Source organism: Streptomyces sp. NPDC021080 (genome assembly GCF_044333225.1).
GTDB lineage: Bacteria > Actinomycetota > Actinomycetes > Streptomycetales > Streptomycetaceae > Streptomyces.
The window spans coordinates 857,612-913,737 of the sequence record NZ_JBIRQM010000001.1 but is presented as its reverse complement, the minus strand read 5'-3'; the positions used below and the strand labels follow the sequence as shown (position 1 = coordinate 913,737).

The window sequence follows — 56,126 nt, the reverse complement described above, 5'->3', positions numbered from 1 at the left end:
CATACCGGCATGCCGTTCAGCAGTCCCAGGCTTGCGAGCACCAGGGCGCCGGAGCACTGGGCGCCGATCAGCTGGCGAGCCGGGTCGAGCCGCAACTGGGAGATCAGTTGGTCGTCGGCTGCGACCTCTCGCGCCTTCACGCCACTGCCGATCAGTACGACGTCGGCCTCGGTGACGAACTCCATCGGGCGCTGTCCGGTCACCTCTACGCCATTCATGGAGGTGACCACCGACGTCGGTGTGGTGATGAAGGCTTCCACGCCTTCCCGGCGGCAACGGTTGATCAGCGCAGAGGCGATAAAGCTGTCAAGTTCGTTGAAGCCGTCGAAGGTGACCACTGCTACCTTCATTGCAACTCCTTCAAGTACGGCATTGGCTGTGCAGTCTTCCCGATGTACCCGGTCAGGGGCGAAGGCCGATCAGCGGCCGGTGGCCTGTCGGCCAGGGCTGAGGCCTGGTGCGATGGGGTGCAGCAGCCGCCCAGTCCGCCGGCCGCTCGCATTCATCAGTCGACTGCCTTCAACCGCCCCAACGCGTCGCCCAGTTCGCGTTCGGTGTCGCCGCGGGTCTGGAAACCCTTGTCGAACAGCTCGGCCGTGCGCTGTTGGGCTTTGTCGCCTCGGACGAGTTGCTGGAACAGTGCGGCGTCGGCGCGTACTTCGGCCGGGGTCGGCAGGCTGATGTCGTTGACGGCCGCCTTGGCGGCGATCAGCGCATCGCGGGGGAAGCCGCCGATGCGTGTCGCGACGCCTGCGACGAACTCGTCCAGGTCGGCATCGGCTACGGCACGATTGACCCACCCGTAGCGTTCGGCGAGGTCGGCGTCGAAGTCCGACGAGGTAAGGACCGCTTCGAGTGCGCGGCTGCGGCCCATGAGGCGGGTGAGGTGCTGGATCGCGCCCGCCCCGGGCGGCGCTCCGACCGCCACCTCGAGCTGGCCCAGAACGGCCTTCTCCCGTGAGGCGAAGCGCAGGTCGCAGGCGAGAAGGAACTCGCTGCCCGCTCCCCGGGCCCGGCCGCGCAACTTGGCGACGGTGACGACCGGGAGCAGGGTCAGCCTGCGGAACAGCATGCCCAAGGAGGCGTCACCGGGGCCTCCCGCCTTCGCCGCCTCGGCGGTGTACTCGGCGACCTTCGTCATGTCGACGTGCGGGAGGAAGTAGTCGGCATCCGCGCTGTCGAAGACCACCACGCGTGGCGCGGCCGGATTCGACAGTTCCCCGATCAGCGCGACCAGGTCCCGCACCAGCTCGGGACCGATCAGGTTCATCGGCGGCGCGTTGAAGGTGGCGTACAGGACGTTGCCGTCCGGCCTGGTCTTGATGGTCTCGTACGAGGCGGTCATCTGCGTCTTCCTGCCTTCGCTCGACGGCGTGAGGCCTGCTGGGCAGGGCCTGGACCGCCGGCGCCGTATCCGTGTCGAGGAGGTGACGTGACGGTAGGGATTTCCGCCAGGGAACTGGTTGACGCCGTAGTGCAGCCAAGGCTCGCGGCCTGCATCACGCCCGGACCTGGAGGTCGCCATCGACCACCTTCAGCCCGTATGCCGCGAGCTTCCGGGTAGCCGGACCCTTTCTGACCACGCCTGTGGTGATGTCGGACTCCGAGCCGTGGCACTGGCACATGATCACTGCTTCGGTGAGCAAACCGCCGGAGAGCGGGCACGGATCATCGGCGCACGTGCAGAGATCGTCGAAGGCGTAGAGGTCGCCCCCGACGCGCGCGACCGAGATCCGCCGCTCAGCCGGCGCTTGACGGAGAGCCCGACAGGGACAGCACCACGCCGCAGACTACGTACAGCACGAGGATCCCTGACCGGTTGGGCTTGTCAGGGATCACACGCGTGTGGTCAGTGCGGAAGCCCGAATCCCCAGGTGCGCCGCCTCGGGCCCTCTACCGACGTTCCCGGGGCCAGGGATTTCGCTTTCCCACTGGCTCCCGCTCCGCGCCGACCGCAGCACGACCCGCTTCCGTGCCGGGCGAAGGCTGTCGCACCGAACAACCCTGCTGGTCACTCCCCGCCGACTGACCGTTTACGACTGGCCACGACAAGTCCAGCGCCCGCGATGATCATTGCACCGGCCGCGCCGGCCCCGACACGACCGAGAGCGGTAAGTCCCGTTTCGGCGAGAGCCGGGTTTGTGGACTCCGCGCGGGCAGCGGCGAGAATAAGGTCCGTGATGGCGTCGGGATGAGAGATCATCACGCTGTGTGAGGATTCGATTTCCACTGTGTGCGAGCGGGCGCGCTTGGCCTGGAAGCGCTCCAGGTCGGGCGAGATGGCCTTGTCGTTGGTGGCGACGGCAACCCAGGACGGGATGGTCCTCCACGCGGCAGACGTGACTTTGTCGGTGAAGGCCGTGGCGGAGATGGGACGCTGGGCTGCAGCTGCCACCGTTGTGGCGGCCTCGGGGAGGTCCGCGGCCGCCACCGCGCGGAACTTGTCCGGCGAGACATCGAGATCTGTACCCGTGGAGCCGTCAGCATTCTTGACGGGCAATTGCACCAGGGCCGGGTTGAGCTCGCTGCCAGGGAATTTGGTGCCGAGTTGGCCGAGCGTTTCGCCCTTGTCCGGCATGAAAGCGGAGACATACACGAGCGCCTTGACGTTTGGGTTGTCCGTGGCGGCTTCGCTGATCACTGCGCCACCGTACGACTGGCCGACCAGGACGATGGGCCCCTTGACACTGCGGAGCACGCTGGCGATGTAGGCAGAGTCCACAGGCAGGCCGCGCAGTGGATTGGCAGCAGCGATCACCCTGTAGCCATTGCTCTGCAGGCGTCCCACGACGGCGTTCCAGCTGGATGCATCGACGAACGCGCCGTGCACCAGCACGACAGTCGGTTTGCCCTCGGCGACACTTGCTTTCGTGTCGGTGCTCGGGGCTACGGCCCCTCCGTCGGCGAAGGCCGGCACGGACGTCGACAGGGCCGCAGCGGTCAGCAGCACGGCAGAGACAGCGTGTATTCGGCGCCGCTGGGACCGCGGAGCAGGGGACGACGTCATGGAGCTCTCCTTCGAAGGACGGGCTGGCTGATCGAAGCCTGTCCATCGCGTCATATCCCCGCATTCGAAGCGAAGCACATGAGCGAATCACCACGGCCGTTCAGGTCAAATCCGGGTGTTTGCGGTTCAGGGGCATTCCAGTACCACGCTCCATGCGCCCACTTTTGCTCGGCTACCAGCCGCAGGGGCACCGAGGACGGTACCCCTGCAGTGTCAACGCTCTCTTCCGCCAACTGAGATCGTGCTCCAGCATGCGCTTTGCCATGCTGAAGGCGCATGCTGGAGGGGTCCGCCAACAGCAGTTGCATCGCACGGGACTGCGAGACATTCCCGAAGCCTCGGCGCAACGGGAAATTCCTGGCGACCCTAGGGGTTGGCGCGAGTGACGCCTTCCTGTGTCTGCGCCCAGCACTCCCCGAGACCCCTGGCTCGCTCAGATCACAACCTCCAGGAGTGCACCATGTCGACCCAGCTGGATGCCGCGCTGTTGGGACAGGCCTCAACAGCGCTCGCCGAGGACGTCTCTCTCGCGACTCCGGTGGCCGCAGCCCGCATCGTCGGTCGCGGCGCGGTTTCGGCAGCTCTCAACACTTACCAGCAGGCGCTCACCGATCCGAAAGCCACGCTCTGGCTCAAGGGAGACGGAGTAGAAGGGGTTGTGTACAGCGCGAGCCCCGACGGTCGGCTGACGGAGATCGTGGCACTGGCTCGATACAATGCCGCGGGCTTGATCGCCACGATCGACGTCTACGGTCGGCCGTGGCCGTTCATGGCTGTTCTGCGCGAAACGATTGCGAAAAAAGATCCCACTCTCGCAGACCCGAGCCTTGGAACCGGGCCATATACCCCGGGTGGGCCGACGCCGGAGTGGGTTGAACATCCGGCCGTCCCGCCTCTGGCACCGGACGTCATCCTGTACTCCCCGATTCTGAGCGAAGAACCGACAGGGAAGGCTGTTGTGGGACCTGTCCTCAAGGCGGCGGCGCAAAGCTTCACCGACCTCAAAGTCCGCGCCGTCCTCGACGTCCAGGACCAATCAGCATTCGCGGTGGTCATCGACGAATACGTGGACGGTCACGTACAGCAACTCGTCGAGATATTCACTCTGAGCCCAGAAGACGAAGTCGCGGAGATCCGAATCTTCACCCGCCCCTGGCTCGTCACGGCCCACTTCCGAAAGAGGATGTACGCCCTCCTGAAAGACATCCTCGGCCCCGAATTCTGGGCGGGACCCGACCCACAAGGCCCCTTGCCCACGCAGTGATTCCTAATACGGTCTGTCAAGCCGCGAGAGCGATGGGCGGCACGAGTTCGTATCCAGCGCTTGAGCCGACCGCCCCGGAAAGGTACGCGTGCATGGCGGCCGGCCCCTTGGTACGCCTTGACCTGCCCCATGGTTTGGGTTCCAGCCGCGGTGGCGGCGCGACATTGGTGTGGGTGCCGGGCAATTCCGCAACTGGCAAGTCCACGGTCTGCGGGGTGTTGCGAGCGCGTGGCTACGTCGCGCTCGACACCGACGAGGAAGGCTTCAGCCACTGGACCGACCGGGCTCGGGGCGAGGCCGTGGTGGATCCCCGTATCCGGTTCTCGAGGGCTGGCTCGATCGATACAGGTGGACGATCGTCCGCGAGCGTGTCCAGACCCTCGTCGAAGAGTCCCGTTCCCGCATCGCGTTCTTGTGCGGGCCGGCGGAGAACGAAGCAGACGTCCGCGATCTTTTCGACCTCGTCGTATGCCTGGTGATCGACGAGGACACCTTGCGCCACCGGCTCGCGACCCGCACCACGAACACCTTCGGCCGGTATCCCGAAGAGCTCGCCCGTTCCGTCTCTCCGCGCACGGATATCCGTCGCGGGGCGGGACCGTCAGACGCCACAGCGCGCGCCACCTCGTGGGACGCCTCGGCGCGGACGGCCTCCTCTCGGATCAGGGGCGGTCCAGCCCCCACGTCTGCAGGGCGAAGGGCCGTCCCTTCTCCTCGCCGGTGATCAGCGGGACGTCGAGCAGGGTGAAGCCCGCCTTGGTGGCCACGGCGACACTGGCCGCGTTCTCGGCCTCCAGCTCCAGGATCACCCGCTCCGCGGCCAGCTGCTCGAAGGCGTACGCGGCCATCACCCGTACCGCCCGCACCGCCAGCCCCTGGCCGCGGTGCGCCGGGCCGACCGCGTAGCCGATCTCCGTGCCCTCGGGGGCGCGCCGCAGCATCACCTCGCCGAGCGGTGCTCCGCCGTCGACGGTGATCGCCAGCAGGACGGCCGTGCCCTCCGCGCGCAGCTGTCGGGCCCGGTCCAGGCGGGCGTGGGCGGCGGCGTCGTCGAAGGGGGAGACGATCGGTGTCCAGTACGCGATGTCGGGGTGGTCGAACAGCTCCGGCATCGCCGTCAGGTCCTCCTCCGTCCAGTCGCGAAGGACGAGCCCCTCCCCCGCGAGCTCGATCCGCTCGGGAAAGGACGACGTGGTGCTGCTCATGCTGCGGGACCTCCCTGGCCTGTTCGAACGAGGCAGGATAACCGGGGCGGACGCGCCCGCTCGCCTTCCGCCCCCGGCCGGCTCAAGGCCGAGCCGACCGCACCGCCATGAGGATCCCGCTCGCCCAGGCCATGCGTACGCGGCGGAAGTCCTCTCGTTCCTCCAGTTCGGCCAGGAGGCGCTCGACCGCGGCGCCGTGGTCCTCGGGCCAGTCGGGCCGCGGGTCGAGATCGTCGATCAGATACGTTCCGCCGGGAGCCACGAGCCGCAGGGCCTGGTCCAGGTGGGTGAACTTGCCCGGCCAGGTGTCCGCGAACACCAGGTCGAACGGTTCGCCGTCGTGGTTCTGCAGCCAGGCCCCGGCGTCCCCGGACACGAAGGTCACGCGTGGATCGTGCCCGAACCGCTCGCGGGCGACTCTCTGCACGGACTCGTCCCGTTCGACCGTGACCAGCCGGGAAGTGCCGTCCATCCCGTCGAGCAGCCAGGCGGTGCCCTCGCCCACGCCCGTGCCGAGTTCGAGCACCCGGCCACCGGGACGGCCGGCCGCCAGAGCGGTCAGCAGGCTGCCGGTTCGTTCCTCGCAGGAGCGGGTGAAACCAGCTTCGCGTGCCGCGGTACGCAGGGCCGGGAGAGCGGCCGGAAACCGGTTCGGCATGTCGTCCATCCGGAAATGGTGGGGGCGGCCGCGCCCGCTCCGCAATCCCCGGTGTCGGCCTTCCGCCGCTGCCACGCCCCGGCGAGCGTGGCAGCCATGTCCGCGACGTCGTCCCCCGGCTCTAGACGGTGTGGTGCAGCCAGCGCTGCAGGACCTCGTTGACATCCGCCGGCAGGGCGCTGATCTGGTCGATGGCGGCACGGTCCTCGGGCATCGGGGGGACGCCGGCGGCGGTGAGTGTCGCGTGCAGGTCCAGGCGTCGCTGGTCGCGCGGGTCGATGGTGTAGCTGAGCCGGTGCGCCGGGTCGGGCGGCGACAGCAGGGTGTCGGCCTCGTCGCGGGGCCGGGGCGCGGCCGTCCAGGCGCTGTCCCGGGTGTCTGCGCCATGGCCGTCCCGGGTCTCTACGGCATAGAGGTCACGGCTCTCTACCACGCAGGGATTCCGGGTCTCTACGGCGTAGGGGTCGACGAAGGCGCAGGAACTAAGGCTCTCGCTGCTCCAAGGGGTCATCTCGGGCTCCTCACCGTATGCGTTGTGGACTACTTGCCCAGAGTTCTCCGGGGCCGGCTTCGGTTGCGCCGACGGCCGGAGATCACGCTGACGGCGTCATCGGCGGGTGATCACCTCGTGTGACCAGCAGACGGCAGCCCCGGTGCGGGATCCGGCCGCCCGGAGCCCGCTGCCCGGAGCTCACGCGCCCCGGGCCCACAGGTCACCTCCGTCCGCCGTGCCAGCGGACCGCCGCGGCTCCGGCGAAGTCGCCGGCGTGGGCGAATCCGCCCAGCACCACCAGGTCACCGTCCTTCACCTGCCCCGAGCCGACCGCGTGGTCCAGGGTCACCGGGATCGCCGCTCCGAAGAGGTTCCCGTACTGGTCGAAGGTGTTCAGGTGCCGCTCGGCGGGCAGTTGCAGCGCCTCCCGCCAGTTCCGCAGGAAGGTGCGGTTCGGCTGGTTGGTGACGAGGACGTCGATGTCACCGGTCGCCACGCCGAGCCGCCCGCACAGGTCCGTGATCACTTCCGGGACCAGCCGGTTGCCGCGTGCCAGAACCTTGGCGACGCTCGCGTCGGTGAACCCGATCCGCAGCTGGGACTCCCCCGGCTCCCAGTACTTGCGCCCGTCGTCGAGCGCCAGGGTCATGTCACCGGCGTGATCGCCGATGTGCCGGGTCTCCACGTCGAGGACCGGGGCACCGGCCGACGTCGTCACCCATCCCACACCGCAGCCGTCGCCCGGGATCGCGGCCTGCGCGAGCCGACGCACCTCGGACTGGGTGAAGCACTGGCCCGCCGCACTCTGCGCGTTGCAGATCAGCGCGGTCTTCGCGTCGGTGGTGGCGAGGATCTGCCGGGCCAGCTTCAACATGTACACGAAGGAGGCGCAGCCCGCGTTGGCCACGTCGACGAGCCACTCCGGGTTCAGGCCCAGTCGGCGTGCCACCTCCGTGCCCGCGCCGACGAACGGCAGATCCGGCAGCTGGCTGTGCACGAGCAGTACGTCGACGCCCCGGATCTCGTCCCTGCCGTGCCGTTCGATCAAAGGCTGCACGGCACGTTCGATCATGTCCGTGTTGGTCTCGTCCGCGGCGACATGGTGACGCGCGAGCGGGGCCTTGAACATGAGGTGACCGCGGAGTTTGTCCTCCGCTCCCGGGTATTCGGTGTAAAACTCCGCGGGGACCGGATCGCCCGGAAGGTAACCCGAGACGTCGGTGAGGCTGACCGTGGTCACCGCGCCACCGCCCGCACGGGAGCCACGCTGACGGGCAGGCCGTTGCGGTGGCGATGTTCCAGGATCGCCTTGAGGTTGTTCATCTCCACGGTGTGCCCCGCGTAGAACAGGTCCCAGTAGTCGCCCACCCAGGGCCGGTCGGGGCGGGGCGCCAGAGCGGGCTGCGGGTTTGTGTCGTAGTACGGATGACGGCAGTTGGTCCAGGTGACCACCGATCCCGGCCTGTCGAGCACCAGTCGAGCCGGTACGACACGCATCAGGTAGATCATCCACAGCTTGTCGCCCTGGTCCCAGGAACAGTGGTAATCCACGGTCAGGGCCTCGGGGTTGGCGACCACCTTGCAGTAGATCCTGGTGTCGTCCTCCAGGCGGTCGCGGCCGACCCACAGCCCGGGAGTGCCGGAGGGGGCGAAGTCCCGCAGGCTGCAGGTCCATTCCTCCAGGTGGTGCCCCTGGCTGAGGTACTCGTAGGTCAGTTCCGGCGGGCAGTCCACGTACGCGTGGATGGTGCAGTACTGCCCGTAGACCTGATGGTGGGGGTAGACGGAGTGGGTCAATTCCACGCAGTGGGCGGTCAGTTCGTCCTTGCCCGGGTTCTCGATCCGCATCAGGCCGGGGATGTCAGCCAGTGCGGACGACTCGTCGCTCATCTGATGTCTCCTTGCTGTCGGCCCGTTCGGCACGGCGGGCCCGGTCGGTGTCACCGGTGGCTCGGGTGAAGGGCTGGAAGGGCAGGAACGGAGGGATCTCGTTCGGGTCGCAGTCCAGTGCCACGAACGCCGGGCCGACGCCCGTGTTGCCGCGCAGCAGCGCCTCGCGCAGCTGCGCGGCGTTCTCGGCGCCGGTCACGTCGAGGGACGGGAAGGCGGCGGCCATCCCGGCGGCGATGTCGGTCCGGCCGAACAGGTCGTCGTCGCGGACACCGCCCTGGAGGAACTCCTCGCGCAGCACGCACATGGCGTGGGCGTTGTTGTTGAAGACGACGAAGGTGACGGGCGCGGAGTGCTCGATGGCGGTGTGCACCTCCGACCCGTGCATGAAGAAGGCCCCGTCGCCGGCGAGTACGTAGGTGCGCCGCCCGGTCGCGAGCGCGGCGCCGATGCCGGCACCGAAGGTGTAGCCCATGCCGCCCATGCCGAGCGCCACCACGAAACGGCCGTGGCGCGGTGCCGGGAGGAGGTGGACCGCGCTGGCACCGGTGTTCCCGGCGTCCACGAAGACGTGCGCGTCCTCGGGCAGTGCCGCCTCCACCGCGGCGAGTGCCTGGGGGTAGGGGATGATCCGCCCGTGGGCGGCCGGGGAGTCCGGGCCCGCCACGGGTGCGGGGAGCGGTCCGGAGTGCCGCGGGCAGGCACGCGGACCCGGCGCGAGCCGGCCGGTCACCGCGCGCAGCGCGTCCCGCAGGTTCCCGCCCAGCGCCGTACCCGCCACGAACGGCCTTTCGGAGTCCAGGCACACGACATCCGTGGCGGCCAGCGCCTCCTCCAGTCCGCCGCGTGCCAGGAGCGGCAGCCGCGTGCCTACCAGCAGGCACACGTCGGCGCGCCGCAGGCAGTCCCCGACGTTGGCGTGGCCCATCACCCCGGCCACTCCGGCGAATTGGGGATCCCGGTTGTCGAAGACGTCCTTGGCGTCCGGGGTGACCGCCACCCAGGCCCCGAGGTTCCGGGCCAGTGCGGACAGTTCCGCACGTGCGTCCGCCGCGGCGACGCCCTCACCGGCGATGACGAGGACCGTGCCCGCGCGGCGAAGGATGTCCGACACCTCGGTGAGGGCGGCGGCGTCGAGCGGGGTGGCGGATGATGCCGGCGTCGGTGCTGGCGTCTGCGTCTGCGTCGGCAAGGGGGACGAGGCGGCCGGGCGGGCCGGTGCCGTCGAGGCGGTGGGGGCACCCGTGGACGGCGTGGCGGCGTGGCGGGTGAGCTGCGGCCCGGCGGGGCGGGTGGCCTGTGTCCCGGCGGGGCGGGGCCGATCGCGGTCGGGCCGCCGGATCCGCGCCTGCTGCACGTCCTTGGGCAGCAGCAGCACCGCAGGCCCGCGCGGCTCGGTCATGGCCGCCGCGATCGCCATCGGCAGCAGCTCCGTGAGCGAGTCCGCGTCCTCGACCCGGGCGCAGAAGCGGGAGATGGGGGTGAAGACCTCGCCCGCGTCGAAGGAGTCCCCCTTGCCGCTGGTGTCCTGGAACGCGCCTCGGCCCTCCTGGACGGTCGGCGGCTGGCCCACCAGCGCGAGCAGCGGCACCCGGGAGGCGTACGCCTCGGCGAGACCCGGCACCAGATTCATCGCGCCACCGCCCGAGGTGGCGGCGACCACGCCGAGGCGCCCGGTGGTCCGGGCGTATCCGTCGGCCATGGTGACGGCCGAGAACTCGTGCTTGGCGACCACACCGCGGACGGTTCCGCCGCGGTGCACGGCGTCGTAGAGGTCCTCGATGTTCGCGCCGCCGACACCGAACATGTGGGTGACTCCGGCCCTGGCGAGCTCGTCGGCCAGGTAGTCGGCCATACGTACCGTTCCGGCTCGGATCGCATCCGCCGCGGTGGTCATACGGGGCTCCCCTCCCTCTCCTGGGGCCGGTCGACGAGGCCGGACGGCGTCATGACCTGGAAGCGGTGCCGGTACTCCTTCGGGGTGAGTCCCAGGCTTCGCCCGAAGGAGCGGAAGAAGGTCTCGGGGGCGCCGAATCCGCAGCGGCCCGCTATCTGGCCGATCGGCAGGTCCGTCGTCTCCAGCAGCTCGCGCGCGCGGGCGATCCGGGTGCGCTGGACGTACTGGCCGGGAGTCGTGCCCACCTCACGCCGGAAGACCCGGGCGAAGTTGCGCGGGCTCATGTTGGCCCGCTCGGCCATCTCGGCCACGGGTAACGGGTTGTGGAGGTTCTCCAGGATCCACTCCTGCGCGGTCCGGATCGGCGGATGGTCGGCCAGCTGGGCGTCGAGCAGCGCACTGAACTGGGACTGCCCTCCGTGCCGTTTGAGGAAGAGCACCAGGAACCGTGCCGTCTCCAGGGCGAGTGCCGCTCCGTGATCGGCCTCGACCAAGGCCAGTGCCATGTCGATCCCGGTCGACACGCCCGCGGAGGTGACGAAGGGGCCGTCCCAGACGAAGATCGGCTCGGCGTCCACCGTCACCGCCGGATAGCGGCAGGCCATCGTCTCGCTGTACGCCCAGTGCGTGGTGGCGCGTCTGCCGTCCAACAGGCCCGCCTCGGCCAGCAGAAAGGATCCGCCGCACACGGAGGCGACCCTGCGCGACCGGGCCGCCGCCCCGCGGATCCACGAGATCAGCGCCTGGTCCTGAAGCGCCTCGGCGACGCTCCATCCCCCGGGGACGAGCAGGGTGTCGACGGGCCCTCGCCCCGTCTCCAGCGGCCGGGCCTCCACGCTCACTCCCGAACTCGTGCGCACCAGGGGCGCGTCGGCCGAGACCAGTTCGATCCGGTACGGGACTGCCCCCGGCCCGAGGAGCCGGTTGGCGATGTCGAACACTTCAATCGGTCCGGTGATGTCCAGCGCCATGGCACCCGCGTACACCACCACAACAACACGTCGCTCAGCCACGGTCACAGCCTGTATCGGATCTCGGACTGACTGCAATGACAGATAACTGACGCATCCGGCCAACAGATGCTCACCCAAAGGGAGTTACGGGCTGCTGGCCAGGCGGTTTCCGCAACGGCACCGACCTTGGCGGGTGAGGTAACTCACAGGGGACACAAAGCCGAAGCGTTGCCACCCCCTCGATCGCCCCGGCGCGGAAGCCTCCCGTGCGAGCAGTGGTCATGGCTGGCTCATTGGATGCTCCAGCGGTGCGGGTGGGAGGGGTTGGCGGGGCACGCGAAGATGTTGAGTTCACCCCAGCGGCCCACGATGACCTCGGTCGGGGTGGCGTACCGATGGGTGGCCGACTCCTGCTCCTCCAGCGGCTTCCAGCTGCCGCTGCCGCCGTCCCATTCCCAACTGTCGACGGTCAGCAGCAGACGCATCGGTGTCGCACAGGTCCGGCAGTCCATGGGGTACGGGTCGGTGCTGTGCCAGGAGGCGAAACCGCCGACGCGCCAGCCCGGTGGGATGGACAGGTCGTACTGGTAACCCGCCACCGCGGCCCCGTCGCCGTCCGCCGACCGCTCGGCTTCCTCCTCCCGTGCCTCTTCCCAGGCATCGATCCGGGCGCACAGGTCCTCCGCGAGGAGACCCGCGAACGGATAGGTGGTCACCTGCTCCGGATGCAGCACACACGGCTCGGGCACGTACCCGTGGAAGCCGACGACCTGCGGCTGCGGCGGTGACGTCAGCGCGTCGGTGACCTCCCACGAGCGGCGCCAGCGCAGATCGAGCAGCATGTCGTAGCGGCCCGGACCATGTGCGTCGAAGGGGCACCAGAACACCTGGAGCAGATCGCAGTCGTCCGGACCGGCCGGCAGATCGGGGATGTCCCTGCGGTACAGCTGCGCCAGGCCGATCAGCGGCAGCGGAGCGGTCGCGGCGGCCTTCTCACTGTGATGTTCCCGGTTCAGTTCCTCCAGTTGCCGCCGTTCCTCGTCCGTGGGGCCCGGGTCGGATGCGCGGCGCCGCGCGGAGGCCAGGAGCTGCCGCCGTCGGTGGATGTCCGCCGGGCGTCGGCCATGCGCGTGGCTGTGCGGGTCGGTGCACACCGGCCAGGGTTCGTCCGCCGGCCACAGCAGCGGGCCGCCCACGGAACTGGCCGCCGCGTCGGGGCGGCCCGGACGCGGATGGAGCCGGGTGGTGATGCCGCGATAGGCGGCCAGTTCCGGAAAGAGCGCCTCGACATCGAGCGGGCGCGGCGGCGTGGTTCTCGGCATGTACGCGACCTTAGTCAGCGGCCTTCATGCGACCTCGGTCAGCCGCCGACCGCCGTGACACGGCGCTCCGAAGACCGAGTCGACGGCGCCGGGCAGGATCTCCGCGACGATCCGCCGTGCGCCATTCGCCGCGCGCCGCACGCCATGCGCCGCGCGCCGTTGGGCGTTGGGCGTTGGGCGTTGGGCGTTGGGCGTTGGGCGAGCTTCCTCAATTGCGGTCCGTCAGCTTGCCGTTGAGCCTCCCTAGTCTCACGGACGCGGGGTGGTGGTAGTGGCGGCGGCGAGCAGTTCCCGCAGGAGTCCGACGACGAGATCGGGCTGCCCGACGAACGGGGAATGGCCCGTCCGCCACTCGCGCACGTCGGTGCAGCGCGAGGCCATCGTCCGTTGCAGACCAGGGTCGACGGCCCGGTCGTGTGCGCAGACGACGTAGGTGGAGGGAGTGTCCTTCCAGCTGTGGTGCTCCGGAACTCCCCGCCCGCAGCCGGGGGCCTGGGCACGCAGCAGGCCGACCGCCCGGGCGGCGAGAGGTCCGGAGCAGTCGCCGTAGAGCGCGTCGACGGCCCGTTCGGGGTGCAGGCTGGTCGAGCCGTCGGGCTCGGGGGTGATCGCGTCCCGGAGCTGTGGGGACGCCCCGCCCATACCGGCCGCGCTCTCGCCGACGTCCGGCACGAAGGCGGCCAGATAGACCAGGTGTCCCGCTCCGCGCACCCCGGTGATCACCGACCCGCCATAGGAATGACCGAGCACGATCGGACCCTCGTCCAGCGCGTCGACGACGCTCTGGACCGCGGCGGTGTCGGCGGCCAACGAACCCCGGTGGAGCTCCGGAACGACAACCTCTGCTCCCGTGCTCCGCAAGCGGTCCGCCACCACGGCGAAATGCTCGGGGCGGTGGTACAGGCCGTGAACGAGCACCAGCGCGGTCAATGCGCCCGCCTCCTCAGGTAGGTGTCCGACCCATGATCCTGCCTCGGAACCCCGGCCCGCCATCGGAGTGAAAGCGTCCGAACTCTCGCACCGTGAGCAGGACTTGAAGGCTCGGTGACGCAGTGGTGCCGGCTTTTGCCGCGGTCAGTCCAGGAAGTCCATCAGCCGGTCGTTCAACCGCTGCGGCGCGGTGAGCGGCAGGGAGTGGTGGGTGGCTCCGGGGAGCAGGGCCACCTCGCCCTGCGGGAGCGTCCGGCGTGCCCTGTCGGCGACCTTGACGGCGCGGTGGACCCGGCTGTGCTCCGCGAACAGGGTCAGTACCGGCATACGGAGGCCGGCGGCCCGGGGGCGGCCGCCGGCGACGACCTTGCGGCCGGGCACGGTGGTGGCCAGCGCGTAGAGGCGCTGCCAGGTCTCGTCCGGATGGGTGTCCGCCGTCTCCCAGGCCAGGAAGGCGCGGGCCCGGGCCTCGCTCGGGCGGATCAGGGCGGGCAGCGCGCGCAGCAGGTAGCCGGGACGGAATCCGGCGAAGACCTGCGTGGGATCGACGAGGGCGAGGCGGTCGATCCGCTGCGGTGCGTGCAGCGCGTACCTGACGGCCAGACAGGCCCCGTACGAGTGACCGCACAGGTGGGTGCGGGCGAGCCCGAGTCCGTCCAGCAGCGCGTCGAGCCACGCGGTCAGATCGTCGGCGCTCTTCAGCGGTGCGCCCCGGCGTTCGGTGCGGCCGGCGTCGCCCAGCAGATCGACCGCGTGGACCCGGTACCGCCTGCCGAGAGCCGGGGCGTTGGCGAACCAGACCAGGCCGGTGGACGAGCCGCCGGGCAGCAGCACGAGCGGCCTGCCGTCCTCCGGGCCGTACACGTGCACCCGGGTGCGCCCGTACGGCGTGGCGACATCGCGCTCCTCGGTGGACTCGGGCCAGCGGGCACGCAGTTCGTCGTAGGCAAGCTCGAAAGCGGACGGGGTCACGGAGCATTCCTCTCGCTCGACGATAATCTCGCTCAGCGAGATATTATGCCGAGGTCCGAGGGAGTGGGCATGGACGATCAGAGCCCGGTGATGGGACTGGTTCACCTGCTGCGTGCGGTGACCGTGGAGTTCGACCTGCTCGGCGCCGAGTTCGCCGCGCGTCACGGGCTGCATCCCACCGACGTACGGGCGCTGATCCACCTGCTGGACGCGTCACGGGCCGGCACCCGTGCCACGCCCGGGTGGCTCGGTGGGCAACTGCGCCTGAACTCGGCCGGGACCACCGCCCTGGTGGACCGGCTGGAGCGGCTCGGGCTGGTCCGGCGCGGCAGGGACACGGCCGACCGGCGACGCGTGCTGCTGGAGGTGGAGGAGAAGGCCACGGAACTCGGGTGGGCCTTCTTCGGACCGGTGATCGGCGAGCTGGTGGTGGCCGCCGAAGGTTTCGAGGCCGGTGAGCTGGAGACGGTACGTCGCTTCCTGGCCGCGGCGCTGGAGGCCGCCGGGCGGGCACGTTCGGTCTGAGGGGCATCGGTCGGCGCCGTGACGGTGTGACGGCACGACGGCACGACGGCGCGGTCACGACCAGCCCGGTCTCGGCCTCGGCCTCGGCCTTCAGCAGCCGCCACGGTTCCGGTCGACCGGGACGGAGTCCCGCACCCCACCGACAGGCAGCACCCGAACATCCCGCCCGGCCGTTGTCAGAGGCACCCGGTTGAATGGGCCCATGACGGTCCATGACGTTGCCCGCAGCCTTCCCGCCATCGCCGACCTGCGCGACCTGTGCCGCTCACTGGCGATGCTCGACGCCGTCCTGAGCCCGGACTGGGAGAGCCGGTACTACTCGTTCGACGCCGCATGGGCCGAAGGCGAGGAGATGGCCTCCATGCGCGACGGGTCGGGGGACGAGTACTCCATCGTGTTCTCGGCGGCCGGGGTCTACGTCCGCGGCTTCGGCCACGCGTCACCGATGAGCCCGTACGGCCATGACGGCGAGCCCTGGCCGGGAGTGATCGACGACGTTCCCGACGTCTTCAAGCCCTGCGTCGAGGAGCCGGCCTTCACCGACGAGGACGGCGTGCCCGTCGTCACGGCCTGCTTGTGGCGCGGGACGACCGACGACCAGTGGCACCACGGCACGATCGACTTCCCCCCGGACCATGCCGACCCCGACGGGGCCACAGGCCTGTTCCACCTGCTCGTCGACCGCTCGCCGGAAGCGTTCCAGCACTTCGCCGAGGACTATTACGAGGTCTCCGTGGACCTGGAAGCGGTGAGCGCCCTGTACGCCCTGCGGCCACTCACCCAGGAGCTCGTGTCGTCCTTGAACGCGGAGGTCGCCTTGGCGGACCTGGCCGAGGACATGTCCGAGATCGGCTATCCGCGGGCCTGCTGAGCCGATCTGTCCGCTCGTCGGCCTGAGCGGCGGAAACGCGCCGAGGCTCGGTCTCGGAGAGGCACGTACAGATCCGATAACGGGGTACGGGAGAGGCTCGGTCACCAGGCAGTATGGGCGGGCCTGTCCGCGCACCGACCCGGGAGTTCCCCCCATGCGCCGCCTTCCCGTCGCCTCTGCCCTCGTGACCGTTGCCGTCACGGTGGCGACTGCGTCCGGCTGCTCCTCCGCCGCGCCCGCCGCCGCGCGGAACGCCGCCGCGGACGTGCGGGTAGGCGTGTGCGCCATGGACGAACCCTCGGGTCTACAGGGCCTTGGCATCAATTCGGCGTCCTGCGCCATCACCGTCGACAATCGGGCCACGTCCATGCGGGCCTACACGATCGACCTCACCTGTACCAGCTACGAGAGGACAACTCCGTTCGCGGCGGGCTCGATGCTGTACTACGTGCCGGCCGGGCGGCACACGATCTCCAGCACCGGGATCGTGACGAGCGGCAGCGACCGGAACGTGAGCTGCCGGACGGGGTGGGCCAAGGTCGAGGACCTGACATCCGACGACGGGAGTCCGGAGCCCTGGCCGTCGCCCACGGGCGCGCTGGCCGACGCCGTGGCCGCGGCCGACCCGGACGCCACGCCGACGCCCGGGGACACTGCCTCCGGGACACCGGCCTCGGCGAGTGCCGCCGTCACCGCCCTCCAGTACCAGGCCCTGGCCCGCACCTACCCGGTCGGCGACTACACGGTGAGCTTCACCACCTCCGGGTACGACAGCACCAGCCGGCAGATCGACCTCGGCGGCACGGTGACCTCTCGCTCGTCCGACACGGACACCATGAAGCGGACCGGCCTCGTCGTCACCCTGCTGCGCGCGGACGGGTCGGTCGACGCCCGGGGGACCCTCTGCGTCGATCTGAACGGCAGTACCTCCGACGCCGTCGACACCACTCTGGACGACGGCACTCCCGACTGGACCACGATCCGCATCACGCGCGGCTCCGCGACCGAGTGCTGACGAACGCCGACGGCCGACGGCGTTCGTCCAGCCCCTGGGTACGAGGACGAAGACGACAGGTGGGCGGCCCTGAGCACGGTCGGCACAGCAGAGCCGCACAGCCCGTCAGGCCTGCGGTTCGGCCTTGGGCCAGGTCGCGTCGAACCACTCCATGAACGGCAGGACCCCTCCGACCAGCTTGACCCTGTCGTGAATGGCCCTCTGATCGTGTCCAGGGAGAAAATCGCGTCCGGAAGACGTCGCCGTCCAGGATCCCGTTGCGCCCTCCCCGCCGGCCGCGGGGAGGGCGCCGGGGTCAGGGCGACGACGGTGTCGTGGTCACGAGGAGATCTGTTCGCAGCGGTTGACCGCGGCCATGACGGCGTGGACCGACGCGGTCAGGACGGAGGTGTCCCGGCCCGCGCCCCAGCAGGTCACACCGTTCGCCCGGCACTCGGCGTAGGCCACGGCGGGACCGTTCGACCCGGTGCCGGTGGCGTGCTCGGTGTAGCCGAGGATGTCGACGCCGATGCCCACGGCGCTCAGGGCGTCGGCGAGGGCGGACAGCGGTCCGTTGCCGGTGCCGTGGCAGGAGTGCTCCTGCCCGCGGGCGCGCAGGGTGCAGGTGAACCGGTGCTCGCCCGGGGTGGGTTCCGTGGCGTTCCAGGAGGCCAGGGTGATGGGGCCGTCCAGGGCCGGGGCGATGTAGGTGGTGCGGAAGAGCTCCCACAGCTCCTTGTGGCTCAGCTCCCGGCCGGTGGAGTCGGTGACGTGCTGCACCGTGCGGGAGAAGTCCGGTCGCATCGAACGGGGCAGGTCCAGTCCGTGGTGGGTGTGCAGGAAGTGGGCGATGCCGCCTTTGCCGGACTGGGAGTTGATGCGGATGACCTCCTCGTAGGTACGGCCTATGTCACCCGGGTCGATGGGCAGGTACGGCACCGCCCACGGTGCCTCCTCGGCGGCGACCCCCTGCTCGGCGGCCTGCTTGGCGTGGTGGGCCAGGCCCTTGGCGATGGCGTCCTGGTGGGTGCCGGAGAAGGCGGTGTGCACGAGGTCGCCGCCGTAGGGGTGCCGGGGATGGACCGGCAGCCGGTTGCAGTGCTCCACCACCTCGCGTACCGCGTCGATGTCGGAGAAGTCGACCATCGGGTTCACGCCCTGCGCGTACAGATTGAGAGCCAGCGTCACCAGGTCGACGTTCCCGGTGCGCTCGCCGTTGCCGAACAGGCAGCCCTCGACGCGCTGCGCCCCCGCCAGCACGGCGAGTTCGGCGCAGGCGACGCCGGTGCCGCGGTCGTTGTGCGGGTGGACCGAGAGGATCACCGCGTCGCGGCGCGCCAGGTGGCGGTCCATGTACTCGATCTGGTCCGCGTACACGTTGGGCGTGGCGATCTCCACGGTCGCGGGCAGATTGTGGATCACCGGCCGGTCGGGGCTCGCCTCCCACAGGTCGGTCACGCTGTTGCACACCTCCAGGACGAAGTCCGGCTCCGTGAGGTTGAAGACCTCCGGGGAGAACTCGAACCGGATGTCGGCGCGCGGCCGCGCCTCGGCCTTGCGCAGCAGGTGGCCGGCGGCGTCCAGGATCAGCCGGTGGACCTCGGCGCGGGAGCGGGACAGGACGACGTTCCGCCAGGTGGGAGCGGTCGCGGTGTAGAGGTGTACGAGGGTGCGCGGGAGGCCTTCGACGGAGGCGACGGTCCGGTCGATCAGGTCTTCGCGGGCCGCGGTGAACACGGAGACGGTCACGTCGTCGGGGACGGCACCGCTGTCGGCCAGGTGCCGCACGAAGTCGAAGTCGGTCCGGCTGGCGGACGGGTAGCCGACCTCGATCTCCTTGAAGCCCATGGTGACCAGGAGGTCGAACATCCGGCGCTTGCGTTCGGTGTCCATCGGCTCGGCCAGCGCCTGGTTGCCGTCGCGCAGGTCGACCGGAACCCACAAGGGGGCCCGCTCGATCCGGCGGGAGGGCCAGGTGCGGTCGGTCAGGGGCAGGGCGACCCGCTGGTGCGCGGGCCGGTAGCGGTGGTGCGGCATCGCGCTCGGACGCTGGGGGTTCCAGCCCGGTGCGTCCACCGGGACGTCACCGACAGGGGTGCGCAGGGTGGGAAACGCCGTGCTCTGTAAGGGAGCTGCCATGGTGTGCTGAGCCTCTTTCAGTCGGCCGTCGTGGACCGGCGCAGCCTGGTACCCCGCTGCGGGGTGCCGGTCGCGTCAGACCCCGCAGCGGCAGCCGAGGAGAAGCAGCTCGAGCAGCAGCATGCGAGGTAGACTAGCGACAACTCAGCTCCTCAGACAAGCTGAGGAATGAAAGGGTGAACCCCACATGTCACTAGGCGCCTTGCGGCCGTCCCCCTTGGTGGAACAGGCCACCACGCACCTGCGCGAGCAGATCACCAGCGGTGAGTGGGCCGTGGGGACGAAGCTCCCCGGCGAGACCACCCTGGCCAAAGCCCTCGGCGTGGGTCGCTCCACCGTCCGTGAGGCCCTGCGCGCACTGGCCGGCGCGGGACTGGTGCAGGCACGGCAGGGTTCCGGTGTCTTCGTCATCGCGACCACCCCCAAGGAGGACTGGTCCGCCCGACTGCGCCAGGCGGCCATCACGGACGTCTACGAGGTACGGATGCTCCTCGAGGTGGAGGCCGCGCAGTTGGCCGCGCAGCGCCGGACCGAGGACGACATCACCGCACTCCACGCGGCCCTGGCCGGGCGCCGTGCCGCCGCGAACGCGGGCGACACCGAGTTCGTGGAGGCCGACATCGCCCTGCACCGGGCCGTGGTCGCCGCGGCGCACAACCCGGTACTCACCAACCTGTTCACCGAGTTCGTACCGGTGCTGCAGCACCGGCTGCTCGATCTGGTCGAGTTGCTCGGCCTGCGCTCCGACGATCCGGACCCCGGCGACGCGGGGCACACCGATCTGGTGAACGCCGTCGTACGGGGGGATGCCGAGGCGGCCGGACGGACGCTGAGGGACGAGCTCCGGCAGACCCTGGCCCTGCTCCACTCCCTGTGATCCACGCCGTCCCGCGGCGCCGCCCCTGCCTCCCGGCCGGATCACGGCCTCGCCCGGCCGTTCGGCGGACGCGGGCCCGTGGTCGCCGGGACCCCTTCCGTCGCGGGCCTCCGCCGGCCGCGAGACGGGCCGTTCGGCCCCGCTGGGGCGGGTGCGACGGCCACGATTAGGGTGACGGCATGTACACACGGGGGCGCAGGCTCAAATTCACAGCGGTGTCGGCGATGGTCGTGCTGGCCCTGACCGGGTTCTCGTCGGGCCGTGGTCACGGCAGCCGAAGCCATCACGGCGACGGCGGGGGCGGCTGCAGCAGTTCCGGCCAGGACCACGACGGTTCGTCGGCGTCCAGCGGCGGCTCGTCCGGCGGCGACCCGTACGGCAGTTCGTCCAGCGGCTCGTCCGGCAGTGACGCGGACGACTCCGGGACGGCCACCGGTGGCAGCGGCGGCGCCACCCACCGTCCGCGGTCCACCGGCCGTTCCACCCCCACGGCGTCCCCCTCCGGCGACACCGCCCGGCCCCTGAAGGACGGCACCGCCGTACTCAGGCACTGCGCGAGCACCGACGACCCGTACGCGACGGTCGAGGTCAGGAATCCGAACGGACGCGAGGGCCTGTTCACCGTGGGGATCAGCTTCAAGGACGCGCACGGCTTCACCATGATCAAGACTTCCGACCAGGTGTCGGTGCCCGCGAAGGACAAAGCGACCGTCCGGGTGCCGGTTGCCGGCGCGGGGCACGTGGACGAGATCGATCACTGCGAGGTCGATCCACGGGCCGCCGCCGTCCGGTGACGACCCGCGGGGATCACGGCGTGCGGAGACCGCCCGGGAAGGTTCACTAGCTGGTCCACGGCAGGCGGACGGCTTCGATCTCGGTGTCCGCGAGCAGCGCCTCGACGAGCGGGCGGGGGCCGCTGACCTTGGTGGCCCAGAGGTCGTAGTCGGTGAAGACGGCCCAGGAGCGGTCCGCGGGCCACAGGTTGGACGGGGTGTACAGGATGTCCGGGTGGTCGAAGAGTGCCTGGGCGTCACCCAGCCGGCCGGAGCGGACGTGCTTCGCCTCGAAGTCCCCCGTGATGATCGGGTTGTAGTACGCCAGGCAAGCCGTGTCCGCGCCCTGAGGGCTGTGTGCGGTGAGGAACCGGATCAGCCGCTCCCATGTCGGCCGGTCGAGGCCGCCCTCGGCGGGCCATTCGATGGAGCCCGGCTGGACGCCCGCCCCTTCCCAGGAGGGGAAGCCGTGAAAACAGGGTTGGCAACTGTTGCCTGTTGACTGTGCGTAAGCGTGTTCTGGCGTGCGTGAATGGGTGTTGACGGTTTCCGCTCGTACGAGGTTTGGGGAGGGAACGGAAGTTCCCGTCTCGAATGCGTGACCTTTGTGGGTGGTGCTCGTTGGGTGGGGTGACGGGCTGTTCGGGTCGGCTGGGGGTGACGGTGTGGGTGATCTGCGGGCGGTGGCGGCGTCGTTCGTGGTGCCCGGTCCGTCGGGGGTGGCGGTCCGAGACCGGCTCAAGGGCCTGACTGCCCAGGACGAGACCGTCCTGCGCGTGGTCGGCGACCACCTGGGTTCACTCGCCGCGCGGGATCTGAAGGCGCGGTGCGCGGTCGGCCTGGAGCACGGCAGTGAGTCGTGGGCAGTGCGGAAGCGGGAGCTGACCGGGCTGTCGTCGTCGCGGTGGGCGGGGTCGCTGACGAAGGCCACCCATGACCAGTGGGCGCTGGCCCGGCGCGGCCAGCACGCGCACATCCGGCAGCTCGAAGCCGGAGTGGACACGATCCGGCACCGGCTGTCCCTCCCCCTCGGCGAGAGAGGCAGCAAGCGGGCTGCTGGCGGTTACCGCAGCCGGCGGGAGTGGCATGCCAAGACCCGTCGGCTGCGGGTACTGGAGGACCGGCTGGCTGCCGCCAGGGCCGACTGGGCGGCCGGTCGGGTGCGGGTGGTGCGGGGCGGAAAACGACTGCTCAACACCCGCCACCACCTGGACGAGGCGCAGCTCGGCGAGGAGGCATGGCGGGCCCGGTGGGAGGCGTCGCGCCGGTTCCTGCAGGCGGACGGCGAGTCCGGCAAGCGCTACGGCAACGAGACCATCCGCATCAGCCCCGACGGGCAGGTCGGCATCAAACTCCCGACCCCGCTCACCCACCTCGCCAACGCCCCGCACGGCCGCTACGTCCTCACCGCGCGGGTGTCCTTCGCGCACCGGGGCGAGATGTGGCGCGACCGCGTCGCGGCGAACCGGGCGGTGGCCTACCGCATCCACGAAGACACCGGCCGCAACCGCTGGTACCTGACCGCCTCCTGGACCCTCCCAACCACCCCCATCATGCCCCTGAGCGCCGTGCGGACCGGCGGGCTGATCGGGGTGGACACCAACGCCGATCACCTGGCCGCCTGGCGACTGGACGCACACGGCAACCCGGTCGGCACCCCGCGCCGCTTCGACTACGACCTGTCGGGCACCGCCGACCACCGCGACGCCCAGGTACGCCACGCCCTGACCCGCCTGCTGCACTGGGCCGGACGCCGCCGGCTGGCGATCGCCATCGAGGACCTCGACTTCACCGCCGAGACCAGCCGGGAGAAACACGGCCGCCGCAAACACTTCCGCAAGCTGATCTCCGGCATGCCCGCCGCCCGGCTCCGCGCCCGCCTGGTGTCCATGGCCGCCGAACTCGGCATCCCACTGGTCGCGGTCGACCCCGCCTACACCAGCAAGTGGGGTGCCCAGCACTGGCAGAAACCCCTCACCAGCACCACCAGGAAGACCACCCGCCACGACGCTGCCGCCGTGGCGATCGGAAGACGCGCCCTGGGGCATCCGGTCCGGCGTCGGACGGCACCGCCCCGTACCCACCAGAGCGATGGGTACGGGCATCGGACCGGTCCAGGCCCGACCGGAGACCCCGGGGTGCGAGGGACCCCGCCCCCGTGTTCCCGGACCACGGACACGATCCGTGCCGCCCGGACGCGGAACGAACGCGGGCAACCAGAACGCCCAACACCGTCCGGGGCGTTCGACTGAGCAGGAGACCTGGCAACAGGACTCACTCCCGCTCAGTCCATAGGAACGGTACAGGCCCTGCGGCACGATCGGATCGCCGATGCGGGCGGCCAGTTCCGCCCAGCGCAGCCGCTCCCAACCCGGGCCGGGGTGCTCGCTCCGGCTCTGGCCGTCGTTGACCGATTCCTCCGCGGTTTCCCCGCGCTCGTACATGCCGCCGAGGACCCAGGCGGCATCGGGACGCCCGGGTACCTCGTAGCCGGTGAGGCCGTCGTCCTGTGCGAGCTCGGCGAGCCAGTCGGTCTCGGACACGGGTGCGAGGGGCCACAGGGCGAGGACGTCATCGGGCATCCGGGCAGCTTACGAGCCTGGGCGCGACCGCTGGCGCCGCGGCAGCCGCGGCTGTCAGAGGCAGGGGCCGACCGGAGCGGTCACCGCCCCTCGAACGAGTACCGCCCGTCGAGCCGTTGCCGTCGGCTCGTTAGGCTCCCGGCGAAGGAGGCGCAGTGGAGATCACCGTGCAGTGGGTCAAGACGTCCTGGACGAAGCAGTCCCGGGGCGGAGAGGCTGCTGCCCTCAGGAACGCCCTGCCGGTCGGCTTCGCACTGCCCCGGATTCCCTCGGGGTCCGCCCACTTCGTCCACATGTCCGAGCACGACGGGTTCGAGCCGCGCTCGGGCCGGACCGAGCTCCGCGAGGTCGGTGTCAGCCTCCGGAACGAAGGCGACCGGCTCCGGGTACTCGCTCGTGTGGAGCCGCTGTTCGGACTGCCTCCCCGGCCGCGCCGGCCGCCCGCGGTGCGGCTGCTTCCGGGACAGTGGGTCCGGTGGCAGTTGAACTACAGGTTCAGCAGCGCCCTCGGAATCCGAGGCTGGTCCTACTGGCTCGATACCTTCAACATCGCGTACGGCCCTGTCGACCGAGAGGTCTTCCTGTCCGAGCCGACTGTGATCATCGACGAGTGCGGGCCCGTTCGTTAGAGCGTGCAGGCCTGTTCAAGCAACCTCTGACGGGTCCCGTCCGGGGCCGGATCCGGATCGCTGCGACCGTGACCGTGCCATGGACGACATAGGCGGGGCGTACATCGCCGGGACGGTCCACGACAGTTTTCGTAGGGTGACGTCATGGCGGACGACGCGGGGCAAGGGGTGAACGGCCGTGCTGGCACAGGAGGTTCGGGTCCGGCGCAGGCTGAGACCCACCGGGACTCCTGCTCATGCTTCGACCGGTACGAGCCACAGCCGCGGGCCCGGGCCGGGTTCCACCCCGAACGGCAGGGCGCCTCGGCCCCGGGCTGGCGGCCCCTGCTGGTCAACGCCTGCTCACCGGAGTGCGTCGCCGGGGTCGTTCGGGGCGGGGAGCGGGCTCGTCAGTCGAGGTCCGCCTGCCAGAGGTCCGGGCCGAACACCTCGTACTGGATGTCCTGCGGTGCGACACCGCGTCCGAGCAGCGCGCTCCGCAGCGGTTGCATGAACGCCAGCGGACCGCACATGTAGTACACCGCTTTGTCCGGCAGATCGACGTGGGAGAGGTCCATCAGCCCTTCGAAGACGCCCTTCACCGGCTCGTTGGTCTGCGCGCCCTTCTCGTACCAGAGGTACATCTCGGCGTTGCGCAGTTCGAGTACGTCGCTGACCACCTGGCGACGCAGCGCGAACGACGCCTCGTCGAGGTCGGCGTGCAGGACGGTGATCGGCAGCCGGGACTCTGCCTCGACCAGGTGGGAGAGCATCCCGGCCATGGGGGTGATCCCGATGCCCGCCGTGGCGAACACCACCGGCCGCCCGGAGTCGTCGAGCACGACATCGCCGTACGGCAGCGACAGGGTGAGCACGTCGCCCACGTCGACCGAGTCGTGCAGGAGGGCGGAGACCTCTCCCTCGGGCTCACCGTTGCCGTGCACGCGCTTGACCGAGAACTGGCGGTGTTCGCCGTCGTCGGCCCGGGTCAGGCTGTACTGGCGTGGCTGGCGCACCCCGTCGGGCATGTCCATGAGCACGGTGACGTACTGGCCGGGGAGCGAACTCTTCACGAGGCGGTCGTCGATCCGCTTGACCACGAACGTCACGACGTCCCGGGTCTCCCTGATCTTCTTCTCGACCTCCCACTTGCGCCACACCGTCTCCGGAGTGACCCCTCGGGCGCTGTACAGCCCGCGTTCCTGGTTGATGAGGGCGTTCGCCATCAGCCAGTAGACCTCGTCCCAGGCCGCGGCGACCTCCGGGGTGACCGCGTCGCCCAGCACGTCGACGATCGCCCACATCAGATTGTCGTGGACGGTCTGGTACTGCTCCGGACGGATCCCGAGGGACGCGTGTTTGTGCGCGATGCGCTTCAGCAGGTGTTCCGGGGTCCGCTCCGGTGTGCTCACCAGGCCGCTGGCGAACGCCGCCACGGAACCGGCGAGGGCCTGCTGCTGTTCTCCGTGCGCCTGGTTTCCACGGTTGAAGACCCCGTCCAGGAGCTCGGGATGGTTGGCGAACATGTGCCGGTAGAAGCGCTGGGCGATCTCACCGATGTGTTCGCCGACGACGGGCAGCGTCGCCGTGATGACGGGCCGAGACGTGTTCGAAAGCATGACGCGTATCTCCAGCGCAGGCGAAGTGCGGGCAGGCAACAGACGATTACGTCCTTGCTCATACGGCAGTCGGAACCGAGGAGCGGCCGCTCGACGGGCACGGACGCCGCGGCCGTCCTCGGTGACCGGATCGCCGGACGCGCGGTACGGCATCCTCGCTCCACGCTAGAAGGGGACCACACGCTTCGCACCCTTTGTTCCTGCATCGGTGGGGTTCTCTGCGGACCACCGGTGGCGTGGGGCCCGGGGCACCCCCGCAGGCGATCGGCGACGCCGCCCTCCGCACCCGGCGGCGATCGGTGACGGTGTCCGCACCACCTGGCGGATGGTCCCGCGAAACGCGGACGCGTACCGAACTCGTGCTCCGGGCAGACCGGTCGGACCTCGTCTCTCCGCAGGTTAAGATCACCCGCCGACCTGCGGAAAGTCCGAGCAGGGACTCGCGGAGGTGTGTAGTGAAGAGAGCAGTGAAGTCGCTGGGCGGGCCGGCCCTGTGGACCTGCGGCGTGCTCGCCGCGTACGTACTGGTGACCGCGGCGACCGCGCTGGCCGCGTGGCACAAGCACCAGGTCCTGCTGGCACCGCCCCTGCCCCCGACGCCTGACGGCAGCGAGGGCTTGCCGCTTCTCGTCGCCGACATGTGGTTCGGAAACGTTCTGGGCTGGTGGAAGGGCACCACCGTCGCGACGGTGCTCCTCCTCATGATCTGGATGACCAGCATGCGCGACCTCGCGGAACGGCTCTGGCCGGAAGGACAGCGCCGGCGCCGCGCGTGGCTGTTCTTCGGCTGGGTGGTTCCGGTGGCCGATCTGTTCGTCCCCAAGATGATCGTCAATGACCTGTGGGCAGCGGCCGAACCGGCGGCGCGCCGTCGGCGCGGCCACCCCCTGCTCACCGTCTGGTGGCTCTTCGCCGTCGCCGCCGGCGCGGCGGGCGAGAAGGCCCTGTCCGCGATGGAGAAGGCGGACACGACGGCACAGAGCGGCCGGGCACTGGAGTGGGTGGTGCTCAGCGACGGTCTGTTCATCTGCGCGGCCGTCCTGTCCATCTGCGTGGTCCGGCAGCTCAGCGGCAGGTTGAGAAGCGCCCTGCGGACAGCCTCGGCACAGCCCGACGGCCTCGTCGGAACCGGCACGGTCTGAAGCACCCGGCAGACATCGCACTCCAGGCCGACGCGACCCCGCCGCGGGCGTTGCTAACGTGACGGCATGGGACGTCGTCGATATCGGCAACTGGTCGTGGGCTCCGAGCAATTCCGCTGGTGGGTCAGCCATCGGCATGTGCCGGCCCCGGACCCTGACGGTGTGCCCGGACACTCGTGCCAAGAGGTCCTCGTCCTCTCGCGCGAGGATTCCCCGGGTGTGATCCGCATCGTCTTCGCCTCGGGCCCCGGTCGTGTGGTGGGCGGCGGCGGTTGGGGCGCTCACGAGGGTGGTGTAAGTCGCGTGGGAGGCGGCTACCTCAATCTGCACCGGCCCGCGACCGTGCGGGAGTTGGTCGAGGAGGTCTTGGCGGACGGACAGCGTTTCCGGCCCGCCGCCCAAGTCGACGGGTGGCGCTTCTTCGACGCCGTGGCCGCGCGCGTACCGCCGGAACACCAGGAAGCGCCGACCGGTCCCTCCGCATGAACGGCCGCGTACGACCTGCCGGGGCACGGTGGCGGAAGTCCGTGTGACAGCGAATCGGCGCGGGTGCCACGCAGCCGCTGCCGCCGCGAACGGGCCACACCGGCGATCCGCGCCGCAGAACGGGCGGGCCCTCGGACAACCAGGCCTACGATTGATCCGGTTGACGAGTCGTACCATCTGTCGAGACCCCGGCGCACCGGGACGACGTACAGGAACGGCCGGAACGACCGACTGACGACCGGTTTGTCCCCGTCGTCGCTCCCGCCTCCCCGCGAGGTCGTGGAGCGATGTGCCGCACGTGTCCGCCGGGGCAGGCCACGACGCGAAAGGCGGCGACATGGTGCAGTGGCAGGGGACCAACTTCACCGTGGACGGGCACGAGCCGACCAGTGCCGAGGAGTACTACCGGATCGGCCTGCACTGCTGGACCAGCGGACAGCACCCCGGTGCCGAGGTCCACTTCCTGGAAACCGCGGCGTCCACCGGCCACAGTGCCGCGATCGAACTGCTGGGGCACATCGACTACATACAGGGGCGGTACGCGAGCGCGGTGCCACGGCTGCGGCACAGCAGTGGTTCACCGCGATCGGCCTTCTACCTCGCCTCGCTCTACCACCGCGGCTGCCCCCAAGCGGGCATAGTCGAGTCGCTGGACGAAGCGGCCCGCTGGTATCACGCCTCGGCCCGGCTGGGCGAACCCGAAGCGATGATCGTCCTCGGCGACCTGTATCTGGAGCGCCTGATCCCGATCAGCCGGTCCCCCGCGGAACACGCCCTGGAACAGTTCCTGGCGGCCGCCACACGGAACCACCCCTACGGCCAGTACCGCGCCGCGGAGATCTACCGCACCCTCTACCAGGACAACGAACGAGCCGCCGTGATGTACCAGACCTGTGTGGACAACCCGATGACCGGGCGCCACGCCTTGGGGTCGATGATGACGCTCCAGAGCCAGGCGCACCTGCGGGAGATATCGGCCGCCAGGGCGAACCGCCGGCTGCAGCAGCGGCGGGACACCGTCAACCCCGCACAGCGCCGGGGCGACTACTACTGACATCGCCGCACCGGCACCCCCGCACCCCGGTCCGAGCACGGGACGGCCGGGCGGCCTCACCCACCGTCGCGCACAGCCTTCGTCTACCGTGGATGACGCCTGCGCGAGTCCCGGGTTCCGCTCCGGACGAGCGAGGATTCTCGACGAGGGAGCCGTTCATGACTGACAGCATCTGGGGCTACGACCCGGCCGCCGGGCACGTCGCGGGCACCGATCTGGTCGGGTACAAGGTCGAGGCCACCGACGGTGCCATCGGCAGGGTCGACAAGCACGCGGACGACTTCGGCTCCTCGTATCTCGTCGTCGACATCGGCGTGTGGATCTTCGGCAGGCATGTCCTGCTGCCCGCCGGTACGGTGCGGCGGGTCGACCGGGACGAGCGGAAGATCTACGTCGCGCTCACCCAGGAGCAGATCAGGGAGTCCCCCGAGTTCGACCGGGACAAGCACGTCGGCAATACCGACTACCACGAACTGGTCGGCGGCTACTACCAGAGCCACCGCGCCTGACCCCACCGCGCGCCGCCAGGGCCTCAGCGGGCCACAGGGGCCGCGGGGAGCCCTGGACAGGGCGGGACCCGGCCGGACCCGCCCCCGGCCCGGACCTCAGAGGCGTCACTCAGCCCTGGACCGGCTCCGCGGGCGGGCCGCAGACCGGCACCCGCTCCCGCCCGAAGCACCGGCAGGGCCGGTCCCTGGCGCATCGAGTGAGCGGCGCGAACCCCCGTGGGCGCACAGCGGTCACACCTGTACGAGTTGCGGTTCCGGTTGCTGCACGGGGGCGGTCTGCGGATTCCACAGTCTGGTGGTCCGCACGTATCCGTAGATCACGGAGGCCATCGCGAGGAGAAGGCTCGGCCCGAACACCCAGGGGTGCGTGGCCATCTCCACCGGCAGGTAGCGGTACGACACCAGGAGCGCGGTGAAGACCGCCGAGCCGTAGACGACCAGTGTGAATCCCGACCGGTCCCATCCTCGGTGGAACGAGCGCATGGCCGCCTCGATCGTGAGCGCGAACACCACGCCGGCGACGAGGTCCGCGCCGTAGTGGTACCCGAACCCGAGCGTTGCCGTGAGGGTGCCGACCAGCCAGAACGTGCCCGCGTAACGCAGCAGCCGTGAGCCCTCGCGGGTGTGGATGAAGAGCGTGGTGGCCCAGGCCGTGTGCAGGCTGGGCATGCAGTTGCGCGGGGTTATCTCGTCGAACGGAATCGGGTGCGGGGTGCCGATCGGCACCGGAGTGTGCGGCCACAGGTTGGCCGCCGCCCATTGCCCGCCCTCGGCGCCGTAGGCGAACACCGGCCCGGCCACCGGGAAGATCATGTAGATGGCAGGCCCCACCAGGCCGATGGCCAGGAAGGTACGCACCAGATGATGGCCCGGGAAGCGGCGCTCCTGCGCCACGTGACGCAGTTGGTAGAGGGCGAAGACGGCCGCCGCGAGCGGGAGCTGGCCGTAGACGAGATGGAGAGCGTGGTAGCCGATCGAGCCGGTGGCCTCGACGATCCGGCCCATCACCCAGGACGGGTTGCCGAGCGCGTGATCGGCTGTGGCCACGTACGGGTCGAGGACGGTCGGGCGTGTCTCCGATGTGATCATCAACCAGGTGTCGCCGGTCTTGTGACCGGCCACCAGGAGCAGACCCAGTCCGACACCCTTCAGGAGCAGAATGCGCTCCTTGCCCGTGCGGCGCGTGACGGCGATGAACGCATAGCCCAGAATCACCCACAATGCGCCGTTGCCGAACATCATTTTGGCGTCGAGCACCCAGCGCACCAGGAAGAAGACGATGTCGATACCGGCCGCGATCCCCAGCGCGATGAACCGTTGCCGCCAGGAGAGGACGACCATCATCAATGCCAGGCCGGCATACAGCAGCGGCCCCGAGGTGGGCGTGAGTATCACCTCGCCGGCCTGATTGGTGATCGGCCCCGGCATGCCGTAGTGACGCGCGACGATCTCCATCGCGACGAGGAATCCCAAGGTCACGACGCCCGCGACGGCCCACAGAATCGCCCGTGGTCCACGTCGCTCACCGAAGTCGATTATGTTGTTTATTCGTGAAATTACTCGGGGCGATATAGATATCAACTGTTTGGCCGATTTGTTAGTCGTTGGTCGAAATGGCTCACCCTTCGCGCTAGACAACGTGTTCTTCTAGTGAAGGACGGACGATCAGGGCAATCGTCGTGAGTTCGATCATGCTATGAGCGTTACAGGTGCGTTTCAAGGGTCACAGCCGGTGCAAAGGTGGGTGGATCCTGTGCCCGGCGATCTGCCGAGGCGCCCGAAAGCTGCCACTCTGGCTGTAAATCGTTCTTCGATCTTCAGGGGATTTCATGGTGCGGACAGGCAGGGTACCCATCGCCGGACCGGGGGCAGGGAACGCGTCATGACCGGCTCTCCGGCCCCCGACGGCCGCTATGGAGAAGCCCTGTTCGAGCCGGAGCACCCGCAGGAGGCCGAGCGCATCGACGCGGCGGCGCTGGTCTACGACCCCGTCACCACGGGCCGTCTGCGCGCACTGGGTTCGGGGCGGGGCGGCCGCTGCCTGGAGGTGGGAGCAGGAACCGGGACCGTGGTCCGATGGCTGCTGGAGGAGGCGGACGCCTCGGAGGTGGTCGCGCTGGACCGGGACACCAGCGGGCTGGACACCCTCGCGAGCCCGCGGGTACGCCTGGTCACCGCCGATCTCCGGGACGAGAGCCTGGACCTGGGCGGCTTCGACCTCATCCACGCCAGGTTCGTGCTCATGCACCTGCCCGAACGCCGTCGGATCGTCTCTCGTCTCACGCAATGGCTGAATCCTGACGGCTGGCTGGTGATCGGTGATGCCGTGGAGGTGCCGAACCCCCTGGACACCTCGTCAGCCTATCGACGGACCATGGACGCCATGTGGCAGGCACTGCGGTCGACCATCGGCACCGACACGTCGGACGTCCCGGCGTACCCGCACTTCCTGAGGGAGGAAGGGCTGCGGAACGTGGCCGGTGAACTGGTGTGCCCGCCGTTGGTCGCGGGCGGTCCGCTGGCTCGTTTCTGGTCCGAGACGTTGGACCGCATGCGGCCGGCCCTCGAGGAAACCGGACGAGTGGACTCCACCGACATCGAAGAGACCCTGGCCTATCTGGCCTCGCCCCGGCTCGCCGAACTCGGACCCGGCATGATGACGGCCTGGGGGCAGCGGCCCTGAGCCTCGGCCGGACAGCACCGCCGGCCGCCTCACGGCCCCGCCGAGGACCCCCGCATTCGTAGCGGTGAGCCCCCGTCGCGACAAGCTCTCCGGGAACCGACGGCACGGACACGAGCCGGGCCGTCGGCCGTCCTCATGTCTGCTGGGACGGCTCGTACGTCTCGGCGGCGAGGCCGAACGTCCACGCCACTCCCTCACGGGCCGTACGGGTCGTCGGCGGGACGCGCAGCCAGTACGTACGGTTCGTGCCGTCCGGCTCCGGAGTCGAGTTGACGACCTCGACCATGACCACGTCCTCGTCCCCGTCCAGTTCGACCCGCCACAGCACCCCCGTCTCGTCACGGTGGACGGGAACGGCCCCCGACTCGTCCAGATAGCGGTCGTAGCCGTAGTACTCCAGCATCACCCGGCGCAGTTCGGCGTTCTCCTCGTCGCGGATCCGCTCGGGTGTCAGCGCCGTGAGTTCGTCGAGGAAGGCGCGGGGGACCGGCATCCCGCGCCAGGCGTAGAGCTCGAAGCCGTCGGCGTAGCGCAGTGCCGGGCCGTCGCCCCGGTCGAGCCGTCCGGCTTCGTCGCGGTGCAGGCTCAGCGGCCGTTCGCTGACGATCGCCACCTTCTCGTACGGCCACCACCAGCCGGCCTCGCGCGCCACCGCCGCGATCCCGGCGAGGGCGCTCGCTCCGTCGGGGTCGAAGGCGGACAGCCAGGCCGCGTCGTGCTGACCCAGGGTCGCGTCCAGGAGCAGCAACCGCACCCGGCTCTCCTCGTGCCGGTCGGTGGCGAGGTCCTCGACGATGCCCGCCCGCACCCGGTCGGCCAGCGTGCGGGCCGACTCCCACAGGGCCGCTCCCGTGGCCCGCCAGTGACCGCTCCATCCCTCCGGGCCCAGCCGCTCGTGCGCCCGCGCGCGTTCCGCCGCCCAGGGTCCGGCGACGACGGCGCTTCGGACACCCGGGCCGGTGTCCCCCAGGTCCGCGCCGTCGACGGGCACCGTACCCATGAGCATGCGGACGGCCTCGTGCGGCGAGCGCGCCCAGACGATGCGCTCGGGTTCGTCCAGCCCGGCCCTGCGATAGGCGAGCCTGACGCCCTCCTCCGCCGCCGCCCGGTCCCCCGCTCCCGTCCGTGTCGCGGTGGCACGCCAACTGCCCTGTTCCATCACACCGTTCCTCTCCTGCGTCGCCTGTTCCCGAGCGGCACGGCACCCTCGATGCCCCCGGTCCTGCCGTCGAACTCGCGGTTCGCACGCCGGTGTGCGCCGCTCCGAGGCCGGAGCCGGAACCACCGGCGGACCCGTCAGTCGGCGACGATCCGCACCGAGCCGGGCACGTACTCCCGCTGGCGGATCACCCGGTACCAGCCCTTGGGGAGCGAGATCGCCCCGTGCTCCTCGTGCACGACCCGCGCCCCGTCGGGGACGTGCAGCAGCATCGGTCCGAACACGCCGCCGTCCCGTATCAGGCGCCCCGGACCGACCACGGCGTGGGCGTGCCCGGTGACTTCACCGAGGGCCAGCACCAGACGTCCGCGGCCGTCGCGAGGCTCGGACGCGGCGTCGCGGGCGTGGTCCGGCACCGCCTTCTCGTCCAACGGCACGATCAGCACGTCTCCTTGGCGGAACATGGGTCTCCCTCCCGGCGCGGCACTCGATGTGCCCTGGGAAAAACCGTAGAGGCGACCACTGACAATCGGCCTCGGGACCGGGCCCGCACCCTCGCTGACCAGGCGTCATGTTCTCGACGCCGATCCTCGGACCCGGTCTGCGGCGCGGGGCCGCGTCGTGCGGCGGCCGCCGCCTCGCTCCCCGTCCCCAGGTGCCGACCCTGTTCGCGGTGATGTCAGTGGCCCTTGGTAGAAATCGTCTGTCCGGGTGCGGGCCGCGCGCTCCGGACTTCCCACCACGACCGTCGATCCACCGGAATCAGCACGAAGGAGCGGGCGCGCATGACCATCCACAGCCACCTCGAGGAATTCCACGGCCTGCCGGTCTTCGCCTTCCCGGACGCCGACGACGAGTCGCCCGGGGCCGCATCGCTTCCCTCGCCCGAATCCGTCGCCTGGCGCATCGCCGTCGAGGCCTACGAGAGCGAGGAGGAGTGGGAGGACGCCTTCGCACGCTTCCTGGCGGCCGTGGACACGGAAAAGGTGAGGGCGCTGATCGTCGGCGCGTGGAGCGATGTGTACGACACCTCCCCCAGCGCGGTGATCACGGCGCTGGTGGCCGCGCGCGACCGGCTGCCCGCGCTGCGCGGACTGTTCCTCGCCGACATCGTGATGGAGGAGTGCGAGATCTCGTGGATCGTCCAGGGTGACATCTCGCCCCTGCTGGAGGCTTTCCCCGGCCTGGAGGAGTTCGGCGTCCGGGGCGGCAACGGGCTGGTGTTCCCCGCCCTCCGGCACGAGCGACTGCGCACGCTGACCGTCGAGACCGGCGGCATGCCCGTCGAAGCGGTGCGCGGCATCGCCGCCAGCGACCTGCCCGCCCTGGTGGGACTCGACCTGTGGCTCGGCACGTCCAACTACGGAGGCGACGCCGATGTCGCCGACCTGGAGCCGTTCTTCGCGGGCACCCGGCTGCCCAGCCTGACCCGTCTCGCTCTGCGCAACAGCGAGATCCAGGACGCCATCTGCACGGCACTGGCCTCGGCCCCCGTCGTGGCACGCCTCACGCACCTCGACGTCTCCATGGGCGTGCTCACCGACGACGGCGCCGCGGCCCTGCTGTCGGGCCAGCCGCTGACCCATCTCGAGGTGCTCGACCTGCACCACAACTACCTCAGCACAGGCGTACGGACGCGCCTGCTGGAGACGCTGGAGCCCGCCGGTGTCGCGGTCGACGCCGACCGGGACAACGCGGACTCCGACGAGGAGGAGGACGGAACGGTCTGGCGTTTCGTCGCGGTCGGCGAGTAGCACCCGAACGGAGAACGAGGAGGCGGGATGGGCGGGTTGCGGCCGGACGGCGCGCCGGTGAAGTGGGCGGTCGTGGCCAACGGGGAGAACCGCCGGGTGGCTCTGTTCACAGCGGCGGCCGAGGCGGCGGGCTCCGGCACGCCCCGGGTGGTCGAGTGGCGGGACGTAGTGCGGGACGGCGGGCACGACTTCGCCGACGACGAGGTCGTCCGACTGGATTCCCCCGGCGAGAACGCCGAGGTGGACCGGCTGCTGCGGGGCATGGACGAGCCGACCAGGGTGGAGGGCTCCGCGCGCTGGTACGCGGGTTTCCTGGAATGCGTGCGTTCGCTGCGCGGGGGCCGGCGGCTCGACGACCCGGCGGATCTGGCCGTGCTCTTCGACAAGCGGCTGTGCCACGCCCGTCTCGACGCGGCGGGTGTGCCGGTGCCGCCGTCCCCCACCTCCGGGGCCCGCCGGGCCGTGGAGGACTGGAACGGCGTCCGGGACCTCATGGCGGAGGCCGCGCTGCGGCGGGTCTTCGTCAAGCTCGCGCACGGTTCGTCCGCGTCGGGTGTGCTGGCCGTCGAGACGACCGCCTCCGGCCGGATCCGGGCCACCACCTCGGTGGAACGCACGCCGGACGGCGACCTCCACAACTCCCTGCGGATCCGCCGCTACACGGAGGAGGCGCAGATCGCCGCGATCGTGGACACGCTCGCGCCGGACGGACTGCACATCGAGCGCTGGCTCCCGAAGGCCTCGCTCGGCAGCAGGTCGGCGGACCTGCGCGTCGTGGTCGTGGCCGGGCGCGCGACCCACGCCGTGGTCCGTACGAGCCGCTCTCCCCTGACCAATCTGCATCTGGGCGGGGCCCGCGGCGATCTCGCGGCCGTACGCGCACTGGCCGGTGACCGGTGGGCGGAAGCCCTCTCCATCAGTGAACGGGCCGCCGCCTGCTTCCCCGGCACGCTGTGCGTGGGCGTCGATCTGCTGCCCGCGGTCGGCTGGCGCCGGTTCGCCGTCGGGGAGGTCAACGCCTTCGGCGACCTGCTCCCCCGCCTGGCCGGCCTGCCCGGAAGCGGCGCCGAGGGTCTGGACACGTACGCGGCACAGATCGCGGCGTTCCGTACCCTCTCCACCGACCGGTTCCCCCTGCGGCCAGCACCCCCGCTCGACACCCCTGCCAGGACAGCACATGCCTCAGCCTGAACCCGACCGCACACCGGCCATGACACCTGCCGCCCCCGGACCGTCCGGAACTCCGGACATGAACGAGGTGGTGGGCCGGGACGACCTGCTCCTGCTCACCCTCGACACCCTGCGCCACGACGTGGCCGTCGAACTCGCCGCGGCCGGCCGTCTGCCGAACCTGAGCGCGCATCTGCCCGGTGGCGCCTGGGAGCGGCGGCACGCCCCGGGGAACTTCACCTACGCCTCCCACCAGGCCATGTTCGCGGGCTTCCTTCCCACTCCGGCCGCACCGGGACCGCACCCGCGGCTGTTCGCGGCACGGTTCGCGGGCAGCGAGACGACGGCGGACCGCACGTTCGTCTTCGACACCCCGGACCTCGTGTCCGGCCTCGCCTCGCACGGCTACCGCACGGTGTGCATCGGAGGCGTCGGCTTCTTCAACAAGCAGGGCGCACTGGGCAGCGTGTTGCCCGGCCTCTTCCAGGAGAGCCACTGGGAGCCGGAGTTCGGGGTGGCCTCGCCCACCTCGTTCGAGGCCCAGGTCGCGCGGGCCGAGAAGATCGTCGCCGAACTGCCCTCGGAGCAGCGGCTGTTCCTGTTCCTGAACGCCTCGGCACTGCACCAGCCGAACTGGTTCCATCTGCCCGGCGCCACCCGCGAAGCGGGCGACAGCCGGGTCACCCACACGGCGGCCCTCGAGTACATCGACGCCCATGTCGGGCGGCTGTTCCGCGCGATGAGCTCGCGCCGCCGCTGCTTCGCCATCGTCTGCTCCGATCACGGCACGGCCTACGGGGACGACGGCTACACCGGCCACCGTCTCGGTCACGACTGCGTGTGGACCGTGCCCTACAGCCACTTCTTCCTGGAGCCGACCGTATGACGCTCGCCCCCGCGGCCGCCCCGACCGGCCTGCCGCGCCCGTACCAGAGCTACACCTACGCCTATCCCCACAAGACCGCCTACCGGCCCCTCGCCCCGCGCCCCGTGCTGAAGGAACTGTGGGCGGGTGAGTCCCGGCGGTCGCTCTCGCTGTACCTGCACATCCCCTTCTGCGAGATCCGCTGCGGTTTCTGCAATCTGTTCACCCGGATCGGCGCTCCCGGCGACCTGACGGGACGCTATCTGGACGCGGTACGGCGTCAGGCCGCCGCGATGCGTGAGGCCCTCGGTGACGAGGAGACCCCCCGTTTCGCCAACGCCGCGTTCGGGGGCGGCACTCCGACGTTCCTGGAGGCCGCCGAGCTGGAGCGGCTGTGCGACATCGCCGAACAGGAGATGGGTGCCGATCTGCGCGCGATCCCGCTGTCCGTCGAGGCCTCGCCCTCCACGGCCACGGCCGACCGGCTGGCCGTGCTGGTGGAGCGGGGCACCACCCGTCTCAGTCTCGGGGTGCAGACCTTCGTCGAGGAGGAGTCGCGTGCCGCCGTGCGGCCGCAGCGGCGCTCCGAGGTGGAGGCGGCGCTGGCACGGATCCGCGAGGCGGCCGTCCCCGTCCTCAACATCGATCTGATCTACGGCATCGACGGCCAGACCGCGGCGAGTTGGCGTCACTCGCTGGACGCGGCCCTGGCCTGGCGCCCCGAGGAGCTCTATCTCTACCCCCTCTACATCCGTCCCCTCACCGGCCTCGGCCGGCACAGTGACGCGCGGACGGCCGACCTGGAGTGGGACGAACAGCGGCTGCGGCGCTACCGGGAGGGCCGCGACCACCTGCTGGCACACGGCTACGAGCAAGTCTCGATGCGCATGTTCCGGCGCGCGGACGCACCACCGCAGGGACCGGACGACTACGCCTGTCAGACCGACGGCATGATCGGCCTCGGCTGCGGTGCCCGTTCGTACACCTCGACGCTGCACTACTCCTTCGACTACGCGGTGTCGATGCGGGAGATCCGCGGCATCATCGACGACTACACCGCCACCGAGGACTTCTCGCGCGCGCTGCACGGCCGCCGTGTCGACGAGGACGAGGCACGGCGCCGGCATCTGCTCCAGTCCCTCCTCCAGGCCGAGGGCCTGGAGGTCGCGGACTACCGGCTGCGCTTCGGATCCGATCCCCACGACGACTTCCCGTCCGAGATCGGGACGCTCGCCGCCCGGGGATGGCTCGCGGACGACCAGGACGAACGGCTCCGTCTCTCCGCGGAAGGACTCGCCCACTCGGACGCGATAGGCCCCGAGTTCTTCTCCCCCGCGGTCCGGGACGCCATGGCCGCCTACGAGACGAAGTGAGGCCCCGGTGGACCTGACGATCCTGTACCGCGGCCCGCTCGCCTCCTGCGACTACGACTGTCCGTACTGTCCGTTCGCGAAGCGCCGCGACACCACCGCGCAGCTGCGGGCCGACCGCGCCGCGCTGGAGCGGTTCACCGCGTGGGCCGGCGAGCAGCGCGAGGACCGGCTGTCGGTGCTCTTCACCCCGTGGGGCGAGGGCCTGGTCCGCTCCTGGTATCGCCGCGCACTGGTGGAACTGTCGCACCTGCCGCACGTCCGGCGGGTGGCCATCCAGACGAACCTCAGCTGCCGTACCGACTGGCTGGAGGAGGCGGACCGGGACACGGTGGCGCTGTGGTGCACGTACCACCCCGGGCAGACACCGCACGAGCGGTTCGTCGCCAAGACGCGGCGGCTCGGCGAGCTGGGCGTGCGGTTCAGCGTCGGCGTCGTCGGCCTGCCCGAGCACGGGGAGCCGGCACGCAGACTGCGCGCCGAACTCCCGGAGCACGTGTACCTGTGGGTGAACGCCGCCGAGGGACACACCTACACCGACGAACAGGCCGACGAGTGGACCGCGCTCGACCCGCTCTTCCCGTTCAGCCGCCATCCACACCGGTCGGCCGGTCTGCCCTGCCGCACCGGTGAGTCGGTCATCTCCGTGGACGGCGACGGAACCGTGCGGCGCTGCCATTTCGTCCGGACCGAAATGGGCCGACTGTACGACGGCTCCTACCGCGCCGCGCTCGTCCCGCGTCCCTGCCCGCTGACCGCGTGCGACTGCCACATCGGCTACGTACACCTGGAGACCCTGCCGCTGTACGACGTTTTCGCGGGCGGCGTCCTGGAACGCGTCCCGCGCGAGTTGCCGGACCGGGAACTGCTTCCCGTGATCCCCGCGACCGGCTCTGCCTGAGGCCGGCTCCGGTGGCGGCGCTCCGGTCCGGGTGGGTCAGCCGTCGCGCCTTCGGGCGACGTAGACGGTGTTGGCGGCGGTCCCGCCCTGCAGCGGATTGTCGAAGTCCACGACGTGCGCCGCGGTGTCCGTGAAGACCTCCGCGAGCACCGTGCCGAACTCGTCGTCCGGTGGATCGTTCGACCACAGCGCGAACACTCCGCCAGGAAGGAGCTGTTCGGAAAGTGCCGTCAGACCGGCCCGTGTGTAGAGCACGGCGTGGTCGGGGTGCAGCACATGGCGCGGCGAGTGGTCGACGTCGAGGAGGATCGCGTGGAAGCGGCGGCCGGGGGCCTCGGGATCCAGACCGCGCTGTGCCTCCCCGGTGGTCATCGCGAAGAAGTCTCCGCGTACCAGCCGGCACCGGGGGTCGTTCGCCAGGCCCTCGCCCAGGGGTACGAGCCCGCGACGATGCCAGTCGATCACTTCGGCCAGGGTGTCGACGACGACGAGCGAGCGCACGCGCGGATCGTCCAGGGCCGTCCTGGCCGTGTACCCGAGGCCGAGTCCGCCCACGACGACGTCCAGCGGGCCCTCGGACAGCGCGGCCAGGCCGATCCGGGCCAGCTCGATCTCCCCGGTGGTGAAGAGACTGGACATCAGGTACTCGTCGCCGAGCTTCACCTCGTACACGTCGTCGCCCGACAGCGGATCCCGCCGACGACGGAGGCTGATCTCGCCCATGGCGGTCGGCCGCCAGTCGATCTCCTCGAAACGTGCGCTCATCCGATGCTCTTCTCCCCGGTCACCACGGAACCGCGCGGCACCACACTGTCCGGCTCGGGCCCGATCCTTGGAAGGATCTTCACACGGAGCGCGTCCGACGGGCGGTCAAACGGTCGCACGACACCGGATCGAGTCCGTCCGCTCCGTATCACGCGTCCGGGTCCCGGTCCTGTGTGAACCCGTCGGAGTGCCAGGACACAGCGGCCGGGGCTTCTACTCCTCGGTGCGGGCGTTGTCGGCCACGGGCTCGCCGGAATCTCCCGCCGGTTCCGGTGCCCCGCCCGTGTCCCGGCCTCCCGCCAGCCGCAACGTGACCAGGGCCGTCAATCCCGCGGCGACACCGAAGGTGAGGGCGGCCGGGACACCCGCGTCGAGCTGGGTGATCAGGGACACCGGGCCACTCACGATGAACACGTGGTCGAAGGCTATGTGCACCACCCGGCCGACCAGGAGGGCGAGTACGGTCGCGCAGACCCCGCCGATGGCCATGGCCGGCGCCGTGGTCCGGGTGAGCAGGCCGGGCAGCAGCCGCAGCGCCCACCAGACGGCGGCCAGTACGAGTGCGTCGGCGGCGCGGTACAGCAGCCAGTCGCCGATCGGGGTGGTCGCCGGACTCGTCCAGCTGCCGAGGAGCAGCCACACGCGCAGCAGTTCGCCGGGCTCGGACAGCAGTCCTCCGCCGTCGAACGAGGTCTGGATCCAGGCGGCCACCGACTCGTACGACAGGACCACCAGCGACAGCGCGGTCACCGCGGTTCCCGCGCTCGCGGCCAGGCGGGCGGCGCGGGGGGCCACGATCTGCCGGGGCGACGGATCCACCCCCTTGGCGGTGACCCGCGCCACGAGCACCGTGACCAGAGCGGTCAGCAGGCCCGCGGGCACGGTGACCGGCCCGCTCGACACGATCACGGAGGCCAGTCGCGGCAGCACCCGGAAGCTGCCGTGCCCGTAGGACGCGATCTCCCACGGCGCGGAGACGGTCACGGCCAGCATTCCGACCATCGGGGTCCAGGCCCACAGCCCGAGCACCGTGGCCGGGGTACGGCCCTGTGTCGGAGGGATCCTGCGGATCAGGAGCAGCGCGCCGGCCAGGAAGAACGCGAACACCGCCACGAACCTGATCTGCATCGCGGTGGTGTACAGGTCGGCGTACCGGGAGCCTCCGCCGAGAGCCGCGGACCCTTCCGTCGGAAGGGCCGTCGGAGTGTCGTACGCCCAGGGGCGCAGCCACACCCGGAGATCGGCGACCGACTGGGCGTCGAACACGTTGGTGGCGCCTCGCAGTTCAAGTGCCTGAGCGCTCTCGCCGGCCCACCACAGCAACAACGTGATCAGCAGACTTCCGACCAGTGCCGGTATCACCGCGCGCCGATATGTCATGTACGCTCCCCCGCCTTCGTCCTGCGTCCCCGCATGCTTCAACCAGCAGCAGAATAAGGGGTGTTGATCATTCGGTGCCGGTCGTTCCCGGACAGGACGAGCGGGCAGTCCGGGCGTGGACCGGACAAAAAAGACCCTGTCCCGGAGAACACGGGACAGGGTCTTCACAGAGCGCCGGGCAGGCCTTGCACCTGCATTTCCCCGCAGGAAGCGGGGCGTCTTTCCTTGGACCACCAACGCATCGCCACCGGAGCGACTTCCTCCGACCGGCTCAAGATCAATCATAACCCATGCCCCGGCGAACCCGCCACGCCGGTCGACAGGGGGGCCGGCAGCCCCTCCTGCCGTATCTCGCTCGCGCCCGGGTGACGTCGCACGGCATCATCTCGACCGGACGGAGCGGAACAGCGGGTGGAACGGACGCGATCCCTGCCCGGGTTCAGGCGTTCCCCGGAGGGCTTCTTCGTGCATGAATACACGCTGGACGACAGTCGTTGACCCGATGGCTTCCGCGTCGGCGAGGACGTCACAGCGGGCAGGACCGATAGCCGTACGAACTCGGGAGGGGCAGGAGACATGACGCGTGAGCAGGACGGGATCGAACGGGTGCGGGAGCTCTACGAGTCGGCGTTGTTCGGCGGAGACGCGTCCGCACTCGCCACGGCCGATCGGGAACTGGACGCCGTCGAGGCGGCGGTCTCGCTGGAACGCGGAAAGCTGATGCACGTACGCTTCCTCGACGATCGTCAGGAGGATCCGCGGGAACTGGCTCTCTTCGAGCGCGCGGCCGAGCTGTATCACCGTTCGGGAGACACGGGCGGAGAAGCCGACGCCCTGTTCTGGATCGGTTGCTGGCACCAGGTGGTGTGCGAGGACAGCGCCACCGGCCTGCCGTACTTCGAGAGGTCGTACGAGCTGGCGCGGTCCGTCGACGACCGGAAGACCATGTCCTACGCCGTCCGCCATCTCGGCTTCGCCGAAAAGGAAGCGGGGCGATTCGACCGGGCCCGCGAGTCGCTCGCCGAATCGGTGGCGCTGCGCCGTGAGATCGGGTTCATGCCCGGAGTGGCGGCGGGCCTCTTGGCCCTCGCCTACCTGTCCGCCGAGAGCGACGACCGCACGACGGCTCTCGGGTATCTGGACGAGGCACGGACCGTCGCCGAGCGGTGCGGGGCCGAGGGCGTGATGGGATGGATCGAACGGGCACGTGCCCAGATCTGAGGCGGGCGCGCCGGCGAGGTGGCCGGAGCGCGTTTTCACGGGTGGCGACACAGGTACGGCCCCGGCGGTGGTCGAGGTGTCCCGCGAACGTCAGACGTCCGCCACCAGGAGCCGGTAGCCGACGTCGATGGTGTCGAGCGCGAGCAGATCGGACTGCCGGCGGTGCCAATGGCCCGTCGCGAGGTCGTCGGTGAGCGCCGCGAGGCCGGGAGCGAGGGCGCCTTCTCCCGTCTGGGCGAACATGGAGATGCCGGCGCGCACTTGAGGGTCGAGGTAGGCGTGGGGTCTACGCCAGTACGCTGCGCCGAACCCGTCCGTGCAGTCGTGCGGGACATGAACGGCCTCCTGACGTGCCCCTCCGAGCAAAGCGGTGAGCCGGTCCATCGGGACGGCCCGGCTGTCGTCGAACGCCGCGGCCTGCGGAAGGTATTCGCGTACGAGCCAGAACCTCTCGCGAAAGATCTCCTGGTCCCAGGTCAGGATGACGATACGGCGGCGCGCGACCCGGCGGAGTTCGGCGATGCCGGCCACGAGGTCGGTCCAGTGGTGGACGGTCAGCAGTGCCATGACGGCGTCGGCGGCGTTGTCGCGCAGCGGAAGGTGTTCGGCGACCGCGCACACGGCGGGCGCGGACCCGCGCGGGCGCTGGTCGATCATGATCTGGCTGGGCTCGACGGCGAGAACCGTCTGCCGCGGCTCGTAGGAACCGGTGCCCGCTCCTACGTTGATCACCGTCGCGGCGTCCCCGAGCGCGGCGTGCACCTGCGCGGCTATCCGCGGATCCGGCTGCCGGGTCCGGCCGTACGTAGCGCCGAGCGTGTCATAGATGGCCATGTTTCCCAGTATTACGAACAAGCCACCCTCCGCGGGCCCCCTCCGCGCTCCGGACTACGGCAGCGGTGGGGCGGAATGTTCACCGGAGCGCGACCGGTTGCGGAGCCCGAGCAGCGACACGAGAGTGAAGACGACCACCGAGCCGACGGCCGCGGCCGCCACGCCTCGGCAGCGCCGTGCGCCAGGAACGATCCGGCAAGAAAAGACCCTGCCCCGTACAACACGGGGCAGGGTCTTTTTTGGAGCACCGGGCAGGCCTTGCACCTGCATTTCCCCGCAGGAAGCGGGGCGTCTTTCCTTGGACCACCAACGCATCGCCACCGGAGTGACTTCCCCCGACCGGCTCAAGATCAATCGTATCAGATGAACGACCGGTGTCCCGCGCGTGACGGTTTTCGCCCTCGGCCGGCGGAGCGCCACCCTCCCGCCTCGCCTCGCGGCCGGGGATGTCAGTGGGCGGTGCGATGCTGACGACGACACCATCGCTCGCCGCCAAAGAGGTCCCATGTCCGGTGAACCACCAGGATCCAGCCTCCCGCCCGTCCGCTTCGCCTCCGCATGGTGCGCCACGGACCTGGGCGAGTACCGGACGTGCCGCCACACCTACGCGTCCTACGCGTACGAGAGCCTGCCGCCACTCGACTCCACGCGGTTCACCGGCGCCTTCCCCTGGCTCGGGGGCACCGGCGCCCCGCTCCCGGAGCAGGTCACCCTGCTCGGCCGTCTCGCGGAGAACCTGGCCGCCAAAGGCCTGGCACTGCCGCGGGACTTCGTCACCTTCCACACCGACGCGAAGCTGCACCGAGCGCTGGACGACATCTCGGTCACCTGGTGCTGGACCCACATCTCGGAGCCCCTGCCCAGCCCGGCCGAGCCCGGCGCCTACATGGTCCGCTTCCTCCGGGACCAGCAGGACTGCGTCCTCTGGTACCTCTACTTCCGTCCGTCGGGCGACGTGTTCGTGGTGTTTTCCCATGTCGACTACGCAGACGAGTACGAGGCACGACGCGCCGGTGACGAGACGGGGACCGATCTCGACGATCCGGAGGAGCAGCGTGCCGCGCTCGTCCGGTGTGCGCCCACGTTCGAGGAGTTCGCCTATCGCTTCTGGATCGAGAACCACATCTGGAGGACCCTTCACGGCGACGGCCCGTCCGGGCTCGACCGCAGGTCGCGTGACTATCTGAACCACTACGCGCCACTCGACGCGCCACTCGGCGAGGAGGCCCGATGAGCGAGCCGTACTCACCCGTCCCCGAACTGAACCTGCTCAAGGAGTTCGAGGACCGGCTCGGTCCCGTCTTCTACTCGGAAGGGTTCGAACTCTCCGAGTACGACGGGGACGCCGGCCTCCACACCTGGTCGGAGGATCCCGCGTTCCTCAGCCGGTTCATCCCCTTCGCCAAGGCCAACGGCACCGGCTCCGACTACGCCCTGTGGCGGTGCGACGACCGCACCGAACTCGCCTCTTTGCCCGTCGTCTTCGTCGGCGACGAAGGCGACCTCTACGTGATCGCGCGAGACCTCAGAGAGCTGTTCCAGCTGCTCGCCCTCGACAGCGAACCCGTCGCGGAGGGGTTCCTCGACCCCGGTGGCGTCGAGGAACACAGCCAGGGCCACGCCGAGTTCCTCGCCTGGCTGGACGAGACGTTCGGGCTCGGACCGGCGGAGGATCCGAGGGCACTCCGGGAAGCGCGCAAGGAGTACGACGACCGGTTCAGGGCGTGGGCACGTCGCTTCACCGAATGGGTCGACGGCTGACGGACGCCTCAGTCGGTGGCCGTCGGGCGTTCGTGGGTGCCGTACAGGTGACCGTAGGTGTCGTGCACCGCGGTGCGCCCGGCTTCCAGCGCGGCCTCGAGGAGGTCCCCCTCGCGCGCCAGGCGGCCGACGGCCGGCGAGTCCGGAGCGGGGCGGATCGAGACGATGGCCGCGTGGTCGGTCAGACGGGCGTCGTCCTCGGCCAGCCGTGTCTCGCGGTCGAGGAACACCTGGCGCAAGGCCTCGGGTTCACGCCGCAGCACCGTTTTCGCGATGAGCGGGGCGGAACGGGACGGCCGGGCCACGTCGATCGCCCGCCGCGACCGCAGCACCATGACGTGGGTCGCGCCCTGAGCCAGAGCGGTTCGGTAGGGCACGGATTCGGAGACACCCGCGTCGTAGAAGCGGCGCCCGTGCAGCGTCACGGGCTCGCCCGCCAGGAGCGGCAGGGAGGCACTCGCCCGCAGCGCGAGACGCAGCTCCGCGGCGTCGCCTATGAAGGGCCGCAGATCGGTCGACTCCCCGGTCTCGGCATCGGTGGCCAGCGGGTGGTACTCGATGTCGCTGGCGAGGATCGAGGCGAAGTCCATCGGCGCGCAGTCCTGGTCGCCGTAGCGGTAGAGGACCTCGTAGAAGGCGTGCAGGTCCACGAGCGGCTTGCCGCGCAGGGGGTTCGAGCGCCGGATCAGCGTCCTGGCGTACTTGGGAACCGCCCAGAAGCGCAGCGACTGCGGGCTCGTGCTCAACAGCCACGCGCCGGAAGCGGCACCGGCGGAGGCGCCGTAGACGGCGTCGAAACTGTCGGTCAGTCCGAGTTCGTGGAGGGCCAGTGCCATCCCGCCGGCGATGATGCCGCGCATCCCGCCGCCCTCGATGGCCAGGGCGACGCGGTGCCCGTCGGCGCGTGCGCCGGGACGGCTGCCGGTTCGCGCACGCTCGGTGAGCACGCGCCAGACCGGATGCGGTTCCGCGGACTCGGGCGTGCCGGCGGAATTCGTGGCGGTCGTCGTCATCGTGGTCAGGGCTCCAGGGGACAGCTCGGGGGTGGTTTCTGCACGCAGAGCTCGAGGGCGGAGTTACTTTACCAATGAATAGCCACTCACTAGCCGGTGGCTAGTGAAATGTGCGCCACATCGAACAGAGCGCGTGGCCGCCCCCTCCTGCTACCGGCCGCTGCGGGCGTGGGCTCATGTCTCGCCGGACTCCGCGGCCCCCGGCACGGCCAGCAGACCACGGACGGTCAGGAGCAACGTGGCCCTCAGCTCGTCGTCCGACAGGTCGGACAGTTCACCGAGGCCCTCCAGCATCCACACGCACATCACATAGGCCATGCGTTCCGCCGGGGTGGGCGAGCTGCCGAACAGCACCCGCAGGATGCGTCGCCGACGCCGGTCGTTCTCGGCGTAGATGCTGGCGGCCCGGATCTCGGGATCGTGCAGCAGCATGGTTCCGAGCTCGCGGTTCCGCACCAGGAAGTCGACCCAGCCGACCCCGTACGCGTCCAGCCTCTCCTGGCGTGACGGCATGCCCGCCAACTCGTCCAGAAGCACCGCCATTTCCTCGACGGCCGGATCGAGCGAGGCGTGGAGGATCTGAGCCTTGGTGCGGAAGTGGTAGTAGACCGCGGCCTTGGTGAGGCCCATCTCGTCGGCGATGGCCTGCAACGAGGTCGCTTGGTAGCCGCGGGCGGCGAAGAGCCTCTGGGCCGTCTCGACGATCTGCTGTTTCGTCGCCGCGGCCTGGGCGGATCGGCTGACGACCGGGACGCCCGGCTCTCGCTCGCTGGGCACGCTCGCTCGCTCCCGCATGGGTCTTGCCTTCATGGGCCATCTGGTGACAGAAGAACGGAGGCCCACTTTACCCGCGCGGTCCGTCGGTCGGCGAGCGGCCCGCAGCCGACCGGTCCGGACACGGGTCGCCTGCGGTCCGGACCGGCCGCCGACCCGTCCGGACCCGGTCGCCGGACCATCGGCCCGGACACCGGAGCACCAGCCCACCGGGCCACGGTCGTCACCAGGCCGCCGGACCGCGGTCGTCGCCGGGCCGCCCCGGGGTCCGCACCTGCTCGGGCGGGACGGGCCAGGCAGTCCTCAGAGCTGGGCCGCCGGCTCAAGTGCCTCGACGGCCGCCGCCGCGGCCGCGGAGTCCCGGCCGTAGAAGATGTCGATGTCCACCTCCTCGCCGCCCATGGTGAGGGTGTCCCAGGCGCCGCTGAGCACCAGCATGCGCAGCGTGCTGCTCTCCAAGGTCCCCAGCCGTTCCAGGATCGCGTCGTCGTCCGGCAGGCCGGACATCCGCTTCTCCAGTCGGGAGCGGATCCCGCGCAGCCGCTCCAGGAGCGTCGCGGTGTCGGCGTCGCGGTCCGGTTCCTCGGGGATCCCGTCGATGCCGTGGGCGATGATGTCCTTGATGGCCCAGGTGGCGCCCTCGTCGTCGGTGGTCACCATCGCCTTCCACGCGCGGCTCTTGTGGCGATACTGGAGCATCGACATGGCGGCCTCGTGGCGCAGGAAGTCCGCGTCCCGGAAAGGCTTGCCGTTCCACGCTCCGTTGAGGGACCGTGCGAGCGAGATCGCCGAGGCCAAGCCGCTGTTGAGCCCCCGGCCCGGCCAGAAGTGGATGGCGTTGGCTGCGTCGCCCAGCAGAAATCCGTACGTACCCGGAGAGTTGGCCGTGGGTGGCAGCAACTCGGCGGTGAAGCGGGGACGTTGCACCATGTCGAGGCGGAACGAGGTGACCGCGCTCAGTTCACCGTCCTCGACGCCGAACAGACGCAGCCCTTCGCCCACCCGCTTCCACAGGGCGGAGCCCCTGATGAGGGCCGGGAGGAACAGCGTGCTGTGCGTGGAGCACCGGAAGTCGCCGTGCTCGTCGCGCCCCATCAGACAGGGGCGGGAGGCGATGCACTCCTCGAACACGCGGCGGACCGGATCGATGCCGACGACCTCCGCGGCCTCCGCGTCCGTCAGGCGCATGTTGAGGAAGCCCTCGCCGCGCAGGGAGTTGAGCAGGAAGCGATTCTGTCCGACGGTCAGCAGGACGGCCATGGGGTCGGCCAGCCCCGACTTGACCCGCAGCCCGAGGACCACGTCCTGCAGATGGCGGCCGTTCAGCGAGTAGATCGACTCGTCCGCCTTGCCGAACTTGGCGGCGAAGTGCTCGCGCGTGTGCGACCGTCCGCCGTCGCAGATGGCGAGCACGTGCTGGGTGACCAGAGCGTCCTGCTGCTCCTCGACACCGAACCGGGCCGGAACGAGCCGGATCCGGCTCCGCTTCTCGTTCGCCACCTCCAGGAGCCGGTCCTCGATGTAGGCGATCCGCATGTTGCGCGGGTGGTGATCGCCGATGGAGTCGGGGCCGGAGGGCCACATCTCGGTGTAGCTGTCCGGGTCGAAGAGCCGGGTCTTCACCTCCTCGGGCAGGCTGAGGTACTGGCGGCTCTGGATCGTCACCACCTGCTGGCGCCGCACGTTGCCGTGGCTCTCGTCCTTCCAGACGATCCTGCGGCCCTGCTTCCGCCACCGCCCGTCGTAGATCGTGATGCTCACCTGGGGGCCGAGGAAGTGCTCCAGCAGCAGAGCGAGTGCGAGGCCGACGGGGCCCCCGCCCGCGATCGTGACCCGCAGCACCGGCCCCTGGTCGGTCTCCTCCTCACCGGCGGTCAGCGCCCTCGGCAGGGAGAGCGCCATGATCGTCTCCATGGCGTCCGCGACCTCGAAGCGGAACTCCTGGTCACCGATGGTGATGTCGTCGCCGGGCTTGAGGAGCTGGGAGTCGATCTCCTCACCGTTCACCAGCGTGCCGTTGCTGCTGCCGCAGTCGCGCAGCACGTAGCCCTGGGTGTCGTCGAGGACGATCTCCGCGTGGAATCGCGAGACGCTGAGACTGGAGACGACGACGGTGTTCTCGGGGTTGCGTCCGAACGTGACCCGGGTGCCGATCACCGGTATCCGTTCTCCGGCCAGTAGTCCTTCACGTCCGACAAGCACCGGCGCCACGGGGCTTCCTCCCACAGGTTGACGACATTCCTGCTGTCGCGGCGCCATCGGCGCGCACCTCCGGCCGGACATGACCGGGCGGTGCGCGACGGGTCGGGCGGGGCGACGTTCGCTCGACGTACGGGAACGGTGAACGGTTCGGTCCGACAACGGCGTTGAGTCGCTTGACCGGTACGGATGGTCCATCATGCCCGATTCCGGAGCCTTTCGGGAGAGGCCGTCCGGCCTCGGCGGAACGGATCCGCGACGGCCGTGTCCGGCGTCTCCGCGTCCGCCGCGCACCGGATCACCGCGTCGGCTCATCAGCCCCGTACGGTGTCTACGGTTTCCGGGCGACGCCCACGTACAGCGGGATCCGTTCGCCCTCGGTGTGCGCACGCTCTCCCTCGGGATCCCACCCCGCGGCGAGTTCGATCCCGGGGTCGAGGAGCTCGAGTCCGTCGAAGAACCTGGCGAATTCACCGCGCGAGCGGACCTGCGCCGTCGTTCCGCCCTTGCGGTAGACCTCGACGACCCGCTCCCACGCCTCGGGGTCGAAGTCTCCCGTCGCGTGCGAGAGCGCCAAGTAGCTTCCGGGAGCGAGGGAGTCGAGGAGTTCGGCCACGATGCCGTACGGGTCGTCCTCGTCCCCCACCAGGTGCAGGAGGGCGACCATGGACAGGGCGACCGGCTGATCGAGGTCGAGGGTCCGTCGTGCCGCCGCCAGGATCTTCCGCGGTTCCTGCACATCCGCCTGGATGTAGGCGGTACGTCCCTGCGGGTCGCTGTGCAGCAGTGCCTCGGCGTGACGGAGAACGATCGGGTCGTTGTCCGCGTACACCACGCGCGCGGCGGGGGTGACGGCCTGGACGATCTGGTGGAGGTTCGGCGCGGTCGGGATCCCGGTGCCGATGTCGAGGAACTGACGGATGCCCCGACGTGCCAGCAGACGGGCGGCGCGGTGCATGAAGTCCCGGTTGGTCCGGGCCATTTCCTTGACCGCGGGGAAGAAGGAGATGACCTGCTCGGCGGCCTCCCAGTCGACGGGATAGTTGTCCTTGCCGTCCAGAAAGTAGTCGTACATACGCGCCGACTGGGGTTTGCCGGTGTCGATCTCGTCCGCGCCTGTTCCTGCGTCTGTCACGTCGGTCCTCCGCCGCTGCGGGCGTGATCGTAGGGGTCGGTTCGGTAGTGGCCGGTCACCGCGGCCGGGCAGGACAGGTGTCAGGCGATGAGGAAGTCCGCCCGTCCTTCCTTGGCGCCGCCAACGAACTCGGCGATGACCGACGAGGCACAGATGAGAGCGGGGCCGTCCGGGTCCGTCGACTGCCTGACCGCCACCACGCCGCCGCCGAGTTGCTTGATCTCGACGCAGCCGCCGTCACCGCCGGCGTTCCAGGGCCTGCTCCACCCCTGGGTTCCGAGCTCTTCGGCGGCGTTCACGGCGTGGTTCATCGTTGTGTCTCCTTGCGGACGTCCGCCAGGGATTCCCTGGTACGTCGTGTGGGCATGGCTCGGGCACTCGTCCGGCCGAAGGCCCCGGCGCACGGACGGAGGTCGTCGCGACGGGGCACAACTCCGCCCAGCACGGGGCGACTTCCTCGCAGACTTCGCCGTACCGGTGCCGTCGAGGCCGGTCACGCCGACGGTGTCCGGAAGGTCCGGCGGCGGAAGGGGGAAGAGGGTGAGCGATCCGAGGACTGTCGGACACGGCGGCGCGACACATGAGCAACTCATCTGTAAGACGCGGAGGTTCGGCTTGCCGTCCACCATGACCGACGCAGCCGTCGGGTCGGCACCGACCGGCGAACGGCCGGAACAGACCGCGGTGCGCTCACGTCTCACGCCTCATCGACCCCCTGGACGCGGAGCAGTCTGCCATGACCTTCCCTCTGGCGGACAGGCTTCCTGGTCCTCGCACCGACCCCAACTCCGCGCGCGGCCAAGGACCTTACCGGCGGAACGGAGTCGTCGCGGACCTCGGGCCTCCGTACGCCGCCGACCTCGGGCTCCGCGCACAGGCCGCCCGAACCGCCTCGGTCACCGCGCGCGGGCCGCTCGGCCGCCCCGGTCACCGCCACCACTCGGCGGCGAGGGCTTCGACCTGTGCCGGAGTGCCGACGGAGCGGACCGGGATCTGTCCGGGCAGGGTTCTGCGGGCGAGGTTGGCCAGCGTGGAGCCGGGTCCGACCTCGAGGAGGCGCAGACGTCCCCGGGCCATGGCCTCGAGGGTGCGCATCGAGCCGGCCCAGCGTACGGGCATGACGAGCTGACGGAGCATCAACGTCCGCCACAGCTCGTGATCGTGGAGGTGGGCGCGGGCGTCGACGTTCGCGATCACCGGGCAGCGCCCGGGACGGAGCGGGGCCCGGTCGACGGCTTCGGACAGACGCTGGGCGGCCGGGGCCATCAAGGGGGTGTGGAACGCGCCGCCGACCGGGATACGGACGGCCCGCGCGCCGTCGAGCACGGCCTCGTCGGCCAGCGCCGCCACGGCTTCGACGGTGCCGGAGATGACGACCTGGTCGGCGCCGTTGATGTTGGCGACCCACACCTGGGCCCGGCGCCCGGAGCGCATCCGGGCGGCACGTCTTTGCGTTCGGGGCACGATGTCGGTTCCGACGAGTACCGCCATGGTGCCGGGCGTGAGCCGATTGGCCTCTTCCATGGCCGCCCCGCGTTCGCCCACCAGCCGGACGCCGTCCTCCGGGTCGAGCACCCCGGCCGCGGTCAGGGCGGCGTACTCGCCGAGGCTGTGCCCGGCGCACACCGCGGGCCGCAGGTCGACCGCTGCCGTGCGCAGTGCGTCGAGCACCACCATCTCCAGGGTGAAGGTGGCCAGTTGCGCGGTGTCGGTGCGGGTCAGTCGCTCGGCGTCGGCCTCCAGCAACAGCCGGCCGAGGTCCCGTCCGGCGATCTCGGAGAGGGCTGTGACGACTTTCCAGTGCGGGGTGTCGCGCCAGGGCTCACCCATGCCGGGGCGCTGGGCTCCCTGACCGGGGAAGAGCAGGCCGACCTCGAACGGCACGGTCCGAGGACGGTGGGCCGTCCTCGGGGATGACTGCTGTGACATCGGTGCGGACACCTTTCCTGTTCCCTTCCCGGTGCGGGTGCCCGGACGTCCGGAACCGCGAGCGGGACAGCGGTTCCGGACGTCCGGGGGCGGGGCGCGGGCCGGGAGCCCCGGTCAACGGGTGCGTGCTGCCGGTCCTGCCCCGGGGACCTGCGGCACGTCGACGTCCAGGACGTCGTTCAGGAAGGCGGGCAGGGACGCCCGTACTCCGGCGAACGGCTCGTGTCCGCCGGGGTAGCGCTGCCAGGTCACCGGGTGTCCCCAGCTGGTGAGCAGGTCCCTGAGCCCGGCACCGCTGCGTTCGGGGACGACCCAGTCCCGTGCCCCGTGGCCGATCCACACCGGCAGGCCGTCGGCGGCCGGCGACGGCCTGCCGGCCGGGAGCAGTGCGGGCAGGTCGGGAGGCATGAAGGGCGCGTAGAGTGCCACGCCCGCCAGCCGTCGGGCGTAGGTGAGGGCCATGGTCAGGGCGACGGTGGCACCCTGGGAGAAGCCCGCCAGCACGATCCGTCCGGCGCCGATCCGGTCGGCCTCCGCCTCCAGCAGTCCCGAGAGCGGCCGGTGCGCCGCCAGCAGGCCCTCGACGTCGATCCGGTCGATCGCGAGGAGGTTCTGCGGGAACCAGCACGGCACCGCCAGACCGCTCAGCAGGCTGGGTGCCGAGACGGGTGCGCGCGGGAACACCCCGCGCACGCCCGCCTCGGCGAGCCGGAACCGCTGGGTCACGGCCATGAGGTCGCCCGGTGCCTGGCCGATGCCGTGCAGCCATATGACGGTGCCGCGGTGCGGTCGGGTGGGATGGGCCGTCTCGTACTGCAGCCGGTCGTCCATCGTGCTCATACCGGCTCGGGTGCCGGCCGTGGCGTGGCCGGACGGCGGAAGAGCATCGAGGCGTACTGGCCTCCGAAGCCGAAGGAGTTCTTCAGAACGGTGCCGACCGGTCGCCGGACCGGGGTGAGGGAGGTACGCACGGCGCAGGCGGGGTCGGGTTCGGTGGTGGTGGTGACGGGCGGGATGACCCCCCGGCACATCGTGAGGGCCGCCACCGCCGTCTCCACCACGCCGGAGGCCGCGGAGCCGTGCCCGGTCAGCGACTTCACGGCGCTGACGTCGAGGTCCGCCGTCCGTTCGCCGAAGAGCCGGTGCAGTGCGCGGGCTTCGGTGACGTCGTTGAGGCGGGTGGAGGTGCCGTGTGCGTTGACGGTGTCGACGTCGTCCGGGTGCGCGTCGGCCTGTTCGAGGGCGGTCCGCATGACCCGTTCGATCATGTCCACGCTGGGAGCCGTCATGTGGCGGGTGTCCACCGCGAGCCCCCAGCCGCCGATGACGGCGTACGACTGTGTCATCCCGCGCCGGGCGGCGTGCTCGGCGGTCTCCAGGACGAGCGCGCCCGCCGACTCGTTGATGACCATGCCCGTGCGGCGCTTGTCGAAGGGCATGGAGGCGAGGGCGGGGTCGCCCTTCCAGCGCGAGAGCGCCATGAGCTGGCCGTACTGCGAGAGGACGTACGGCGTGTTGCGGGAGACGGACGCCGAGACCACCGCGTACTGAGCGCGTCCCGAGCGCAGCAGCCGGGCGGCTTCCGCGATGGCGCGCAGGCCTCCGGAGCAGGTGGCCTCCAGTCGTACGGGGATGACGGCCGTCCCGAGGCGGTCGGCGATCTCGCTCGGATAGCTGGACAAGTCCCGTGTCTCGGGCGGGAGATGCTTGCCCCGCAGATGTTCGAGGACGGCCGAGGGTTCGTTGCCGATCCTGTCGTAGCGTTCGGCGAGGTCTTCCATGTGGGTGACGTAGTCCTGCGGGAACGAGCCGGTGGGGCCCGGCCACACGCGGGCGTAGACCAGGGCGGCCGGCCCGTCCTGTGCGGGCAGTTCGCCGAGGCGGGCGTCGCCGAGCGCCTGGTCCACCGAGGCGAGCATGAGGGAGTCGCCCCAGGACCTGTCGGGTGCGCCGTAGTCGGCGGCGACCTTCGCCTTGACGTCCTCCGGGATCAGTCCGGCGGTCCAGCCGCAGGGCAGTCCGGTGGTGTCCATCCGTTCTTCCAGGACGATTCCGGAGCGGCCTGCGAGGTTGGCGGACCAGAACGTCTCGACGTCGCCGCCGATGGGGGTGATCACCCCCATGCCGGTGATGACGATGTCGTCGCTCATGTGCGTGCCTCCCCGTCGTCGGTCGCGTCCTCGTGCGCCGTCGTGATGACGAGGGCTCCCGCCGCCGTCGAGTGCTGTCCCTGGTTGAACGCCGTGACCAGCGCGGTGGGCGCCGGCCCCAGCGGGCGGGTCTCCCCCATGACCGGATCGAGACCGCCGAGTCCGGGGTCGGGCCTTCGCAGCAGGCCCGCGGGGGGAAGTTCGCCGCGTCCGAGGCTCTCCACGACCAGGGCGGTGTCGATGAGGGCCGAGCATTCGAAGGCGTTGCCGATGGTGCCCTTCGAGCCGGTGACGGGCAGGCTGCCCACGCGCGGCAGCACGGCCCTGGTCTCCGCCCGGTCGAGGCGGGCCGACCCCGCCCCGTGTGCCCACCAGGCGGTGGGTGTGGTGTCCGCGTCGGCGAGTACGGCGTTGACGACGAGTTCCGCGGAGGCCGTGACGTCGGCGGCGACCAGCACCTCGCAGCCGGCGAGCCGGGCGCGCGCCGTGCCGCGGGCGGTGTCGGCACGCTCCAGGAGGACGGCGGCGGCGCCCTGGCCGAGCAGGGTCCCGGACCTCTCGGCGTCGAAGGGTCCGGCGCCCGCCGTGGCGCGGGTGCCGAGGGGCTCGTCCTGGTCGAAGGCGGCCATCGCGGTGATCGTGAGCGGGGCCGCGACGCCCACGACGAGCACCCGGTCGAGTTCGCCGCTCTCCAGCAGCCTTACGGCCAGGGCGAGTGCGCCCATGCCGCCCGCCGCGGCCTCGCCGTAGGCCGCGACGTTGGAGCCCCTGAATCCGCTGGCCATGGAGACGAACTGGCCGAGCTGGGAGGGGATTCCGCGGATGTAGGAGTAGTCGGGAACCTCGTCGTGGAGGAACTTCGCGAGGGGCCTCGGGTCGCCCCGGAAGCGGGAGGCGAGTTGCGGGATGACGTCGCTCAGTTCGTCGCTGCTGCTGCCCACGGCCATCACGGTGCCGCCGCGGACGTCCTCCGTGTCACCGGTGATCCCGGCCTGGTCCAGCGCCTGGCCGGCGACGGCGACGGCCCAGCGGGCCGACTGGTTGGCGTACTTGCCGGCGTTGGCCCAGTCACGGCCGGCCGGCCAGCCGATCTCCGTGGTGTCGACGGAGGCCGACGGCCACGGCAGCGCCGGGGCGGGCCCGTCGTGGCCGCCGGTGTCGAAGAACGTCTTGCCCGCCGCCATGGCCTCCCACAGTCGGGCCGCGCCGATACCGGCCGGGGAGATCACACCGGTGCCGGTGACCACGATGTCGGGACGGTCCTGCCGTCCGGCGCGTTCACTCGGCACGCCGGCCTCCGCCGCTGATGCCGCCCCACAGCCGGTATCCACCGTCCACCGTGATGGTCTGGCCTGCGATCCAGGACGCCTCTTCCAGGCAGAGCAGGGCGACGACGTCGGCGCTGTTCTCCGGCGTCGTCATGCGGTCGCCCGGCCACGGGGAGACGGACAGTTCCTTGGTGACGCCGTGGGCGAAGTCGGGACGGACCTTGAAGACCCCGGTCTGCACGAGTCCGGGACGTACGCAGTTGGCGACGATGCCGTAGGGCGCCAGCTCGTAGGAGAGGTAGTCGGTCAGTGCCTCGAGTCCCGCCTTGGCCGCCGCGAAGAGACCGGCACGCGGGATGATGCGCGTGGTCGTGGAGTTGGTGATGGTGATGAACCGGGCTCCCTCGCGCTCACGCATCAGCGGGAGCGCGTGCTTGGCGAGCAGCCAGGTGGCCCGGGAGTTGGTGTCCTGCACGAACTGCCAGTCGCCGAGGGAGGCTTCGGCGAGTCTGGCGAACTTGGTGGCGGCGGCGTTCTGGACGAGGATGTGGAGGTCCTGGTGGATCTCGCCGATCTCGGTGATCAGGTTCTCGATCTCCGCGGGCTCGCTGAGGTCGGCGCGGTGCAGGGTCACTTCCGTACCCTGCTCGCCGAGTTCTGCGGCGAGTTCCTTGGCCGGGCCCTCCCGGTCGACGTAGTTGATGGCCAAGGTCGCTCCCCAGGCCGCGAGTTTGCGGGTGATGCCCGCACCGATGCCGCGCGAGCCGCCGGTCACCAGAGCCACTCGCCCCTTGAGAGGCCGGTACTGACTGTCCATCACTGAACCCTTCCTGCCGCTGTGGTCCGCTGCGCGGCGTGCCGCAGCAGTACGACGCTCATGCGTCCGATGGCGTACGTCCGGTCGTTCTCGTCGAACACCCGGCGTGTGGTCTCGATCAGGCCGATCCGGTCGTCGATCTCCTCGGCCCGGTCGGTGGCGGTGGTGAACCAGAACGGGGTGTCGGGGTACAGCGGCCTGACGAAGT

At 70.4% G+C, this 56,126-nt stretch carries 54 protein-coding genes and 1 pseudogene (2 of these 55 running past the window's edge); 21 read left to right on the top strand and 34 right to left on the bottom strand.

Features of this window, described 5'->3' with window-relative positions; genetic code table 11:
- From ACH4S8_RS04065 to ACH4S8_RS04050, 4 genes are all read right to left on the bottom strand, one after another.
- Positions 1-350, bottom strand: partial view of a DJ-1/PfpI family protein gene (locus tag ACH4S8_RS04065; RefSeq protein ID WP_398390661.1) — the 5' portion only. Its footprint begins 259 nt before the window's first position; the window shows 350 of its 609 coding nt (coding positions 1-350); it begins with the start codon at positions 348-350; its stop codon lies off the left edge, out of view.
- Positions 351-505: 155 nt separating this feature from the next.
- Entirely contained in the window at positions 506-1,345 is an 840-nt protein-coding gene (locus ACH4S8_RS04060; protein WP_398390659.1) for an enoyl-CoA hydratase/isomerase family protein, read from the bottom strand.
- A gap of 154 nt (positions 1,346-1,499) precedes the next feature.
- Positions 1,500-1,733 carry a Rieske (2Fe-2S) protein gene (locus ACH4S8_RS04055; RefSeq protein WP_398390725.1) on the bottom strand — a complete coding sequence of 78 codons (234 nt, stop codon included), beginning with the start codon at positions 1,731-1,733 and terminating at the stop codon, positions 1,500-1,502.
- A 278-nt stretch (positions 1,734-2,011) separates the two neighbouring features.
- Complete coding sequence (locus tag ACH4S8_RS04050) at positions 2,012-2,950, bottom strand: alpha/beta fold hydrolase (protein WP_398390658.1); 939 nt, start codon at positions 2,948-2,950, stop codon at positions 2,012-2,014.
- Positions 2,951-3,467: 517 nt separating this feature from the next.
- Between ACH4S8_RS04050 and ACH4S8_RS04045 the strand changes: the two genes are divergently transcribed.
- Positions 3,468-4,271, top strand: coding sequence for a hypothetical protein (locus ACH4S8_RS04045; protein WP_398390656.1), 804 nt, complete (start codon positions 3,468-3,470; stop codon positions 4,269-4,271).
- Between the two features lie 662 nt (positions 4,272-4,933).
- Here ACH4S8_RS04045 and ACH4S8_RS04040 read toward each other — a convergent pair.
- The 10 genes from ACH4S8_RS04040 to ACH4S8_RS03995 all read right to left on the bottom strand — a co-directional run bounded on the left by ACH4S8_RS04040 (position 4,934) and on the right by ACH4S8_RS03995 (position 14,591).
- Entirely contained in the window at positions 4,934-5,476 is a 543-nt protein-coding gene (locus tag ACH4S8_RS04040) for a GNAT family N-acetyltransferase (RefSeq protein ID WP_398390654.1), read from the bottom strand.
- Positions 5,477-5,558: 82 nt separating this feature from the next.
- Positions 5,559-6,143, bottom strand: a complete 585-nt coding sequence (locus ACH4S8_RS04035) for an O-methyltransferase (protein WP_398390652.1) — start codon at positions 6,141-6,143, stop codon at positions 5,559-5,561.
- 112 nt (positions 6,144-6,255) lie between these two features.
- A complete protein-coding gene (locus ACH4S8_RS04030; protein ID WP_398390650.1) occupies positions 6,256-6,645 on the bottom strand; it encodes a hypothetical protein in 390 nt (129 codons plus the stop codon).
- A 202-nt stretch (positions 6,646-6,847) separates the two neighbouring features.
- Positions 6,848-7,867, bottom strand: a complete 1,020-nt coding sequence (locus ACH4S8_RS04025; protein ID WP_398390648.1) for a 3-oxoacyl-ACP synthase III family protein — start codon at positions 7,865-7,867, stop codon at positions 6,848-6,850.
- Positions 7,864-8,517 (bottom strand): SRPBCC family protein, encoded by a 654-nt coding sequence (locus ACH4S8_RS04020; protein WP_398390646.1) that lies wholly within the window; start codon positions 8,515-8,517, stop codon positions 7,864-7,866. Before ACH4S8_RS04020 ends, ACH4S8_RS04025 begins: the two co-directional genes overlap by 4 nt.
- Complete coding sequence (locus ACH4S8_RS04015; protein WP_398390644.1) at positions 8,489-10,414, bottom strand: thiamine pyrophosphate-binding protein; 1,926 nt, start codon at positions 10,412-10,414, stop codon at positions 8,489-8,491. The genes ACH4S8_RS04020 and ACH4S8_RS04015 overlap by 29 nt, the downstream gene beginning before the upstream one ends.
- On the bottom strand, positions 10,411-11,427 hold the full coding sequence (locus tag ACH4S8_RS04010) for a GlxA family transcriptional regulator (protein WP_398390642.1): 1,017 nt from the start codon (positions 11,425-11,427) through the stop codon (positions 10,411-10,413). The genes ACH4S8_RS04015 and ACH4S8_RS04010 overlap by 4 nt, the downstream gene beginning before the upstream one ends.
- A gap of 230 nt (positions 11,428-11,657) precedes the next feature.
- Positions 11,658-12,689, bottom strand: coding sequence for a hypothetical protein (locus ACH4S8_RS04005; RefSeq protein WP_398390640.1), 1,032 nt, complete (start codon positions 12,687-12,689; stop codon positions 11,658-11,660).
- Between the two features lie 249 nt (positions 12,690-12,938).
- Positions 12,939-13,619, bottom strand: a complete 681-nt coding sequence (locus ACH4S8_RS04000; RefSeq protein WP_398390638.1) for an alpha/beta fold hydrolase — start codon at positions 13,617-13,619, stop codon at positions 12,939-12,941.
- A gap of 144 nt (positions 13,620-13,763) precedes the next feature.
- The gene (locus tag ACH4S8_RS03995; protein ID WP_398390636.1) at positions 13,764-14,591 is read right to left on the bottom strand and encodes an alpha/beta fold hydrolase; all 828 of its coding nucleotides are present in this window, start codon (positions 14,589-14,591) and stop codon (positions 13,764-13,766) included.
- 69 nt (positions 14,592-14,660) lie between these two features.
- Here ACH4S8_RS03995 and ACH4S8_RS03990 point away from each other — a divergent pair, with 69 nt between their 5' ends.
- The 3 genes from ACH4S8_RS03990 (at position 14,661) to ACH4S8_RS03980 (ending at position 17,002) form a co-directional block, all read left to right on the top strand.
- A complete protein-coding gene (locus ACH4S8_RS03990) occupies positions 14,661-15,116 on the top strand; it encodes a MarR family winged helix-turn-helix transcriptional regulator (RefSeq protein WP_398390634.1) in 456 nt (151 codons plus the stop codon).
- Between the two features lie 202 nt (positions 15,117-15,318).
- The gene (locus ACH4S8_RS03985; protein ID WP_398390633.1) at positions 15,319-15,987 is read left to right on the top strand and encodes a hypothetical protein; all 669 of its coding nucleotides are present in this window, start codon (positions 15,319-15,321) and stop codon (positions 15,985-15,987) included.
- 154 nt (positions 15,988-16,141) lie between these two features.
- Positions 16,142-17,002: a hypothetical protein gene (locus ACH4S8_RS03980; RefSeq protein WP_398390631.1), complete on the top strand. Its 861-nt coding sequence runs from the start codon at positions 16,142-16,144 to the stop codon at positions 17,000-17,002.
- Between the two features lie 318 nt (positions 17,003-17,320).
- Here the strand turns inward: ACH4S8_RS03980 and leuA are convergent, their stop codons facing one another.
- Complete coding sequence (leuA, locus tag ACH4S8_RS03975; RefSeq protein ID WP_398390629.1) at positions 17,321-19,120, bottom strand: 2-isopropylmalate synthase; 1,800 nt, start codon at positions 19,118-19,120, stop codon at positions 17,321-17,323.
- 187 nt (positions 19,121-19,307) lie between these two features.
- Here leuA and ACH4S8_RS03970 point away from each other — a divergent pair, with 187 nt between their 5' ends.
- Both ACH4S8_RS03970 and ACH4S8_RS03965 read left to right on the top strand, forming a co-directional pair.
- Entirely contained in the window at positions 19,308-19,997 is a 690-nt protein-coding gene (locus ACH4S8_RS03970; RefSeq protein ID WP_398390627.1) for a FadR/GntR family transcriptional regulator, read from the top strand.
- Positions 19,998-20,176: 179 nt separating this feature from the next.
- Positions 20,177-20,791: a hypothetical protein gene (locus ACH4S8_RS03965; protein ID WP_398390625.1), complete on the top strand. Its 615-nt coding sequence runs from the start codon at positions 20,177-20,179 to the stop codon at positions 20,789-20,791.
- A 46-nt stretch (positions 20,792-20,837) separates the two neighbouring features.
- Here the strand turns inward: ACH4S8_RS03965 and ACH4S8_RS03960 are convergent, their stop codons facing one another.
- Positions 20,838-21,512, bottom strand: coding sequence for a hypothetical protein (locus ACH4S8_RS03960; RefSeq protein ID WP_398390624.1), 675 nt, complete (start codon positions 21,510-21,512; stop codon positions 20,838-20,840).
- Here ACH4S8_RS03960 and ACH4S8_RS03955 point away from each other — a divergent pair.
- Positions 21,436-23,065 (top strand): annotated as a pseudogene (locus tag ACH4S8_RS03955) (IS200/IS605 family accessory protein TnpB-related protein). The gene ACH4S8_RS03960 and the pseudogene ACH4S8_RS03955 overlap by 77 nt on opposite strands.
- A gap of 442 nt (positions 23,066-23,507) precedes the next feature.
- Complete coding sequence (locus tag ACH4S8_RS03950; protein ID WP_398390622.1) at positions 23,508-23,981, top strand: hypothetical protein; 474 nt, start codon at positions 23,508-23,510, stop codon at positions 23,979-23,981.
- Between the two features lie 389 nt (positions 23,982-24,370).
- Here the strand turns inward: ACH4S8_RS03950 and ACH4S8_RS03945 are convergent, their stop codons facing one another.
- Positions 24,371-25,579 carry a globin domain-containing protein gene (locus ACH4S8_RS03945; RefSeq protein ID WP_398390620.1) on the bottom strand — a complete coding sequence of 403 codons (1,209 nt, stop codon included), beginning with the start codon at positions 25,577-25,579 and terminating at the stop codon, positions 24,371-24,373.
- A 455-nt stretch (positions 25,580-26,034) separates the two neighbouring features.
- On the opposite strand from ACH4S8_RS03945, the gene ACH4S8_RS03940 reads away from it, so the two are divergent.
- The 4 genes from ACH4S8_RS03940 (at position 26,035) to ACH4S8_RS03925 (ending at position 28,770) form a co-directional block, all read left to right on the top strand.
- Positions 26,035-26,721 carry a DUF4328 domain-containing protein gene (locus tag ACH4S8_RS03940; protein WP_398390618.1) on the top strand — a complete coding sequence of 229 codons (687 nt, stop codon included), beginning with the start codon at positions 26,035-26,037 and terminating at the stop codon, positions 26,719-26,721.
- 66 nt (positions 26,722-26,787) lie between these two features.
- Positions 26,788-27,207, top strand: coding sequence for a hypothetical protein (locus tag ACH4S8_RS03935; RefSeq protein ID WP_398390617.1), 420 nt, complete (start codon positions 26,788-26,790; stop codon positions 27,205-27,207).
- Positions 27,208-27,544: 337 nt separating this feature from the next.
- Positions 27,545-28,261, top strand: coding sequence for a tetratricopeptide repeat protein (locus ACH4S8_RS03930; RefSeq protein ID WP_398390615.1), 717 nt, complete (start codon positions 27,545-27,547; stop codon positions 28,259-28,261).
- Positions 28,262-28,419: 158 nt separating this feature from the next.
- On the top strand, positions 28,420-28,770 hold the full coding sequence (locus ACH4S8_RS03925; protein WP_398390613.1) for a PRC-barrel domain-containing protein: 351 nt from the start codon (positions 28,420-28,422) through the stop codon (positions 28,768-28,770).
- Between the two features lie 231 nt (positions 28,771-29,001).
- Here ACH4S8_RS03925 and ACH4S8_RS03920 read toward each other — a convergent pair whose 3' ends face one another.
- On the bottom strand, positions 29,002-30,273 hold the full coding sequence (locus ACH4S8_RS03920; RefSeq protein ID WP_398390724.1) for a phosphatase PAP2 family protein: 1,272 nt from the start codon (positions 30,271-30,273) through the stop codon (positions 29,002-29,004).
- A 379-nt stretch (positions 30,274-30,652) separates the two neighbouring features.
- Here ACH4S8_RS03920 and ACH4S8_RS03915 point away from each other — a divergent pair, with 379 nt between their 5' ends.
- Complete coding sequence (locus tag ACH4S8_RS03915) at positions 30,653-31,453, top strand: class I SAM-dependent methyltransferase (protein ID WP_398390612.1); 801 nt, start codon at positions 30,653-30,655, stop codon at positions 31,451-31,453.
- 133 nt (positions 31,454-31,586) lie between these two features.
- Here the strand turns inward: ACH4S8_RS03915 and ACH4S8_RS03910 are convergent, their stop codons facing one another.
- Both ACH4S8_RS03910 and ACH4S8_RS03905 read right to left on the bottom strand, forming a co-directional pair.
- On the bottom strand, positions 31,587-32,615 hold the full coding sequence (locus tag ACH4S8_RS03910) for a DUF6745 domain-containing protein (RefSeq protein WP_398390610.1): 1,029 nt from the start codon (positions 32,613-32,615) through the stop codon (positions 31,587-31,589).
- A 134-nt stretch (positions 32,616-32,749) separates the two neighbouring features.
- Positions 32,750-33,076, bottom strand: a complete 327-nt coding sequence (locus ACH4S8_RS03905; RefSeq protein WP_398390608.1) for a hypothetical protein — start codon at positions 33,074-33,076, stop codon at positions 32,750-32,752.
- Positions 33,077-33,397: 321 nt separating this feature from the next.
- On the opposite strand from ACH4S8_RS03905, the gene ACH4S8_RS03900 reads away from it, so the two are divergent.
- The 5 genes from ACH4S8_RS03900 to ACH4S8_RS03880 are packed head-to-tail and all read left to right on the top strand — an operon-like array spanning position 33,398 to position 38,672.
- Complete coding sequence (locus ACH4S8_RS03900) at positions 33,398-34,366, top strand: STM4015 family protein (RefSeq protein ID WP_398390606.1); 969 nt, start codon at positions 33,398-33,400, stop codon at positions 34,364-34,366.
- A 27-nt stretch (positions 34,367-34,393) separates the two neighbouring features.
- Complete coding sequence (locus ACH4S8_RS03895) at positions 34,394-35,557, top strand: STM4014 family protein (protein WP_398390604.1); 1,164 nt, start codon at positions 34,394-34,396, stop codon at positions 35,555-35,557.
- 58 nt (positions 35,558-35,615) lie between these two features.
- Positions 35,616-36,422: an STM4013/SEN3800 family hydrolase gene (locus ACH4S8_RS03890; protein WP_398390722.1), complete on the top strand. Its 807-nt coding sequence runs from the start codon at positions 35,616-35,618 to the stop codon at positions 36,420-36,422.
- The gene (locus tag ACH4S8_RS03885) at positions 36,419-37,774 is read left to right on the top strand and encodes an STM4012 family radical SAM protein (protein WP_398390602.1); all 1,356 of its coding nucleotides are present in this window, start codon (positions 36,419-36,421) and stop codon (positions 37,772-37,774) included. Before ACH4S8_RS03890 ends, ACH4S8_RS03885 begins: the two co-directional genes overlap by 4 nt.
- Positions 37,775-37,781: 7 nt before the next feature.
- On the top strand, positions 37,782-38,672 hold the full coding sequence (locus ACH4S8_RS03880; RefSeq protein ID WP_398390600.1) for an STM4011 family radical SAM protein: 891 nt from the start codon (positions 37,782-37,784) through the stop codon (positions 38,670-38,672).
- Between the two features lie 36 nt (positions 38,673-38,708).
- Here the strand turns inward: ACH4S8_RS03880 and ACH4S8_RS03875 are convergent, their stop codons facing one another.
- Positions 38,709-39,437 (bottom strand): spermidine synthase, encoded by a 729-nt coding sequence (locus ACH4S8_RS03875; RefSeq protein ID WP_398390598.1) that lies wholly within the window; start codon positions 39,435-39,437, stop codon positions 38,709-38,711.
- A gap of 213 nt (positions 39,438-39,650) precedes the next feature.
- Positions 39,651-40,817, bottom strand: coding sequence for a hypothetical protein (locus tag ACH4S8_RS03870; protein ID WP_398390597.1), 1,167 nt, complete (start codon positions 40,815-40,817; stop codon positions 39,651-39,653).
- A 576-nt stretch (positions 40,818-41,393) separates the two neighbouring features.
- Between ACH4S8_RS03870 and ACH4S8_RS03865 the strand changes: the two genes are divergently transcribed.
- Positions 41,394-42,038, top strand: coding sequence for a tetratricopeptide repeat protein (locus ACH4S8_RS03865; RefSeq protein ID WP_398390596.1), 645 nt, complete (start codon positions 41,394-41,396; stop codon positions 42,036-42,038).
- Positions 42,039-42,128: 90 nt separating this feature from the next.
- Here the strand turns inward: ACH4S8_RS03865 and ACH4S8_RS03860 are convergent, their stop codons facing one another.
- Entirely contained in the window at positions 42,129-42,872 is a 744-nt protein-coding gene (locus tag ACH4S8_RS03860; RefSeq protein WP_398390594.1) for a methyltransferase domain-containing protein, read from the bottom strand.
- 505 nt (positions 42,873-43,377) lie between these two features.
- Here ACH4S8_RS03860 and ACH4S8_RS03855 point away from each other — a divergent pair.
- Positions 43,378-44,106, top strand: coding sequence for a hypothetical protein (locus ACH4S8_RS03855; RefSeq protein ID WP_398390593.1), 729 nt, complete (start codon positions 43,378-43,380; stop codon positions 44,104-44,106).
- Positions 44,103-44,633, top strand: a complete 531-nt coding sequence (locus tag ACH4S8_RS03850; RefSeq protein ID WP_398390591.1) for a hypothetical protein — start codon at positions 44,103-44,105, stop codon at positions 44,631-44,633. The genes ACH4S8_RS03855 and ACH4S8_RS03850 overlap by 4 nt, the downstream gene beginning before the upstream one ends.
- A gap of 8 nt (positions 44,634-44,641) precedes the next feature.
- Here the strand turns inward: ACH4S8_RS03850 and ACH4S8_RS03845 are convergent, their stop codons facing one another.
- The 11 genes from ACH4S8_RS03845 to ACH4S8_RS03795 all read right to left on the bottom strand — a co-directional run.
- Positions 44,642-45,646, bottom strand: coding sequence for a patatin-like phospholipase family protein (locus tag ACH4S8_RS03845; RefSeq protein ID WP_398390589.1), 1,005 nt, complete (start codon positions 45,644-45,646; stop codon positions 44,642-44,644).
- Positions 45,647-45,820: 174 nt separating this feature from the next.
- Positions 45,821-46,423: a TetR/AcrR family transcriptional regulator gene (locus ACH4S8_RS03840; protein WP_398390587.1), complete on the bottom strand. Its 603-nt coding sequence runs from the start codon at positions 46,421-46,423 to the stop codon at positions 45,821-45,823.
- Between the two features lie 300 nt (positions 46,424-46,723).
- Positions 46,724-48,631 (bottom strand): FHA domain-containing protein, encoded by a 1,908-nt coding sequence (locus ACH4S8_RS03835; RefSeq protein WP_398390585.1) that lies wholly within the window; start codon positions 48,629-48,631, stop codon positions 46,724-46,726.
- 319 nt (positions 48,632-48,950) lie between these two features.
- Entirely contained in the window at positions 48,951-49,754 is an 804-nt protein-coding gene (locus tag ACH4S8_RS03830; RefSeq protein WP_398390583.1) for an SAM-dependent methyltransferase, read from the bottom strand.
- An 80-nt stretch (positions 49,755-49,834) separates the two neighbouring features.
- The gene (locus tag ACH4S8_RS03825) at positions 49,835-50,065 is read right to left on the bottom strand and encodes a DUF397 domain-containing protein (protein WP_398390581.1); all 231 of its coding nucleotides are present in this window, start codon (positions 50,063-50,065) and stop codon (positions 49,835-49,837) included.
- Between the two features lie 616 nt (positions 50,066-50,681).
- Positions 50,682-51,683: an ACP S-malonyltransferase gene (locus tag ACH4S8_RS03820; RefSeq protein WP_398390579.1), complete on the bottom strand. Its 1,002-nt coding sequence runs from the start codon at positions 51,681-51,683 to the stop codon at positions 50,682-50,684.
- 114 nt (positions 51,684-51,797) lie between these two features.
- Positions 51,798-52,523: an alpha/beta hydrolase gene (locus ACH4S8_RS03815; protein WP_398390578.1), complete on the bottom strand. Its 726-nt coding sequence runs from the start codon at positions 52,521-52,523 to the stop codon at positions 51,798-51,800.
- Positions 52,520-53,833 carry a beta-ketoacyl-[acyl-carrier-protein] synthase family protein gene (locus tag ACH4S8_RS03810; RefSeq protein ID WP_398390576.1) on the bottom strand — a complete coding sequence of 438 codons (1,314 nt, stop codon included), beginning with the start codon at positions 53,831-53,833 and terminating at the stop codon, positions 52,520-52,522. Before ACH4S8_RS03810 ends, ACH4S8_RS03815 begins: the two co-directional genes overlap by 4 nt.
- A complete protein-coding gene (locus ACH4S8_RS03805) occupies positions 53,830-55,122 on the bottom strand; it encodes a beta-ketoacyl synthase N-terminal-like domain-containing protein (protein ID WP_398390574.1) in 1,293 nt (430 codons plus the stop codon). The genes ACH4S8_RS03810 and ACH4S8_RS03805 overlap by 4 nt, the downstream gene beginning before the upstream one ends.
- On the bottom strand, positions 55,112-55,918 hold the full coding sequence (locus ACH4S8_RS03800; RefSeq protein WP_398390572.1) for an SDR family NAD(P)-dependent oxidoreductase: 807 nt from the start codon (positions 55,916-55,918) through the stop codon (positions 55,112-55,114). The genes ACH4S8_RS03805 and ACH4S8_RS03800 overlap by 11 nt, the downstream gene beginning before the upstream one ends.
- A protein-coding gene (locus ACH4S8_RS03795; protein ID WP_398390570.1) for a hypothetical protein crosses the window boundary here: on the bottom strand, positions 55,918-56,126 show its final stretch. 265 nt of this gene lie beyond the right edge of the window; 209 of the gene's 474 nt are visible here — the last part of the coding sequence; its start codon lies beyond the right edge, outside the window; the stop codon is at positions 55,918-55,920. The genes ACH4S8_RS03800 and ACH4S8_RS03795 overlap by 1 nt, the downstream gene beginning before the upstream one ends.

Excerpts from the sequence above, each read along its gene's own strand:
- ACH4S8_RS03885 (WP_398390602.1), top strand. The coding sequence starts at position 36,419 with ATGACGCTCGCCCCCGCGGCCGCCCCGACCGGCCTGCCGCGCCCGTAC.
- ACH4S8_RS03815 (WP_398390578.1), bottom strand. The coding sequence starts at position 52,523 with ATGAGCACGATGGACGACCGGCTGCAGTACGAGACGGCCCATCCCACC.
- ACH4S8_RS04040 (WP_398390654.1), bottom strand. The coding sequence starts at position 5,476 with ATGAGCAGCACCACGTCGTCCTTTCCCGAGCGGATCGAGCTCGCGGGG.
- ACH4S8_RS03810 (WP_398390576.1), bottom strand. The coding sequence starts at position 53,833 with ATGAGCGACGACATCGTCATCACCGGCATGGGGGTGATCACCCCCATC.
- ACH4S8_RS03905 (WP_398390608.1), bottom strand. The coding sequence starts at position 33,076 with ATGTTCCGCCAAGGAGACGTGCTGATCGTGCCGTTGGACGAGAAGGCG.
- ACH4S8_RS03870 (WP_398390597.1), bottom strand. The coding sequence starts at position 40,817 with ATGACATATCGGCGCGCGGTGATACCGGCACTGGTCGGAAGTCTGCTG.
- ACH4S8_RS03970 (WP_398390627.1), top strand. The coding sequence starts at position 19,308 with ATGTCACTAGGCGCCTTGCGGCCGTCCCCCTTGGTGGAACAGGCCACC.
- ACH4S8_RS04015 (WP_398390644.1), bottom strand. The coding sequence starts at position 10,414 with ATGACCACCGCGGCGGATGCGATCCGAGCCGGAACGGTACGTATGGCC.
- ACH4S8_RS03915 (WP_398390612.1), top strand. The coding sequence starts at position 30,653 with ATGACCGGCTCTCCGGCCCCCGACGGCCGCTATGGAGAAGCCCTGTTC.
- ACH4S8_RS04030 (WP_398390650.1), bottom strand. The coding sequence starts at position 6,645 with ATGACCCCTTGGAGCAGCGAGAGCCTTAGTTCCTGCGCCTTCGTCGAC.
- ACH4S8_RS03860 (WP_398390594.1), bottom strand. The coding sequence starts at position 42,872 with ATGGCCATCTATGACACGCTCGGCGCTACGTACGGCCGGACCCGGCAG.
- ACH4S8_RS03855 (WP_398390593.1), top strand. The coding sequence starts at position 43,378 with ATGTCCGGTGAACCACCAGGATCCAGCCTCCCGCCCGTCCGCTTCGCC.
- ACH4S8_RS03935 (WP_398390617.1), top strand. The coding sequence starts at position 26,788 with ATGGGACGTCGTCGATATCGGCAACTGGTCGTGGGCTCCGAGCAATTC.
- ACH4S8_RS03945 (WP_398390620.1), bottom strand. The coding sequence starts at position 25,579 with ATGCTTTCGAACACGTCTCGGCCCGTCATCACGGCGACGCTGCCCGTC.
- ACH4S8_RS03990 (WP_398390634.1), top strand. The coding sequence starts at position 14,661 with ATGGACGATCAGAGCCCGGTGATGGGACTGGTTCACCTGCTGCGTGCG.
- ACH4S8_RS04005 (WP_398390640.1), bottom strand. The coding sequence starts at position 12,689 with ATGCCGAGAACCACGCCGCCGCGCCCGCTCGATGTCGAGGCGCTCTTT.
- ACH4S8_RS03930 (WP_398390615.1), top strand. The coding sequence starts at position 27,545 with ATGGTGCAGTGGCAGGGGACCAACTTCACCGTGGACGGGCACGAGCCG.
- ACH4S8_RS03875 (WP_398390598.1), bottom strand. The coding sequence starts at position 39,437 with ATGAGCGCACGTTTCGAGGAGATCGACTGGCGGCCGACCGCCATGGGC.
- ACH4S8_RS03800 (WP_398390572.1), bottom strand. The coding sequence starts at position 55,918 with ATGGACAGTCAGTACCGGCCTCTCAAGGGGCGAGTGGCTCTGGTGACC.
- ACH4S8_RS04020 (WP_398390646.1), bottom strand. The coding sequence starts at position 8,517 with ATGAGCGACGAGTCGTCCGCACTGGCTGACATCCCCGGCCTGATGCGG.
- ACH4S8_RS03890 (WP_398390722.1), top strand. The coding sequence starts at position 35,616 with ATGAACGAGGTGGTGGGCCGGGACGACCTGCTCCTGCTCACCCTCGAC.
- ACH4S8_RS03980 (WP_398390631.1), top strand. The coding sequence starts at position 16,142 with ATGCGCCGCCTTCCCGTCGCCTCTGCCCTCGTGACCGTTGCCGTCACG.
- ACH4S8_RS03925 (WP_398390613.1), top strand. The coding sequence starts at position 28,420 with ATGACTGACAGCATCTGGGGCTACGACCCGGCCGCCGGGCACGTCGCG.
- ACH4S8_RS03845 (WP_398390589.1), bottom strand. The coding sequence starts at position 45,646 with ATGACGACGACCGCCACGAATTCCGCCGGCACGCCCGAGTCCGCGGAA.
- ACH4S8_RS04060 (WP_398390659.1), bottom strand. The coding sequence starts at position 1,345 with ATGACCGCCTCGTACGAGACCATCAAGACCAGGCCGGACGGCAACGTC.
- ACH4S8_RS03820 (WP_398390579.1), bottom strand. The coding sequence starts at position 51,683 with ATGTCACAGCAGTCATCCCCGAGGACGGCCCACCGTCCTCGGACCGTG.
- ACH4S8_RS03850 (WP_398390591.1), top strand. The coding sequence starts at position 44,103 with ATGAGCGAGCCGTACTCACCCGTCCCCGAACTGAACCTGCTCAAGGAG.
- ACH4S8_RS03985 (WP_398390633.1), top strand. The coding sequence starts at position 15,319 with ATGACGGTCCATGACGTTGCCCGCAGCCTTCCCGCCATCGCCGACCTG.
- ACH4S8_RS04035 (WP_398390652.1), bottom strand. The coding sequence starts at position 6,143 with ATGGACGACATGCCGAACCGGTTTCCGGCCGCTCTCCCGGCCCTGCGT.
- ACH4S8_RS03900 (WP_398390606.1), top strand. The coding sequence starts at position 33,398 with ATGACCATCCACAGCCACCTCGAGGAATTCCACGGCCTGCCGGTCTTC.
- ACH4S8_RS04045 (WP_398390656.1), top strand. The coding sequence starts at position 3,468 with ATGTCGACCCAGCTGGATGCCGCGCTGTTGGGACAGGCCTCAACAGCG.
- leuA (WP_398390629.1), bottom strand. The coding sequence starts at position 19,120 with ATGGCAGCTCCCTTACAGAGCACGGCGTTTCCCACCCTGCGCACCCCT.
- ACH4S8_RS03895 (WP_398390604.1), top strand. The coding sequence starts at position 34,394 with ATGGGCGGGTTGCGGCCGGACGGCGCGCCGGTGAAGTGGGCGGTCGTG.
- ACH4S8_RS03825 (WP_398390581.1), bottom strand. The coding sequence starts at position 50,065 with ATGAACCACGCCGTGAACGCCGCCGAAGAGCTCGGAACCCAGGGGTGG.
- ACH4S8_RS03965 (WP_398390625.1), top strand. The coding sequence starts at position 20,177 with ATGTACACACGGGGGCGCAGGCTCAAATTCACAGCGGTGTCGGCGATG.
- ACH4S8_RS03865 (WP_398390596.1), top strand. The coding sequence starts at position 41,394 with ATGACGCGTGAGCAGGACGGGATCGAACGGGTGCGGGAGCTCTACGAG.